The organism is Flavobacterium profundi (genome assembly GCF_006491645.1).
Classification (GTDB): Bacteria; Bacteroidota; Bacteroidia; order Flavobacteriales; family Flavobacteriaceae; genus Flavobacterium; species Flavobacterium profundi.
In genome coordinates, this window is the sequence record NZ_VDCZ01000001.1 from 345,646 (window position 1) to 403,316 (window position 57,671).

The 57,671-nt window shown below is 31.4% G+C and carries 57 protein-coding genes and 1 pseudogene (2 of these 58 only partly in view); 16 read left to right on the forward strand and 42 right to left on the reverse strand.

From position 1 onward, the window contains the following. From cmk to FHG05_RS01795, 6 genes are all read right to left on the reverse strand, one after another. Positions 1-623 carry the 5' portion of a (d)CMP kinase gene (gene cmk / locus FHG05_RS01770; protein ID WP_140996284.1) on the reverse strand. It extends 67 nt beyond the left edge of the window, so the window shows 623 of its 690 coding nt (coding positions 1-623); it begins with the start codon at positions 621-623; its stop codon lies off the left edge, out of view. Between the two features lie 31 nt (positions 624-654). Then, positions 655-1,674, reverse strand: coding sequence for a type IX secretion system protein PorQ (porQ, locus tag FHG05_RS01775; RefSeq protein ID WP_140996285.1), 1,020 nt, complete (start codon positions 1,672-1,674; stop codon positions 655-657). Between the two features lie 117 nt (positions 1,675-1,791). Then, positions 1,792-4,248, reverse strand: a complete 2,457-nt coding sequence (gene lon / locus FHG05_RS01780) for an endopeptidase La (RefSeq protein WP_140996286.1) — start codon at positions 4,246-4,248, stop codon at positions 1,792-1,794. Positions 4,249-4,441: 193 nt separating this feature from the next. Continuing rightward, positions 4,442-5,200: a hypothetical protein gene (locus tag FHG05_RS01785; RefSeq protein ID WP_140996287.1), complete on the reverse strand. Its 759-nt coding sequence runs from the start codon at positions 5,198-5,200 to the stop codon at positions 4,442-4,444. A gap of 35 nt (positions 5,201-5,235) precedes the next feature. Then, positions 5,236-6,525, reverse strand: coding sequence for an MFS transporter (locus FHG05_RS01790; RefSeq protein ID WP_140996288.1), 1,290 nt, complete (start codon positions 6,523-6,525; stop codon positions 5,236-5,238). A 62-nt stretch (positions 6,526-6,587) separates the two neighbouring features. Continuing rightward, a complete protein-coding gene (locus FHG05_RS01795; RefSeq protein ID WP_140996289.1) occupies positions 6,588-7,406 on the reverse strand; it encodes a M48 family metallopeptidase in 819 nt (272 codons plus the stop codon). Between the two features lie 104 nt (positions 7,407-7,510). Here FHG05_RS01795 and FHG05_RS01800 point away from each other — a divergent pair, with 104 nt between their 5' ends. Beyond that, positions 7,511-8,371, forward strand: a complete 861-nt coding sequence (locus FHG05_RS01800; RefSeq protein ID WP_140996290.1) for an alpha/beta fold hydrolase — start codon at positions 7,511-7,513, stop codon at positions 8,369-8,371. Positions 8,372-8,443: 72 nt separating this feature from the next. Here the strand turns inward: FHG05_RS01800 and FHG05_RS01805 are convergent, their stop codons facing one another. From FHG05_RS01805 to menD, 6 genes are all read right to left on the reverse strand, one after another. Next, positions 8,444-9,004, reverse strand: a complete 561-nt coding sequence (locus tag FHG05_RS01805) for a chalcone isomerase family protein (protein ID WP_140996291.1) — start codon at positions 9,002-9,004, stop codon at positions 8,444-8,446. 96 nt (positions 9,005-9,100) lie between these two features. After that, positions 9,101-9,664 carry a chalcone isomerase family protein gene (locus tag FHG05_RS01810; protein WP_140996292.1) on the reverse strand — a complete coding sequence of 188 codons (564 nt, stop codon included), beginning with the start codon at positions 9,662-9,664 and terminating at the stop codon, positions 9,101-9,103. A gap of 23 nt (positions 9,665-9,687) precedes the next feature. Then, positions 9,688-10,614 carry a YihY/virulence factor BrkB family protein gene (locus FHG05_RS01815; RefSeq protein ID WP_140996293.1) on the reverse strand — a complete coding sequence of 309 codons (927 nt, stop codon included), beginning with the start codon at positions 10,612-10,614 and terminating at the stop codon, positions 9,688-9,690. Next, positions 10,614-11,471 carry a carboxylating nicotinate-nucleotide diphosphorylase gene (nadC, locus tag FHG05_RS01820; RefSeq protein WP_140996294.1) on the reverse strand — a complete coding sequence of 286 codons (858 nt, stop codon included), beginning with the start codon at positions 11,469-11,471 and terminating at the stop codon, positions 10,614-10,616. The genes FHG05_RS01815 and nadC overlap by 1 nt, the downstream gene beginning before the upstream one ends. 112 nt (positions 11,472-11,583) lie before the next feature. Then, a complete protein-coding gene (locus FHG05_RS01825) occupies positions 11,584-11,925 on the reverse strand; it encodes a DUF2853 family protein (protein ID WP_140996295.1) in 342 nt (113 codons plus the stop codon). Positions 11,926-12,011: 86 nt separating this feature from the next. Next, positions 12,012-13,670, reverse strand: a complete 1,659-nt coding sequence (gene menD / locus FHG05_RS01830; protein WP_140996487.1) for a 2-succinyl-5-enolpyruvyl-6-hydroxy-3-cyclohexene-1-carboxylic-acid synthase — start codon at positions 13,668-13,670, stop codon at positions 12,012-12,014. 273 nt (positions 13,671-13,943) lie between these two features. Between menD and FHG05_RS18565 the strand changes: the two are divergent. After that, positions 13,944-14,285, forward strand: a pseudogene (locus tag FHG05_RS18565) (N-acetyltransferase family protein); the annotation flags it as partial. Between the two features lie 2 nt (positions 14,286-14,287). On the opposite strand, the gene FHG05_RS01840 reads toward FHG05_RS18565, so the two are convergent. Beyond that, the gene (locus FHG05_RS01840) at positions 14,288-14,875 is read right to left on the reverse strand and encodes a glutathione peroxidase (protein ID WP_140996296.1); all 588 of its coding nucleotides are present in this window, start codon (positions 14,873-14,875) and stop codon (positions 14,288-14,290) included. A gap of 107 nt (positions 14,876-14,982) precedes the next feature. On the opposite strand from FHG05_RS01840, the gene FHG05_RS01845 reads away from it, so the two are divergent. Beyond that, on the forward strand, positions 14,983-15,339 hold the full coding sequence (locus tag FHG05_RS01845) for a potassium channel family protein (protein WP_140996297.1): 357 nt from the start codon (positions 14,983-14,985) through the stop codon (positions 15,337-15,339). A 62-nt stretch (positions 15,340-15,401) separates the two neighbouring features. Here FHG05_RS01845 and FHG05_RS01850 read toward each other — a convergent pair whose 3' ends face one another. Further along, complete coding sequence (locus FHG05_RS01850) at positions 15,402-15,875, reverse strand: hypothetical protein (protein ID WP_140996298.1); 474 nt, start codon at positions 15,873-15,875, stop codon at positions 15,402-15,404. A gap of 128 nt (positions 15,876-16,003) precedes the next feature. Between FHG05_RS01850 and FHG05_RS01855 the strand changes: the two genes are divergently transcribed. The 5 genes from FHG05_RS01855 to FHG05_RS01875 are packed head-to-tail and all read left to right on the forward strand — an operon-like array spanning position 16,004 to position 19,119. Next, on the forward strand, positions 16,004-16,510 hold the full coding sequence (locus FHG05_RS01855) for a GbsR/MarR family transcriptional regulator (protein ID WP_140996299.1): 507 nt from the start codon (positions 16,004-16,006) through the stop codon (positions 16,508-16,510). A gap of 59 nt (positions 16,511-16,569) precedes the next feature. Continuing rightward, positions 16,570-17,391, forward strand: coding sequence for a DCC1-like thiol-disulfide oxidoreductase family protein (locus FHG05_RS01860; RefSeq protein ID WP_140996300.1), 822 nt, complete (start codon positions 16,570-16,572; stop codon positions 17,389-17,391). A 56-nt stretch (positions 17,392-17,447) separates the two neighbouring features. Next, the gene (locus FHG05_RS01865; RefSeq protein WP_140996301.1) at positions 17,448-17,732 is read left to right on the forward strand and encodes a hypothetical protein; all 285 of its coding nucleotides are present in this window, start codon (positions 17,448-17,450) and stop codon (positions 17,730-17,732) included. Between the two features lie 2 nt (positions 17,733-17,734). Beyond that, positions 17,735-18,643, forward strand: coding sequence for a TIGR01777 family oxidoreductase (locus FHG05_RS01870; protein WP_140996302.1), 909 nt, complete (start codon positions 17,735-17,737; stop codon positions 18,641-18,643). After that, positions 18,643-19,119: an SRPBCC family protein gene (locus tag FHG05_RS01875; RefSeq protein WP_140996303.1), complete on the forward strand. Its 477-nt coding sequence runs from the start codon at positions 18,643-18,645 to the stop codon at positions 19,117-19,119. Before FHG05_RS01870 ends, FHG05_RS01875 begins: the two co-directional genes overlap by 1 nt. Here FHG05_RS01875 and FHG05_RS01880 read toward each other — a convergent pair. The 6 genes from FHG05_RS01880 to FHG05_RS01905 form a co-directional block, all read right to left on the reverse strand. Then, the gene (locus tag FHG05_RS01880; protein ID WP_140996304.1) at positions 19,108-20,019 is read right to left on the reverse strand and encodes a hypothetical protein; all 912 of its coding nucleotides are present in this window, start codon (positions 20,017-20,019) and stop codon (positions 19,108-19,110) included. The two genes, FHG05_RS01875 and FHG05_RS01880, sit on opposite strands and share 12 nt — an antisense overlap. A gap of 99 nt (positions 20,020-20,118) precedes the next feature. Further along, on the reverse strand, positions 20,119-21,093 hold the full coding sequence (locus FHG05_RS01885) for a hypothetical protein (protein ID WP_140996305.1): 975 nt from the start codon (positions 21,091-21,093) through the stop codon (positions 20,119-20,121). A gap of 293 nt (positions 21,094-21,386) precedes the next feature. Further along, the gene (locus FHG05_RS01890) at positions 21,387-22,238 is read right to left on the reverse strand and encodes a hypothetical protein (protein WP_140996306.1); all 852 of its coding nucleotides are present in this window, start codon (positions 22,236-22,238) and stop codon (positions 21,387-21,389) included. A 150-nt stretch (positions 22,239-22,388) separates the two neighbouring features. Further along, on the reverse strand, positions 22,389-22,616 hold the full coding sequence (locus FHG05_RS01895; protein WP_140996307.1) for a hypothetical protein: 228 nt from the start codon (positions 22,614-22,616) through the stop codon (positions 22,389-22,391). Positions 22,617-22,639: 23 nt separating this feature from the next. Beyond that, complete coding sequence (locus tag FHG05_RS01900; protein ID WP_140996308.1) at positions 22,640-22,834, reverse strand: hypothetical protein; 195 nt, start codon at positions 22,832-22,834, stop codon at positions 22,640-22,642. A 67-nt stretch (positions 22,835-22,901) separates the two neighbouring features. Next, entirely contained in the window at positions 22,902-23,345 is a 444-nt protein-coding gene (locus tag FHG05_RS01905) for an MORN repeat-containing protein (RefSeq protein WP_140996309.1), read from the reverse strand. A gap of 332 nt (positions 23,346-23,677) precedes the next feature. Here FHG05_RS01905 and FHG05_RS01910 point away from each other — a divergent pair, with 332 nt between their 5' ends. Continuing rightward, a complete protein-coding gene (locus FHG05_RS01910; RefSeq protein ID WP_140996310.1) occupies positions 23,678-23,875 on the forward strand; it encodes a hypothetical protein in 198 nt (65 codons plus the stop codon). A 71-nt stretch (positions 23,876-23,946) separates the two neighbouring features. Here FHG05_RS01910 and FHG05_RS01915 read toward each other — a convergent pair whose 3' ends face one another. Both FHG05_RS01915 and FHG05_RS01920 read right to left on the reverse strand, forming a co-directional pair. Further along, a complete protein-coding gene (locus FHG05_RS01915) occupies positions 23,947-24,927 on the reverse strand; it encodes a hypothetical protein (protein ID WP_140996311.1) in 981 nt (326 codons plus the stop codon). A gap of 80 nt (positions 24,928-25,007) precedes the next feature. After that, a complete protein-coding gene (locus tag FHG05_RS01920) occupies positions 25,008-25,820 on the reverse strand; it encodes a UbiA prenyltransferase family protein (RefSeq protein ID WP_140996312.1) in 813 nt (270 codons plus the stop codon). 191 nt (positions 25,821-26,011) lie between these two features. On the opposite strand from FHG05_RS01920, the gene gcvP reads away from it, so the two are divergent. Further along, positions 26,012-28,855, forward strand: a complete 2,844-nt coding sequence (gcvP, locus tag FHG05_RS01925) for an aminomethyl-transferring glycine dehydrogenase (protein WP_140996313.1) — start codon at positions 26,012-26,014, stop codon at positions 28,853-28,855. A 158-nt stretch (positions 28,856-29,013) separates the two neighbouring features. Then, entirely contained in the window at positions 29,014-29,382 is a 369-nt protein-coding gene (locus FHG05_RS01930) for a group III truncated hemoglobin (protein WP_140996314.1), read from the forward strand. A gap of 372 nt (positions 29,383-29,754) precedes the next feature. On the opposite strand, the gene FHG05_RS01935 is transcribed toward FHG05_RS01930, so the two are convergent. The 7 genes from FHG05_RS01935 to FHG05_RS01965 all read right to left on the reverse strand — a co-directional run bounded on the left by FHG05_RS01935 (position 29,755) and on the right by FHG05_RS01965 (position 38,759). Beyond that, positions 29,755-30,237, reverse strand: coding sequence for a hypothetical protein (locus FHG05_RS01935; protein WP_140996315.1), 483 nt, complete (start codon positions 30,235-30,237; stop codon positions 29,755-29,757). 304 nt (positions 30,238-30,541) lie between these two features. Next, a complete protein-coding gene (locus tag FHG05_RS01940; protein WP_140996316.1) occupies positions 30,542-31,018 on the reverse strand; it encodes a hypothetical protein in 477 nt (158 codons plus the stop codon). A 44-nt stretch (positions 31,019-31,062) separates the two neighbouring features. Next, a complete protein-coding gene (locus FHG05_RS01945; protein ID WP_140996317.1) occupies positions 31,063-32,832 on the reverse strand; it encodes a T9SS type A sorting domain-containing protein in 1,770 nt (589 codons plus the stop codon). 74 nt (positions 32,833-32,906) lie between these two features. Next, positions 32,907-33,407 carry an SBBP repeat-containing protein gene (locus FHG05_RS01950; RefSeq protein ID WP_140996318.1) on the reverse strand — a complete coding sequence of 167 codons (501 nt, stop codon included), beginning with the start codon at positions 33,405-33,407 and terminating at the stop codon, positions 32,907-32,909. A gap of 141 nt (positions 33,408-33,548) precedes the next feature. Next, complete coding sequence (locus tag FHG05_RS01955; protein WP_140996319.1) at positions 33,549-34,940, reverse strand: T9SS type A sorting domain-containing protein; 1,392 nt, start codon at positions 34,938-34,940, stop codon at positions 33,549-33,551. 193 nt (positions 34,941-35,133) lie between these two features. Beyond that, positions 35,134-35,886, reverse strand: coding sequence for a LytR/AlgR family response regulator transcription factor (locus tag FHG05_RS01960; protein ID WP_140996320.1), 753 nt, complete (start codon positions 35,884-35,886; stop codon positions 35,134-35,136). A 23-nt stretch (positions 35,887-35,909) separates the two neighbouring features. After that, positions 35,910-38,759 carry a sensor histidine kinase gene (locus FHG05_RS01965; protein WP_140996321.1) on the reverse strand — a complete coding sequence of 950 codons (2,850 nt, stop codon included), beginning with the start codon at positions 38,757-38,759 and terminating at the stop codon, positions 35,910-35,912. Positions 38,760-39,034: 275 nt separating this feature from the next. Between FHG05_RS01965 and FHG05_RS01970 the strand changes: the two genes are divergently transcribed. Then, positions 39,035-40,093 carry a 3-oxoacyl-ACP synthase III family protein gene (locus FHG05_RS01970; RefSeq protein ID WP_140996322.1) on the forward strand — a complete coding sequence of 353 codons (1,059 nt, stop codon included), beginning with the start codon at positions 39,035-39,037 and terminating at the stop codon, positions 40,091-40,093. A gap of 36 nt (positions 40,094-40,129) precedes the next feature. Here FHG05_RS01970 and FHG05_RS01975 read toward each other — a convergent pair whose 3' ends face one another. Beyond that, positions 40,130-41,410 (reverse strand): metal-dependent hydrolase family protein, encoded by a 1,281-nt coding sequence (locus tag FHG05_RS01975; protein WP_140996323.1) that lies wholly within the window; start codon positions 41,408-41,410, stop codon positions 40,130-40,132. 139 nt (positions 41,411-41,549) lie between these two features. On the opposite strand from FHG05_RS01975, the gene FHG05_RS01980 reads away from it, so the two are divergent. The 4 genes from FHG05_RS01980 to FHG05_RS01995 all read left to right on the forward strand — a co-directional run bounded on the left by FHG05_RS01980 (position 41,550) and on the right by FHG05_RS01995 (position 44,645). Next, positions 41,550-42,074 carry a class I SAM-dependent methyltransferase gene (locus tag FHG05_RS01980; RefSeq protein WP_140996324.1) on the forward strand — a complete coding sequence of 175 codons (525 nt, stop codon included), beginning with the start codon at positions 41,550-41,552 and terminating at the stop codon, positions 42,072-42,074. A 39-nt stretch (positions 42,075-42,113) separates the two neighbouring features. Next, the gene (locus FHG05_RS01985; RefSeq protein ID WP_140996325.1) at positions 42,114-42,968 is read left to right on the forward strand and encodes a glycosyltransferase; all 855 of its coding nucleotides are present in this window, start codon (positions 42,114-42,116) and stop codon (positions 42,966-42,968) included. 163 nt (positions 42,969-43,131) lie between these two features. Continuing rightward, the gene (locus FHG05_RS01990; RefSeq protein ID WP_140996326.1) at positions 43,132-43,881 is read left to right on the forward strand and encodes an MlaE family ABC transporter permease; all 750 of its coding nucleotides are present in this window, start codon (positions 43,132-43,134) and stop codon (positions 43,879-43,881) included. Continuing rightward, the gene (locus FHG05_RS01995; RefSeq protein ID WP_140996327.1) at positions 43,878-44,645 is read left to right on the forward strand and encodes an ABC transporter ATP-binding protein; all 768 of its coding nucleotides are present in this window, start codon (positions 43,878-43,880) and stop codon (positions 44,643-44,645) included. The genes FHG05_RS01990 and FHG05_RS01995 overlap by 4 nt, the downstream gene beginning before the upstream one ends. Here FHG05_RS01995 and FHG05_RS02000 read toward each other — a convergent pair whose 3' ends face one another. The 12 genes from FHG05_RS02000 to porU all read right to left on the reverse strand — a co-directional run. Continuing rightward, positions 44,646-46,034 (reverse strand): DUF389 domain-containing protein, encoded by a 1,389-nt coding sequence (locus tag FHG05_RS02000; protein ID WP_140996328.1) that lies wholly within the window; start codon positions 46,032-46,034, stop codon positions 44,646-44,648. A 7-nt stretch (positions 46,035-46,041) separates the two neighbouring features. Continuing rightward, a complete protein-coding gene (locus FHG05_RS02005) occupies positions 46,042-47,100 on the reverse strand; it encodes a mannose-1-phosphate guanylyltransferase (RefSeq protein WP_140996329.1) in 1,059 nt (352 codons plus the stop codon). Between the two features lie 140 nt (positions 47,101-47,240). Continuing rightward, entirely contained in the window at positions 47,241-47,843 is a 603-nt protein-coding gene (locus FHG05_RS02010) for a SprT-like domain-containing protein (protein ID WP_140996330.1), read from the reverse strand. A 2-nt stretch (positions 47,844-47,845) separates the two neighbouring features. Next, on the reverse strand, positions 47,846-48,403 hold the full coding sequence (locus FHG05_RS02015; protein WP_140996331.1) for a hypothetical protein: 558 nt from the start codon (positions 48,401-48,403) through the stop codon (positions 47,846-47,848). A 16-nt stretch (positions 48,404-48,419) separates the two neighbouring features. Beyond that, a complete protein-coding gene (locus FHG05_RS02020; protein ID WP_140996332.1) occupies positions 48,420-49,100 on the reverse strand; it encodes an SDR family NAD(P)-dependent oxidoreductase in 681 nt (226 codons plus the stop codon). Beyond that, a complete protein-coding gene (locus FHG05_RS02025) occupies positions 49,100-50,083 on the reverse strand; it encodes a M20/M25/M40 family metallo-hydrolase (RefSeq protein ID WP_140996333.1) in 984 nt (327 codons plus the stop codon). Before FHG05_RS02025 ends, FHG05_RS02020 begins: the two co-directional genes overlap by 1 nt. 73 nt (positions 50,084-50,156) lie before the next feature. Next, a complete protein-coding gene (locus FHG05_RS02030; RefSeq protein ID WP_140996334.1) occupies positions 50,157-50,546 on the reverse strand; it encodes a DoxX family protein in 390 nt (129 codons plus the stop codon). 143 nt (positions 50,547-50,689) lie between these two features. After that, positions 50,690-52,345 (reverse strand): pyruvate dehydrogenase complex dihydrolipoamide acetyltransferase, encoded by a 1,656-nt coding sequence (locus FHG05_RS02035; RefSeq protein ID WP_140996335.1) that lies wholly within the window; start codon positions 52,343-52,345, stop codon positions 50,690-50,692. 5 nt (positions 52,346-52,350) lie between these two features. Beyond that, on the reverse strand, positions 52,351-53,349 hold the full coding sequence (gene pdhA / locus FHG05_RS02040) for a pyruvate dehydrogenase (acetyl-transferring) E1 component subunit alpha (RefSeq protein WP_140996336.1): 999 nt from the start codon (positions 53,347-53,349) through the stop codon (positions 52,351-52,353). Between the two features lie 163 nt (positions 53,350-53,512). Then, positions 53,513-53,995, reverse strand: a complete 483-nt coding sequence (gene cdd, locus FHG05_RS02045; protein ID WP_140996337.1) for a cytidine deaminase — start codon at positions 53,993-53,995, stop codon at positions 53,513-53,515. A 63-nt stretch (positions 53,996-54,058) separates the two neighbouring features. Further along, positions 54,059-55,270 carry a type IX secretion system outer membrane channel protein PorV gene (porV, locus tag FHG05_RS02050; protein WP_140996338.1) on the reverse strand — a complete coding sequence of 404 codons (1,212 nt, stop codon included), beginning with the start codon at positions 55,268-55,270 and terminating at the stop codon, positions 54,059-54,061. Positions 55,271-55,307: 37 nt separating this feature from the next. After that, a protein-coding gene (gene porU / locus FHG05_RS02055; RefSeq protein ID WP_140996339.1) for a type IX secretion system sortase PorU crosses the window boundary here: on the reverse strand, positions 55,308-57,671 show its 3' portion. Its footprint extends 1,545 nt past the window's final position; the window shows 2,364 of its 3,909 coding nt (coding positions 1,546-3,909); its start codon lies off the right edge, out of view; its stop codon occupies positions 55,308-55,310.

Genomic DNA, 57,671 nt, shown 5'->3' on the forward strand with positions numbered 1-57,671 from the left:
GAATTATCAATTTCAATAGCATCATCCGCTTTTACTAATGGCGAATCTTCTCTATGTGTATCAATATAATCGCGTTGTTGCACATTTTGAAGTACCTCGTCGAAAGTAACGCTCTGTCCTTTTTCCAGTAACTCATCAAATCTCCTTTGCGCTCTGGTTTCTGCAGAAGCATTCATAAACAGTTTTAATTCAGCATCTGGAAACACAACCGTACCAATATCTCTTCCATCCATTACGATAGCTTTGTTTTTTCCCATCGCTTGCTGTTGTTCTACCAATTTAGCTCTAACTTGAGATATTTCAGCAATGCGACTTACATTTCTTGAAACTTCAATAGTACGAATTGCCTGCTCTACATTTTCTCCATTCAAATACATTTCCGCAAAACCCAAAGCAGGATTGAATTGAAATTGCAATTGAATCTTTGATAATTGGGAAACCAAACTCTCTTTGTCTAGAAAATCTTCCGAAACCAAATTATTAAGCATGGCATAATACGTAACTGCTCTATACATGGCACCTGTATCTACATACACATACCCTAATTCTTTCGCTACTTGCTTTGCCAAAGTACTTTTTCCAGTAGATGAAAAACCATCAATTGCTATTGTAATTTTTTTCAAAATGTTTTATTTTTTTAGTAACCAATATTTGTTACTCTAAATTTATCATTAAACCAAACAAGTTTGTGCTGGCTGCTAATGTATATCTTGAATAAGAATAATCAAACTTTATTTTACCAAATCGTAAGCCAAAACCAGCAGATATTCCAGCAAAACTGCGTTGGTCCAAAATTTTCAATTCCTGACCTCTTCTGAAATTATATCCCAAACGAATATTAAACCCTTTTTCTGGAAATAATTCAGCGCCCATAATTACATGTCGCAACGCATTATTAAAAAAGGATACTTTTTCTTCATTGGTTTCTCCATCCAAAGTTGTTTCTGCTCTATTTGGATTGGAAAATGCAATATTCCATTGTTGCAAATTTTCCAAAGTTAAATGCCAACGAATAGGTACATTCTCTAATAATTGCGAAATTCCAGCATCTATAGACAAGGGCAGTTTTTCCCTTACATCTTGATAGGGTGTAATTTGAAAACCCAAATTACGAACCGACAAGCCATAATTGATATCATTTTTCTCATCCACATACAAGAAACCTAAATCTGTTGCAACACCCCATGAATTATAGGATTCCAAAGTAGAAGAAATCAACTTCACATTAGTACCTACATACATCGTTGTCCAAGGAATATTGTAAGCATAACCTAAAGACAAAGCCGCTTCACTACCTGTGAAATCCGAAGTTAGGTTTCCTAGTTCATCTCTTCCTTCAAAACTTCCATAATTAATATAGTTGATACCTGCGTGAAAGGTTTGTACATGTTGGTCCCAAGTATACGCATAAGCAGCCGTTCCATAAGAAACTTCTCCATAATAGTTCCCATAATTTACAGCCAAACGATTACTCATTTCCCCATTTATAGTTGCTGGATTATAAAAGGCTTGATTTACATCATAATCTACAACAGTTACGGTTTTCCCTCCCAAAGCAGCTTGTCTGGGTGACTGTGCTAAGTTTAAAAACTGATATACATATTTACCTCCTATTTGCCCATAATGAACACTAGTGGTTAATAAGAAGAAAAGCAGTATTTTTTTTGAAACCATACTTAATATGTATAAGCTATAAACGCTGTTGCGAATATAAAATTATATATAGATATAATAAAAATAAATTCCGACTTATTTCTAAATCGGAATGTATTCATTTTTATTTATATTGAGTTATGCTTGCAACTGCTTAGCATTTTTCACTTTTTGATTTGTTATTGCTATTTCCACTACTTCACTCATTCGATCCACATAATGAAAGGTAAGACCTTTTAAATAGTCGGGCTTAATTTCATCAATGTCTCTTTTATTTTCATGACAAAGAATAATCTCTTTGATATTCGCTCTCTTAGCCGCTAGTATTTTCTCTTTAATTCCACCTACTGGCAATACTTTCCCCCTCAAAGTAATTTCTCCCGTCATTGCAATGCTTTTCTTTACTTTTCTTTGGGTATAAGTCGAAACCATAGAAGTTAACATCGCAATACCTGCACTTGGACCATCTTTTGGAGTAGCACCTTCAGGAACATGAATATGAATGTTATTATTATTAATTACTTCCGTTGGTATACCTAATATTTCATTATTCGATTTAATATATTCTAAAGCAATAGTTACCGATTCTTTCATTACAGTACCTAAATTTCCTGTCATAGTCATTGCTCCTTTTCCTTTAGAAATAGTAGATTCAATGAATAAAATATCACCTCCAACTGATGTCCATGCTAAACCAGTTACCACACCAGCCGTATCGTTATTTTCATATTTATCACGCTCTAAGCGAGGTGCTTTTAAAACCGTAAGAATATCCTCATCTGTCAAAGTTTTATTGTAATCCTCCTCAAGCGCAATTGATTTTGCTGCATGACGCACCACTTGAGCAATTTTCTTTTCCAAACCTCTAACACCTGATTCCCTAGTATAACCTACTACTATTTTTTCCAATTGCTTTTTACCAATTTGCAAATCATCAGCGCTTAAACCATGTTCTTTCAATTGTTTTGGCAACAAATGCTTTTTAGCAATTTCAACCTTTTCTTCTATAGTATAACCTGACATTTTGATGATTTCCATTCTATCTTTTAAAGCCGGTTGAATGGTAGCCATGTTATTAGATGTAGCAATAAACATTACTTTTGACAAATCATAACCCAATTCTAAGAAATTATCATGAAATTCTCCATTTTGCTCTGGATCTAACACTTCCAATAATGCTGAAGAAGGATCGCCATTAAAACTCGTTGACAATTTATCAATTTCATCTAGTACAAAAACAGGATTAGACGTTTTCGCCTTCTTAATGCTTTGAATAATCCGTCCTGGCATGGCACCAATATATGTTTTTCGATGCCCTCTAATTTCTGCTTCATCACGCATACCACCTAACGAAACACGAACATATTCTCTACCTAAAGCTTCAGCTATTGATTTTCCTATAGAAGTTTTACCAACTCCTGGAGGTCCAAAAAGGCATAAAATAGGTGATTTCATATCATTTCGCAATTTCAAGACCGCTAAATGTTCTATGATACGTTGCTTTACTTCATCTAAACCAAAATGATCTCTGTCTAGTATTTTTTGAGCTCTTTTTAAATCAAAATTGTCTTTTGAATATTCATTCCAAGGTAAATCTAAAAATAATTCCAAATAGTTTCTTTGAATTCCAAATTCTGGTGAATTTGGATTAGATCGTTGCAATTTAGAAACTTCTTTTTCGAAATGAGCCGCTACTTTTTCATCCCATTTTTTAGCCTTAGCTTTTTCTCTCATCTCTTCTATTTCCGCCTCATAAGAAACACCACCTAACTCTTCTTGAATGGTTTTCATTTGTTGGTGCAAGAAATATTCTCTTTGTTGCTGATCTAAATCAAATCGAACTTTAGATTGAATATCGTTTTTCAACTCCAATTTTTGCAACTCTAAATTCATAAAACGCAAAGTTTCTAAAGCTCTGTCTTTTAAATTATGAATAGAAAGTAAATTTTGTTTTTCAGATACTGAAAGATTCATATTTGAAGAAACAAAATTGATTAAAAAAGGATTACTCTCAATATTCTTAATTGCAAATGTAGCCTCAGTTGGAATATTTGGACTCTCTTTAATAATTTGTATCGCTAAATCTTTTATAGAATCAACTATAGTATTAAATTCTACATCATCTGCATTTGGTCTTTCTTCACTAACTTCTTTAATAGTAGCTTTTAAATAAGGTTCTTCTTGAGTAAATGCATCAATTTCAAAGCGTTTCTTTCCTTGAAGAATTACCGTGGTATTTCCATCTGGCATTTTTAAAACACGAATAATTCGCGCTACAGTACCTATATGATGTACATCGTTTGGGGTTGGCTCCTCTACCTCTTCATCAATTTGAGCAACTACTCCAATTACTTTTCCGCCAGCATTCGCATCGTTAATTAATTTTATAGACTTATCTCTACCTGCAGTAATGGGAATTACAACACCGGGAAACAAAACTGTATTTCGAAGAGAAAGAATAGGCAAATCATTTGGCAACTGCTCATTATTCATTTCTTCTTCATCTTCAGGCGTTAATAATGGAATTAATTCCGCATCTGAATTGATTTCTTGAAGTGACAAATTGTCAAATGTTAATATTTTTTGATTTGGCATAATTATAAAAGGGTCATTTTGTCATTAATAACTTTAAAATTTGTTATCATTGAATTACAAAATTAATATTAAAACATTGAATATCAACAATAATAAACAAATTTACTCATTACAAGCATAATATAAAGTCAAGATTTGTGCCATAAAAAAATCCCGAAAAGTAACTTTTCGGGATTTTTAAACTTTTATAAAATCAATACAATATATAATCTACTAGTATATTCTCATAATTTACACCACTTCCAATGTTAGTTGCTTTAATAATTCCAACATCTTTAGCATACCAATATTCAGAAACTATTGTTGTAGCAGGAACTCCAGGTACATTAGTTGTTAGATCAATTTTTACTTTGATAACATCAGCAAATACTTCATTATTTACCGTTTCTGAAACTCCTTTTGCTAAAATAGTACCTACATAGTTCGTTGTAAAAGTAATAGGTGGTATTCCAGTATAAGTTGTAGTTTGAGTATAACTTCCATTCCAAGTTCCATTAACTGGTATGTTATCTTTCAAAACAATATATTCATATCCTGTTTGTGTCCCTGTAATTCCACCAGCATCGATAACAACATCATCTGTCTTTAATTTATAGACACCCGAAGTTTTATTGACACTACTATTAACAATACCCGAACTCATGCTACCATTACCACTTTGAGGTGCAAATTTATAATACAATTGTCCATTAACCGTTTCTGTTGCAATTATTTTCATAGTAGAAGATGAACCATTTGAATCATAGGTCCATTCATTATTGATTGCTGTTGGCCAATAATCACCAGATGAAGTTCCTCCTGAATTACCTCCACTTGAACCCGACCCAGATCCATTATCTCCTCCTGAATTAACCTGTCCAGAAAGTATTGGGTCTAAAGGCTCCACTTCACTACAAGAAGCAAAAGCCACTACTAACATCATAAAAACAAATAAATTGTTGATTTTTCTCATTATGCAGAAATTATTGAGTTCTCCAAAAAATAATTTTATTTTTTTGGCACTCGGATTAATAAAAATATTCCTATTACAAAAAAGGCAGTTAAAAAAACAATAGCGTTTCTCATGGATCCAGAAATCTGATCAATGGTTGCAAAAATCCCCATACCAATTACTATTCCTATTTTTTCAGCAACATCATAGAAACTAAAATAAGAAGTTGTATCTTCGGTTACAGGCAAAAATTTCGAATACGTAGATCGCGATAAAGATTGAATTCCTCCCATTACCAGACCTACAAAACCTGCCGTTACATAAAAGTGAATAGGTTCTGTAACAAAAAAGGCAAAAACACATATTATGGCCCAAATAATATTTATAATTAACAAAGCTTTAATGTTTCCAATTTTAAAAGCCAATCTAGAAGTTAAATAAGCACCTAAAACAGCAACTAATTGGATAACTAAAATACTAACAATTAAACCTTGAGTCTTTTCACTATCTGAAGCCCAATTAATCTCTTGTTCTCCAAAATAAGTAGCGACTAACATTACAGTTTGAACCGCCATACTATAAACGAAAAAAGCTGCTAAATAACGTTTAAGCGCTAAATTATGAAAAAGCTGTTTTTGTACCTTTATTAATTCTTTAAAGCCATTAAACAGAACATGACTTGACATTTTATTATTCGTTTTATTCCCTTTAGGCAAATAGTAAAAGGTATATTGACTAAACAACAGCCACCAACCTCCAGTTAAAGCAAAAGATAATCGCATTGCTAGTAAAGAATCAGCATCTGTTTCTCTTGTTAATATTAATGCCAAACATGTAATTAACAAAATGACACTGCCAATATAGCCAAAAGAAAATCCTTTAGCACTCAAAGCATCTTGTTGTTCTTCATATGCAATATCTGGAAGATAAGAATTATAATAGACAATACTTCCCCAAAAACCAATTAACCCAAAATAAAAACAACTAATTCCCCAATAGACATTTTCAGGTGTAAACCAATACAAACCAATACAAGATAAGGCTCCTAAATAACAAAAAAACTGCATAAAACGTTTCTTATTACCCACAAAATCAGCTACTCCAGAAAGTAATGGTGATAATACAGCTACTGTTAAAAAGGCAAATGCAGTAACATAACTGATTAGAGCCGTACTTTTAAAATCCTGTCCCAAAAATGATATATTTGGATTGTCTTTGGAGTAAAGAAAACCAAAATATAAAGGAAATATACTTGAAGAAATAACTAATGAATAAACTGAATTGGCCCAATCATAAAATGCCCATGCATTTAATAATTTCTTTTCTCCTTTTTGTAATTTTTCCATAATATTTGAAATAAAAAATCCCGATTTTAAAATCGGGATTGAATATAGTTCTTTTTTTTATATTATTTAAATGTCACTCCAAATTTTGCAGCCTCTTTTTTTGCTTGGGGGATTAAATTCGTTAAATCTCTAATTCGGGTCTCATTACTTGGATGTGTACTTAATATCTCTGGAGGAGCAGAACCTGATGAAAGCGCTGACATTCTTTCCCATAATTTAACTGCATTTACAGGATCATAACCTGCAATAGCCATTAATGTTAAACCAATCATATCTGCTTCACTTTCGTGACTTCTACTAAAAGGCAACATACCACCAACTTGTGTTCCAACTCCATAAGCCTGCATAACCAATTGTTGTGTCTCCTCACTTTTATTACCAACAGCAACTTGCGCACCTACAGCACCTAACTGCTGTATTAATCCAGCACTCATTCTTTGTTGCCCGTGATTAGCTAAAGCATGAGCTACCTCGTGCCCCATAACAGCAGCAATTCCTGCATCGTCTTTACAAACTGGAAGTATACCTGTGTAAAAAACGATTTTACCGCCAGGCATACACCAAGCATTCAACTCTTTACTATCTACTAAATTATACTCCCAAGCATAACCATCTAAATAATCTGATTTTCCATTGGCATTTAACCATCTTTCTGCAGCGGTTTTAATTTTCATCCCAATAACTTCAATTTTCTTTGCTTCAGGAGTTCCTTTTATAACTTTATTTTCAGATAAAAATTGATTATACTGTTGGAAGGAAGATGGAAAAATCTGACTGTTTGGCACCAAAGCCATTGTTTTTTCTCCTGTGAAAGGGTTAGTTGCACAAGACATTGCTAGCGCAATTAACATTATGAATACGATTTTTATTTTATAGCTCATTTTTTAATTGTTTTTAACAAAGTTAGTATTTTTAAAAAATCATTTCAAATATTCCTACAAAATTTAATAGTATTTTTGCATAAATTCTTTAAATCAACACCTAAATGCCAAAAAGAAAAAAACCCATAACCAGTAATTCTATTCCCAAAACGATACTATTCTTTTTTTCCGTTTTACAAAAAATTTCAACCGTTTTAACTGTAAAGTTCGCAAGCCTACTTTTTAAAAGTCCGATAAAATATAAAATACCCAAAAGAGAATATTTGATGGATCAAAAAAGCAAACAGCAATTGGTTTACATTCCTAAGATTAAAAAACAAATAATGACATATGAATATGGAGAAGGTTCAAAAAAAATATTATTAGTTCATGGCTGGTCTGGAAGAGGCACTCAACTTGTAAAAATTGCAGACAAATTATTAGAATTAGGCTACTCAACTATTAGCTTTGATGCACCCGCACATGGTAAATCAACCGGTAGCTCTACATTGATGCCTGAATTCATAGAAAGCATACTTGAACTTGAAAAAATATATGGTCCATTTGAATATGCAATAGGACATTCCCTAGGTAGCATGTCTATACTGAATGCAATAAAAGAAGGATTACCAATTAAAAAAGCTGTCATTATTGGAAGTGGAGATAGCGTGAATGATATTCTATTGGATTTTGTTTCTAATTTAAAATTAAAATCAAATATCGCTTCCAAGATTAGAGCACATTTTGAAAAGAAATATCAGATAAACATGGAAAGTTATTCCGCTTATATTGCCGCGAAAAGTTGCAATATTCCGATTTTAGTTATTCATGATAAAAATGACGAAGATGTTCCCTATACAGCCTCTGAAAACATACACAAAAATTTAAAAAATAGCACATTATTATTGACAGAAAAATTAGGACATCGAAAAATATTAGGAAATGAGAAAGTCATTGAGGCAATATCTCATTTTTTAGAATACTAAATTTTATAAAAAATAAAAAAACACTTCATAAAATTAGAAGTGTTTTTTTTATTTTTAAGTAAGAAAATGATTTTACATTCCTAGCATAGATTTCTTCAAATCCTTATCTGCTGGATTGTTCGATAACCAAATTCCAAACAATGCCTTTTTAAAATCTTGCCCTTCAACAGATCCCTTTTTAACACCATTTTTATAAACAACTATACCTGTTCCTGCAACGTGAGCTAAAGTAAAAGAATCTCCTTTAGTAAATTTATCTGTAAAAAAAGATTTAAATTTTTCAATTCTGTCTTTCAAAGGAGCCACATTATTATTAGTTGATTTAATAAAACCTTCATCTAAAGCACCCATCATTTTTTCTGAAGACACCATTCCCGATACTACATCTAATTTTATAGCAGCCGTTTCCGTACTATTAACTACTTCAGTTCCATTTGTACTTTTCTTTGGCAAATACAAAGAACCTACATACAAATCAATCCACCATTTTTCACGAATACCTGCTCCGTTTAAAACTAATTTTTTTCCTTCTACAGTAATTGTTTCATCCAACTTAACTCCAGACACTGTCGTTTGAGCTGACGAAATCGATGTAATTAAAATAATAATAAATGTAACTAAATGCTTTTTCATAACTTGTTTTTTGTTTTTTTTGCTAATTTATATTTTTTTGTTGAAATAATTTAGGAATATTATTTTTTGTATTCATAATTATTTCAAAACATTAAATTATAAACCTAGCATTGCCTTTTTAAGCTTTTCATCTGCGGGTTTAACACATAACCAAACTCCAAACAAAGCTTTTTTGAAATCATGACCTTCTATCACACCACGTTTCACACTGTTTTTAAAAACTGTAATTCCTGTTTTAGGATTATAAACAATCATGAATTCATCATTTTCTTTCATTGTGCTATCAAAAAAAGAAATAAATTTATCTATTTCCGCTTTTAAAGCTGCAGTACTTCCGTTCATAGAATTTTGAAATCCTTCATCAAACATTTCTTTCATTCGTTCTGCTTTTAATAATCCAGAAACCACATTTATTTTAATAATTGCTGGTTCTGTACTATTAATGATTTGATCCGCATTGGTTGTTTTTGTAGGCACATACAAAGATGCTACATACATATCAATCCACATTCTTTCTTTGATACCAGCACCATTAAGTACTAAACGGTTGCCTCCAAAAGATAAAGTTTCATAAACACTAACACCAGACAACTTCGATTGAGCACTTGTGTAAACAAGGGGTAATAATGTTAAAGTTAGCAGTAGGTAAAGTTTTCTCATAGTTTAAATTCATTAAATAATTGTTAAATATATAAATTTTTTCTTTTTAATTTGTTAATAGTTGCATTTAATTCGAAACCGAGTAAAAGAACCATACAATTTATCCAGATATAAAACATTAAAACAAGAAGCGTGCCAATTGATCCGTACAGCTCATTATATCTTGCAAATTTTTCCACATAAATCCCAAATATAAAGGAAGTTAGCACTATAAGCAAGGTTGTAAACACGGCTCCATAACTAATAAATGATATATGTTTTGTTTCAGTTGTACCAAATTTATATAAAATGGAAGTCGTAATTAAAATCATTAAAATAACAAATAAATATCTTCCCCATTCTATCAAATGCACATCATTACTTATTAATCCTTGTAATTTTATCTTTTGAATAATTACTTCAAATATTACAATTGAAGCCACAGTAATAATTAAAATTAACGACAAGGCAATTGAAATAGCTAAAGCAATAAAATATTGTCTAAAAAAACCTCTTGTGATGGTTATGTGTGTCGACATTTCAAAACCTCCTAAAATCGCATTTACTCCATTAGTCATCAAAAAAATAGACAAAATAAAACCAGAGGACAACAAACTTTTATAACTGGTATTCATAATATCTTTAATGATTAACTCAATAGCTTCGTAGGTATTTGGCGGAACTCCTTTCTCTACAAAGAACAAAAAATCATCTTGAAAATTTTCAATGGGAATATAAGGAATTAAATTTAAAATAAATAATGCAAATGGAAATAATGCCATAAAAAAACTAAAAGCTACTGCACTTGCCCTGTAAGAAAAGGCTCCTTTTAATATCCCTAGAACATATAATTCAACTATATCGTACAAAGACAAACCTTCCAAAGAAGAAAAAGTAATTTTTTTCCCAAAACCAACTAACTGCTTAATGATTGGAATTTTATCTAATTTATGTTCTATTGCTTCAGACATTAAAAGGCTTTTAAGCTTAAATCCATATTATAAACAGAATGCGTTAATGCTCCGGAAGATATATAATTTACTCCGCACTCTGCATATTGCTTTATTGTGTTTTCATTAATATTACCTGAAGATTCTGTTAAGCAAGTACTTCCAATTAAAGCTACTGCTTCTTTCGTCATCTCAAAAGTAAAATTATCCAATAAAATTCTATATACTCCAGAATTTTGTAAAATTTCTTTTACTTCAGCAATATCTCTAGCTTCAACAATTATTTTTAAATCTTTTTTGTTTTCTTCTAAATATTTTTTCGTCTTTTCAATAGCTGATGTAATTCCTCCTGAAAAATCTATATGATTGTCTTTCAACATGATCATATCATAAAGTGCAAAACGATGATTTTCTCCACCTCCAATCTTAACTGCCCATTTTTCAGCCGCTCGTAATCCTGGAGTTGTTTTTCTAGTATCTAAAATTTTGGTAGAAGTACCTTCCAATAAATTTACGAAATATTTTGTTTTAGTAGCAATTGCACTCATTCGTTGCATCGCATTCAAAACCAATCGCTCTGCCTTAAGTATAGACTGAGAACGCCCCATTACATGAAATACAACATCTCCATGAGAAACTTTTTCACCATCATTAATAAAAGTTTGGATTTCTAATTCGGGGTCTACATAAGCAAATACTTTTTCGGCAAAAGCTACTCCAGCAATAACCCCTTCATCTTTAACTAATAACTTTGCTTTTCCTTTTGCGTCTTTAGGAATACAAGCCAACGAACTATGGTCTCCATCTCCAACGTCTTCCCTTATAGCATTCTCAATAATTATATTTAATTCTTTTTGAAATTGTTCTTCTGAAATCATTTTTTGAAATTTGAATTGCTAAAGTAAGAATTCGATTTTAGAAAATTTTTAATTTTAACATAAATGCAAAAAAAATCCCGATTGAATCGGGATTGTGTTAAAACGTTATACTTTATTTATAAACAGCTTCTTTTTTAAAATGTTTCGTTAACAAATAATAAAAGACAGCTCTATATTTATTTTTATTGGATTTCCCATATTGATCAATTACTGCTGCAATTGCTTTTTCTAATTCTGGTCCATCTTTCAAACCTAATTTTTTGATTAAAAAATTATTTTTAACAGTTGCCAATTCTTTATCATCTGATCCAGATACTGTTGAAGAATCAGCATTGTAAATAGATGGTCCGCAACCAATAGTTACTTTGGTTAATAAATCCATGTCTGGAGTAACACCGCATTTTTCTTTTAAATCAGCTGCGTACTTCGTAATTAATTCATCTCTTTTACTCATAATTCTGTTGTTTTAATTTGTTTGTAGATTTTTAAATTAACCTATTTTCATAAAAAAACGATTAATTCTTACATAAAAATATAATTTTATTTTAAATATTTAAAATAATCCAATAAAATTTTATTGTTTAATTTTTCTGGAGTATTAATTTCTAGCAAACTAGGCTGGTCATTTGAGTGCATAAAAAGAGACCATGTTTTTTCTAAATCTACTTCATTATCAACCCAATGATAATTAAAGTGAAACATAGCTGCTAAATATTTAGCATTCAATCGATGAGAGGTTTCAAAAAAAGTAGTAAATACGTTATTTTCTTCGTGTCCAGGTAAAATTCTAAATATACCTCCGCCTCCATTATTAATCAAAATAATCTTGAAATTTTTAGGAATGTAATTGTTCCAAAGCGCATTACTATCATAAAAAAAACTAATATCACCCGTAATAAAGAAAGTTGGCTTTTCCTGAACTCGAGCAGCACCTATAGCAGTAGAAGTACTTCCATCTATACCACTCGTGCCACGATTACAAAAAACAGTTATAGAAGGATCAACATCGACTAATTGTAAATAACGAATAGCCGAGCTATTACTGATTTGTAATTGTATATTATGAGGTAACTTTTTACTAATAGAATCGAAAACCTTAAAATCTGAAAAAGGAATATTTTTCAAATATTCAGCTGTTCTAACTCTTCTTAATGAAATAATTTCTTGCATTTTTAGATCATACTCACTAATCGTGTTTGTATAATTTTCTAAAAGTTGTTCAAAAAAAGCATCCGGTTTGGTTTTGAAATGCTGCGTTAAACATCCATAAGTATCATAAGCCCTCCTTTCATCGATATGCCAATGTGCAGCTGGTTTATATTTTCTTAAAAAAGCTTTGATACGCTTTGAAACAACCATACCTCCAAAAGTAATTAAGATATCCGGTTGAAAAAATGAAAATTCTGCATCAGTAAATGGAGTAATGATAGTATCAATATTAGAAACAAATTTTGAATGATACAGATTAGAAGTTTTTTCAGTCATTACCACCACAGAAGCATCTGCTGCCAATTGCTCTAGAATTTCATTTTGAATTACACTAGGTTTATTTTCACCAATTAAGATCAATTTCTTTTTACTATTTTTCCATTGGTTAATAAATTGATTCTCTAGCTGAAAATTTCGTTTTATTTCATCATCAAAAGAAATCCATTTCGTTTCAACAGATAGCGCATCAACAGTTTCGTATAAAGGTTCTTCAAAAGGAACATTAATATGCACAGGTCCTTTTTCACTGTCAGCAAGATGTAGTGCGTTTTGGATGGCAATATCATTTTCATCTGAAACTTCCTCAGTTAAATTGGTACTACTAATAATATGATTGGAAAAAACATTTTCTTGACGAATGGTTTGCCCATCACCTATATCTATTTTATCATGTGGTCTGTCTGCACTAATTATTACTAGAGGGATTTGGCTATAAAAAGCTTCTGCTACAGCAGGGTAATAATTTAAAACAGCCGAACCTGAAGTACAAACAACTGCTACAGGTTCTTCTAATTGTTGTGCGATTCCTAATGCAAAAAAAGCCGCACAACGTTCATCAGCTATACTGTAGCAAGTAAAATAAGGATTACTAGCAAAACCAATGGTTAAGGGTGCATTTCTTGAACCAGGAGAAATAACGATATGTTTCAGCCCTTTTGCTTTACAAATTGCTATCAGACTTTGAGCTAAAGGAATTTTAGGATATTTTATTGGTACCATCAAATCTTTACAGTAAAGTTCTTTTATAGAACAGATAAATTGATTGACAAAGGTAAAGAGTTAGTGTGTTTTTTAATAATTTTACTTCAATAATTTATTTCAAGTATGCAAGTTAACGTAAGACCATACCAAACCCAAGATTGTTCTTCCATTTTGGAAATTGTGAATTACAATATTAATCACACTACCAATATATATGAGTATCTTCCAAGAACACTTGAGGAACAAATACAGCAATTGTAAGACAAACTTAAAAAAGGTTTTCCAATACTCATTGCAGAAATAAATAATGAAGTGGTCGGATTTGGCTATTATAGCGAATTTAGAATGCGTCCTGCATATCAGTTTACAATTGAACATTCTGTATATATTTCCAACCAATACCATAATAAAGGAATAGGTAAAATACTACTCTCAGAATTAATACAATTGGCAAAAAAACAAAACAAAAACACGATGATTGCAATAATTGATTCCGAAAATCAAAACAGTGTACTATTCCATCAAAAAGCGGGTTTTACAACTGTAGGAATAATTGAACAATCATGGTATAAATTTGATCGTTGGTTAAATTCTGTTATAATGCAACTCCTTTTACACCCTTAAAATTACCCTTTATTTTCAATCCAATTAACCACACTAGCATCGGTAGGCAATGTTTTAGGTGAAATAACCTTTTCTACTTCCCCATTTTCATTAATTAAATATTTTTGAAAATTCCAAGAAACGTCACTGTCCTCAACTCCATTTTTTTCTTTTTGAGTTAAAAACAGGTATAAAGGATGCATATCATCACCTTTAACAGAAATTTTACTCATCATAGGAAAGGTAACACCGTAATTTCTCTCACAAAAAGTTGCAATTTCTTCATTATTTCCTGGCTCTTGGGAAGCAAAATTATTAGCTGGAAAACCTACAATAACAAAATTTTGATCCTTATATTTATCATATAATGCTTGCAAATCTTTATACTGTGGAGTTAGTCCACATTTTGAAGCAGTATTTACTACCATAATTTTTTTACCTTTTAAAGAAGCAAAATCAAAGATATTGCCTTCAATATCCTCTACTTTAAATTGATAAATATTTTCTTTCATAGCTTGCTTATTATCGTTAGATGAATTGGATTTTTTTTGCGCAAAAGCACTATGTTGCACTAAAAAAACCATAATGCAGAAAATTAAAAACTTTTTCATACTTTTATTTTTATCTCAAAATTACGTTTTTTGGTCTCCTAATCTTCTTAAACAAATCATAAATATTAATAAAATTTTGTACTTTAGAAATCTAAACAAACAAGACTATGTTTTTCTACAGAACCTTAATTTCATTTTTGCAAGATGATGAATACAGAGATTTACTCATCACCACGATAATGATTGTTTTAGTAGGCACACTTACCTATCATTATTTAGAAGGTTGGAGTATTGTAGACTCACTTTATTTTTCTGTTGTGACTTTAACCACAATAGGTTATGGAGATTTTGCTCCCAAAACGGATGGAGGCAAATTATTTACCGTATTGTATATTATAATTGGTATTGGAATGATTTTGAGTTTTATCAACACGATTCAGCATCATTACACCCACATGCGTTATAAAGAACGAAAAGAAATCCTCAGAAAAAAATTAAAACGAGAATCAAAAACTAGTTCTTAAAAACAAAAACGAACCACCAATTGAGGCGATTCGTTTTCAAAAAACATGTTCAAGAGTTATTTTTAATGTTTTTTATGTCCTTTATGTCCTTTATGTTTTCCGTTATTATGATAGTGTTTTTTTGCTTTATACTTTCTTTTGTGATCCTCAAAATATCTATAAGGCCTATTTCCATGATAATCTAAAGCAACTCTATATCCTCTTCTTACATCATAATGATTGCAATAACTTGGTAAATATCTAGATCTCACCCATCCATTAGAAGTATAATAAATATAAACCGATGCATTACTATCATAATAAACTTCAATTTCTGGATAGTAATAGTATTCTACAGGTTCATAATGCCCACAGTGTGCAGTGTGTACATGTCTATATTGCGGAGTGTAAGCACGATTGGTATTCGCATTAATACTTACTCCTATTGAAATTTGTGCGTTACTCTTAACGGTAAATAATGAGGCAAAAATTAAAAATAAAATTGCTGTCAATTTAATACTGGTACTCGTCTCATTTTTTATACTAATCGCTTTCATAATACATTATTTTATTTGTTAGTATAAGTATAAAACCAAATACTATGCCAAAACAAACTTTCATTTTTTTTTGAAAGTTTAAAAACTTTTACATATCTTTGTTTCGTCAAATAGTCTTTCACTTAATAATGGAATACAAAGAAGCAAAAAATAAATTCGTTCAAACTTGGGGCGCCTTAGGTTCACAATGGGGTATTAATAAAACTATGGCTCAAATACATGCTTTATTAATGGTAAGCAACGAACCAGTTTCTATGGAAGATATTATGGAACAACTCCAAATTTCTCGTGGAAATGCGAGTATGAATATTCGTGCTTTAATGGATTGGGGAATCGTATATAAAGAATTCAAAGCTGGTGAAAGAAGAGAATTTTTTACAGCAGAAAAAGATCTAGATGAACTAGCCGTAAAAATTTCTAAAGAAAGAAGTAAAAGAGAAATCAAACCCGCTCTAAAAGTTTTAAAAGAAGTCTCTTCTATTGAAGCTAGTCAAAATGAAGAAGAAAAACATTTTGTAGAGCAAACCACTAAACTTTATGACTTTGTTTTAAAAGCCGATAATGTTTTGGATAAAATTACCGAATACAAAGACAATTGGTTAGCTAGATTAGTAGTTAAAATAATGAAGAAATAATTTAAAAAAATTTAATTCTAACTTTCAATTTTTTCTGAAAGTTTTAAAAAAAAAGAATTATGAAAACCTTAACGAACCACACATTACTCTATGATGAAGATTGTCCCATGTGCAACTTATACACTGCTGGGTTCATCAAAGCCAACATGCTCGATCAAAACGGACGGAAAGCGTTTGTTACGTTAACTGATAAAGAACAAACCTATATAGATATTGATAAAGCGAAAAATGAAATTGCATTAGTAGACACTACGAATAACACCGTTTTCTATGGAATAGATAGTTTATTACAAATAATAGGCACTTCTTTTCCTTGGATTCAAAGAGTTGGGAATTGGAAACCTATCAATTTCTGCTTAAAAAAGCTATACAAATTCATATCCTACAATCGAAAAGTAATAGCTCCAAGCAAAAAAAACGGTTCAAATAAGCTAGAGTGCACCCCTGATTTCAATATTTCTTATCGCATTTTATATATTGTTTTAGCCACTTTATTTACAGCCATTATACTGTTTCAATATGCCAAATTAGTACCATTCATACCATATGCTCATTTTGGTAAAGAACTAGCATTAGCTCTAGGGCAAATTGGTTTTCAATATCTTTTTATTCGTAAGATAAACAAACAAGACCAACTCCATTATATCGGAAATTTAATTACTGTTTCTATAATGGGAAGTTTGCTTTTACTTCCAATACTTATTCTAAATCAATTTGTAGTTTTCCATGAATACATTGCTCTAGGTTGGTTTGCAATAACAGTAAACCTTATGATTCTAGAACATTATAGAAGAATCAACCTCTTACAATTACCAAAACACCTAACATTAACGTGGATTTTGTATCGTCTAATAATTTTAGGTTTAATTTTATTTTTATAATCATGTGGATTAGTCTAAAAAAAATATATCAATTCGGAATGATAATATGCTTTCTTATGTATTTAACGTGTTATGGAAGATTTCTAGGACAGGCAATCATGACAATAATTCAAGTTTTCACTGCAATTATATTAACCACAACAATTTACAAAGAAAACAAACAAGAATTTAAATCAAAAATAGTATGGTATTGGAGTATTACTATTCCAAATATTATTCTTGTTTTATCATTCAAAATTATTTTACACACTGACCCTCTGCAGTTTATCTTCATGACATTTTTACCCAATATCATGACGTATTATTTGTATAAATTACTTCTTAAAGTAGAGAAAAAATAGAGATGAAAAAAATAGTTATAGCTGCTGGAACTGGATTTTTAGGGAACGTCTTAATTCGTTATTTCAAACATACATGCGATGAAATTGTGGTGTTAACACGTGGAAAATCTGAAGTTAAAAATAGCATAAAGTATGTGCATTGGGACGCTAAAACGCTTACCGGTTGGGAAACCGAATTAGAAAACGCAACCGCTTTAATTAATTTGGCTGGAAAATCGGTAGATTGTCGTTATACGGAAGCGAATAAAAAAGAGATTTTAGATTCTCGTATTGATAGTACTGCCATTTTAAATATTGCCGTACTGAGCTGTAAAAAGCCACCTCAACATTGGTTAAATTCGTCAACAGCCACCATTTACAGACATTCAGAAGACAAACAAATGTCAGAATGTAATGGTGAAATTGGAGAAGATTTTTCGATGAATGTGGCCAAGACTTGGGAGCAAACCTTTTTTGAAGTACCTATTAAAAATACCTTAAAAACAGCTTTACGAACTTCTATTGTCTTAGGCAAAAAAGGAGGCGCATTTGTACCTTTAAAACGATTGGCTTTATTGGGATTAGGTGGCAAACAAGGAAAAGGCAACCAATATATTAGTTGGATACACGAATATGATTTTGCTAGCGCTGTAGCATATATTTTGGAACATCAATTAACTGGTGTTGTTAATATTGTAAGCCCAACACCAATAGCAAATACAACATTTATGAAGCAATTGCGAAAAAGTCTTGGGATACCTTTTGGTTTTCCTACTCCAACTCCCCTATTAAAATTAGGAGCAAAAATTATTGGCACCGAAACGGAATTGGTATTAAAAAGTAGAAATGTGATTCCGGATCGATTACTTCAAGAAGGGTTTCAGTTTCAATTTGATACCTTAGAAAAAACAATTTCAGATTTAGTAAAATAATGACCACACTACAGCTATATACCGAAATAAAAGCACCTTGTCACATTGTTTTTGATATGGCAAGAAACATTGATATACATCAACAATCGGCATCCAAAACAAAAGAGAAAGCTATTGCTGGCAGAACTTCAGGATTAATCGAGTTAGGAGAAATAGTAACTTGGAAAGGAAAACATTTTGGCATTTATATTAAGTATCAAAGCATTATAAGCAGCATGAGGTATCCTTCTTCATTTATAGACGAACAACTAAAAGGCCATTTTAAAACTTTTAAACATACACATTTGTTTGAAGAACAAAATGGAATAACGATAATGCAAGATATTTTAGAATACGAAACCCCTTATGGCATTTTTGGAAAGTTATTTGACAAATTCTTTTTAAAAAAGCACTTGATAAATTTTATAATTTATAGAAATACGTTTTTAAAAGACGCCTCAGAAAAAAAGAACAAAAGAGTTGTTTTAACTCATTAATTGCTGTGTTTTTTCAACCTGAAGTGCTAACATCAAAATACTTTTTTTAACAGAACTAATGTTAACAATCAAGTTGTTTTCCTCATCCAGTTTCTTTTCAAAATTTGAATTTTCAGCTTTCAGGCAAAAGGAATTATCTAAATTGTATGAATTGTATTTTAGACTTTCCAAATGTTCTTCTTTGTAATCTCCAACAATTTGAAGCTTTAATTCCATTCCTGAAGCTACTAAAACTCCTGTAGTAATATAATTCAAAATACCATTCGTATCAAATAGACTATCCCAAGTGATTAAGCCTGATTCTGTATTCCAATTATTTTGATTTTTATAAGCGGTTGTAAAAGCTGCACTACTATACCAGTTTCCATATTGTATAGGCGTAAGAGCTACTTTATCAAAATGTAATTTAAAAACAAATTTAATTGGTTTAATCCCATTATCTAACTTTAGCGAAGTTGCAGGTATTATTAAACTAGAAAAAAATGGAACTTTATCGTTTTCATTAAAAGTGAAATTTGACGAATCAAAAGTAAAATCATATGACACTCCATTAGCAATTGCTGTATTTATTTGATTCAAATTCGGACTATAATAAGGAATATAGGTAGTATTGCATTGTAACCAATTCTCTTTATTGATGTAATTTTTCTTAGCAATATCTGTTACGAAAGATGTCTTTTGAGCTTGCAATATTTCTCCATAAATTGCACTAAATTGTTTTTGCTTACTATTTTTTTCAACAAAAAAACGCTCATTTTGTACAACATCAAATAAAGAAAATAAATCACAATCGTTATTTGGAAGTATTGGAAAAAAAGGAAACCATCTTAAGTTTTTATCATCTATAGACAAACTAGACGCTATATGATCTATAATGTATTGTTCGTATGTATTTATCATAACTATTTATTTTCTATTAAATTAAAACGAATTCACATTCACCAATAAAAAGAGAGCATAGTAGAAAAACAATATGCTCTCTTAAAATTGAAAATAATATTAAATCATTCTAGAATCTGAAACACCACCCATTGCAACACTTGTTGGAATAACTCCCATCCCAAAAATTTGCAAACTTCCTGGTTTACATGTGATTGTTGTAGTAATTGATCCGTCAGCATTATGCGTATGTGTTTGTGTAGCCATTGAACTTGAAGAAGAAGTATAAAAAGGCCAAACATTTGTATTCTTATTACTAACAATCTGTGAATAATCATATTCTGAATAAGAAGCATGAGAAGTTGTTGTAATAGTATAACCGTTTACTAGCAAAACTTGGTTGGCAATTGTTTGACAAGAACCTTTTGGTCCAAAAACTTTATCCCAAGCTTCCTGTCCATCAGTCCATTTAGAAACATTTTTGTATTGATCCGTAAAAAAACCTTGTGTAAACCAACCACCAGCTCTAACTTGTAAATAAGCATATTTATCAAAAGTGATATCAACCGTTATTCTAGAAGATGAAGCTGTTTCATTTAATTGGGTTGAAACTGTACTCGATGAAGTTCCCCAAAAACCAACACCAGCTGAACTTGTACTTTTAGCCCATGATGAACTAATATCACTATTAGCTGTTGCAGAATCAAAACTAACTGTTGCAGAAGAACCATTATTAACTTGATTATATAAATCTGCAAAGTCTGGGGAATAAATAGGATCAACAGCTACATTTCCATCTACCCAATATTTTGGGTTCATATAGTTATTTTCTGCTAATTTACTTAAAAATCCAGGAATAGCGCCACCTATAACGATTTGCATATTACCGTTTAATCCATTCACAGGATTACTAGTATACAATGTTGAAACCGATTCTGGAGGTATTCCGTCTACAAAGTTATAAACTCCTGATGCACTTGTTTGTACTGGTAAAACACCTTGAATTAATTGAAATTGTTGATTGCTTAAATGTAATGATTCGCAAAGTGTGTTGTATAACCCTGCGGTTGAACTTGGAAGAGATGCGTTATCCATAATTGTATTTATTTGTTTCCTTACTCGTAAGGCTTTTCAGGTTACGCCTCGTTTTTTAATGTGATTTCTGAACTTCACCTATGCTTTTGTAATATTACATGGTAAAATTACTTTTAAACACTGGAAACCACTAGCGCACAAATAACTGATTTACAAATAAGTACAATCACCTAGACTCATATAAAAAATACCTGTTCTTCATTTACAGTAAAAATAATGGGACTCTTTTTAGAATATAAAATGTAAAGCAACTCCATAAAAAAAGCGCTATTTAGAAAATGGCGCTTTTTTTATTACTCATACTCATAACTTACTATGGTTTTTAGAAGTCCTGTATGTTCAACATGAGTTTTGGGATAATCCATTTCATTATAGGTATAGGTATACTGATATTCCTTTTTAGAAGGTGTAGTCGATGAAAATTTTAAAAAATTATGATACGAAATACTTTCTAAAGGAAATTCTTTCTCGTGGGGTGCAATTAAAGTAACGATGGTTTTGTAATTTTTCCCAAATACATTTTGTACAACTAATCGCATTGCCGATTGCTTATCGTCATAATCATAACTATCTGTAGAGCGGTCACCAAAAACGCCTTTGTAAGCAATTAAATCGCCTTCTATATAATCAATTCGTTTATTACTAATTACTTTTTCGTTAATATCGCGTTCTGATTCATTGACTATTCTTCCATTTTCTAGTGTATAATCAATCCATTGCACAAATTTTAAAGGACTATTGCTTTTTTTGGTTATCGCTCTAATTTTATTACCATCATATTTATAGGTAATCGTTTTGGTTACACTTTTTCCTCCTTCTTCGTATTCATTGACATATTTAATTAAATTATGTCTCGTATCATACTCGTAAGTCGCTACTTCTTTCCAACCGCTCATTTCATTTTCACGTACTGTTCTTTCTAAATATCCATTAGAATTATAAAAAAACGATTGAATAATATCTGAAGTTTTAATAGAAGCTAATTTTCCATCCTGAAAAGTATATTTCTTAGTAATATATTCTCCCGTTTTTGTATTGGTCTCAATACTAGTAATTTGCTTTAATTTAATGGAAACATCTGATTCTTGAGCTTGTACATAGAAAATGAAAACAAACCCAAGTAGGGCTAGTAGATTTTTTTTCATAGGTGTATTTGTTAGATTTGGGACTGCTAAAATACAAAATCGTTTTTTATAAAAAAATTTTTATGATCTAAATGGATAAAAAATATTTTTTAAAATTTTGATTACCAACAAAATACCCGTAAAAAAGATTTTATTATACTACAAGTTACACTAAATAACATAATGGATATATAATAAAACAGATGCAAATTGTAAGAGTTCTTTTTCAACAGGATAAATTGAAATTCCTGTATTTTCATCACCTCTCATCAATTCTCCTGCATCATTCCAGTGAATAATTTCTCCAGATGAAGATAAAAAAGTTCCATTTTTATCAATCTCAATTACTTCTTTTCCTTCTCCATCCACAAACAAAGAAGCTCCTTCCGCTAATTGCAAAACTATTCGTTCTTTTTTGTCTTCTACAATGCCACTTTTTTTATAAAACCAACATGAACTCCATTTTTTGTAAGGGTACCTTTTTCGTCAACTTTTAATATCGATTGACCATTTGCATCGGTTATTTTGAATTTAGTAAAAGACAATTTTCCCGATTCATTATCTTCACAAGCAATTCCCATTACAACAAATAAAATTATACAACTAATTTTTTTCATTTTCATTTACTTAATGGTTAATTTCTTCTTACCTAATATTCTCTATTAAAATTGTTTTAGTATTGCATTATTTGATCGCAAGGTGTAAATAAAGTAATAAAGATGCCGTTTGGTAGGAGTTTTCATCAGCAGGAAAGATACTTAAACCTAAAGGCTCATCATTTTTTAAGAGTTCACCTTCATTTGACCAAGTTATAAATTCGCCTTCACTATTTTCTACCGATCCTTTCTTGTCTATAGAAACTAACATTTTACCTTCTCCATCTAAAATTACATCATCTTCAAATACCTCAGCTAAAACAGTACCGTTTTTGGTACTTATCATTCCTTCTTTATCTATAACCCCAATGAGATTCTCACCTATATATATAGTGCCATTTTCTTCAACTTTAATTTCAGTATGACCAGTAACATCACTAATTATGAATTTTGAAAAAGTTAGTTTTTCTTTTTTAGATGCACAAGAATAGAGCACAACTAAACCAATTATTAAAAGTATTTTTTTTAGCATAAGCAACTATAAATTATTAATTATCAAAATATTATACAATCCAAAAAATAGTATGAATGTATAACATTTATAAAGATAATAAAATTTATAATGGTTTGTCAATACGTAATTACACGTATTTTTTACATAATTCCTACGTATAAATACGTACTCTTTCTTACAAATCTTTAATTTTTAGTTAAAAGTAGTATATTTTTTCTTCCAAAGTTTTATAACGAAATGTCATACAGGAAATGGTAAAGTTGCAACACTACAAGAAAATGATATAAGAGCAATTTTAGACAGTGGACCTAAATTTGTCTCAAACAATTTTTAATTTAAATTCAAAAATTATGAACTTAAAAAGAATATTTGGAGCCGTTTTAACGATATTAGGAATTAGTGCACTAATATATGCTGGAGTTGTATTTAGCAATACAGGTGGCGGGAGCAATCAAGCAATTAGAAATTTAATTATTTATAGTGTATTAGGGTTGGTTTTTTTCAGTTCTGGAATTAGTTTAATTCGCACTACTAAAGACGAATCTTAAGATTGTATCATTATATATCAACAATACTTAGTCAATTATTCGCTCTTTTAAATTTAAGAGAACGAAAAAAATTACTGACTAGTTATTTTAGAATGTAAAATTTTAAAGAAAAATTTTGCTATTTCAAGATTCATTTCAGAGGTAGTCCAATGTCCTACATCTTCATAAGACTTAAAGATTGGATGTAGACTTTGACTTTTATAAATGTCCTGACATTTTAAAAACCTTTGATATACTGTAGCACCTATATTTTGATTTATTATTTTTTGTTCAGATTTACTGTAAGCATCATCAAACTGTACAGCATCATTTTCATCTAATTTACCCATATATACAAATTGTTGTATTGTACGGTAGGACTTTACATTGAAAGGCTTAGAAAATAAATTATGAAAATCTGAAATTCCAATGGGATAATTTAAAATAGTTGCATTCATGGTATTTAAAGGCAACATTAATTCGCCATTAAAACCTCCAATAGCTAAAGCTTTTATGATTTCTGGATGAATAAATGAAAACCGATTTACAAAGGTACCTGATGCTGAAAAACCATTCATAAATACTTTTTCATCTACAACTATTTTATTCATTTCTAGAATTTTTTTTGCATCCTTAATCATCGCTAACAGCTGCAAGTCTAATCTTTTATAAATTGGAGTTTGTTCTAAAATTACATCTCGGTCCAAGGCATGTGTATACATCAAAGCTTCAGCTGTAGGTCTTGGAAAAACAGGAACTAATAAAGGAATTTTCAATAAGGTTGCTATGTTGTTCCCAACGGAACTCTTTGTAGCTAAGTCTTCGGCAGATCTTTTATGAACTTCTATAGTATCTGAAGTTTTCCCTGTATTATTAGGTTCAACTAATAGAACTATTTTTTTATTTAAAGGGGTATCTTTCGGTATAAATAAAATATAATCATTAAAAAAGCCTTTACTAGGTTGTTGACTTATATAAAGTAAGCTATCTTTTTGTACAAAATTAGAATCGTCAGTTTGTGAAAACACATCCCATATAGGAACTAGTAAAAATAAGGTATAGAGAAAACGCATGATGGTATATATTTTTTATACCACATGGACGAATAGAAACACATCTTGTTACAAACTTATTTTAGATGTATCCAAAAAAATTAAAGTAAAAGCAATACTAACAACCATATTATAGGCACACTTTCTACCCAAAAACTGGTGTAATAGGAATTTCGTTTGGGGTTGGCAAACCAAGTAAAACCCGAAATTAAAGTGGCAATTAAAAAAGTTGCAAGTATATGTTTTTGGGTAGCGTTCTCTTTTAAGAAATCTAAAGCTAGAAATAGTAATAGTAAAAAATAAGCCAACACTTTGGTATTTTTAACACCTATTTGTTGCGGAATAGTTTGTAAATTTTTAGCATCTACCTGCAAATCTATTATTTCAAAAATCAACATCAATACAAAAACAAATATAAACCGTTGTATACTTTTCAAAAGAACGAGACTATCAAAACTATAATTTCCATTTAATACAGGTAAAAAAACGGTTACAGCAACCCAAACAATCGCTACTAAGTAAATCTTTACACCACTCCAATTTCGCAAATTAGATTTTTTAGGAAAGAAAGGTAAAGTGTACAAAATGGTGAGGCCTAATGCGACAAAACCTATAAACTTTGTTTTTGTTTTTAATTGTAAGAAGGAATATAAAGCTCCTAAAAAGGAAACAAAACTTAATGCAATAATAGCTTTAAACATGGTATTCAACTTCACCTTTTTAACTCTAGCTAAATCATCATACTTGACAAAATTGTAACCTACTATTGTTCCAAAAAATCCAAAATAGGCTACATTTTCGTTATAGGGAATGTTTAACTTTAAAAAAGTGATGCGTAGTAAAGCATATACTGCCAAAGCCACATGCAGACTGCTTTCTATATAAAAATCGAGAAGGTTTTTAAAATACTTCATAGAACAAAAATAACGAATGTGTTAATAAGATAGGTCATTTGTTCAAAAAATCACAAATTTTCAATTTAATTTAGGAAAAAATTACAACATTAATAATTACTTTTGCAGGAAATAATGATACTCTTTTTTTAATTGTATTTGAAGGTAGTATTGTTATTAAAACACAACTCACATACTTTATATTTGGATAAATGAAAACAGACTCATTTGCTTTAAGACACTTAGGTCCAAGAGAGACAGATTTACCTAAAATGTTAGAAACCATAGGTGTTGAAACCTTAGATCAACTAATTTATGAAACTATTCCAGATGACATTCGCTTAAAACAGCCTTTACAATTGGAACATATCATGACGGAATATGAATACGCTAATCATATTCGTCAATTAGGTAGAACAAACAAAGTTTTTAAATCTTATATTGGGTTAGGATATCACCCAACGATTGTTCCTCCTGCAATTCAAAGAAACATTTTTGAAAACCCAGGTTGGTACACCGCTTATACTCCTTATCAAGCAGAAATTGCGCAAGGAAGATTAGAAGCAATTTTAAATTTCCAAACGATGGTGATTGAACTTACAGGAATGGAAATTGCAAATGCCTCTTTATTAGATGAAAGTACAGCTGCAGCAGAAGCAATGGCTTTGTTATTTGATGTACGCTCTCGTGACCAAAAGAAAAATAATGTGTGTAAATTCTTTGTTTCCGAAGAAATTTTACCTCAAACTTTATCTGTTTTACAAACACGTTCTACTCCAATTGGTGTAGAATTAGTCGTAGGAAATCATCAAGAATTTGATTTTTCAAATGAATTCTTTGGTGCTATTTTACAATATCCAGGAAAATATGGTCAGGTGTATGATTATGCTGATTTTATAACGAAAGCCAATGAAAAAGAAATAAAAGTTGCCGTAGCTGCTGATATATTATCTTTAGTAAAATTAACGCCTCCAGGTGAAATGGGAGCTGATGTAGTAGTAGGAACGACACAACGTTTTGGTATACCAATGGGTTATGGTGGTCCACATGCTGCTTATTTTGCTACCAAAGAAGAATACAAACGTTCCATGCCAGGTAGAATTATTGGTGTTTCTCAAGATGCAAATGGCAATAGAGCTTTAAGAATGGCTTTACAAACTCGGGAGCAACATATCAAAAGAGAAAAAGCGACTTCAAATATTTGTACCGCTCAAGTATTATTATCTGTTATGGCGGGTATGTTTGCGGTATATCATGGTCCAAAAGGATTACAGTATATTGCAGACAAAGTACACGGTATGGCTTCTACTTTAGCAGAGGCATTAAATAAATTAGGCGTTTACCAAACCAACACCGCTTTCTTTGATACTTTAGTAGTCAAAGCAGATGCTAAAAAAGTTAAGGCGATTGCTGAAAAACATGAAATCAATTTCTATTATATAGACGAAGAAACAATTTCGATTTCTCTAAATGAAACCATTTTATTTACAGATGTGAATGAAGTGATTGCCGTTTTTGCTGAAGCTGTAGGTAAAGAAGCATTTGAAGTGAGCGAATATGCATTAGAGAATAATTACCCAATGCATTTGAACCGTAAATCAGAGTTTTTAACTCATGAAGTATTTAACAAATACCACTCTGAAACGAGTTTAATGCGTTATATCAAAAAATTAGAGCGTAAAGATTTAGCTTTAAACCATTCTATGATTTCGTTAGGTTCTTGTACCATGAAATTAAATGCTGCAGCTGAAATGTTACCTTTAAGTATGCCTTACTGGAATACTATTCATCCATTTGCTCCATTAGATCAAGTGGAAGGGTATACTAAAATGCTTAAAAAATTAGAACACCAATTAAGTGTGATTACTGGATTTGCAGGTACCACTTTACAACCTAACTCAGGTGCACAAGGAGAATATGCTGGTTTAATGGCAATTCGTGCGTACCATCTTTCACGTGGAGACAAAGAAAGAAATGTTTGTTTAATTCCGGCTTCTGCTCATGGAACTAATCCTGCTTCTGCTGCAATGGCAGGCATGCAAATTATCGTAACCAAAACCATGGAAAATGGCAATATTGATGTAGAAGACGTAAGAGAAAAAGCAAATCAATATAAAGATCAGTTATCATGTTTAATGGTAACCTATCCTTCTACACATGGTGTATTTGAAAGTGCCATTAAAGAAATTACTCAAATTATTCACGATAATGGCGGTTTAGTATATATGGATGGTGCCAACATGAATGCTCAAGTAGGATTAACCAATCCTGCTACTATTGGTGCCGATGTTTGTCACTTAAACCTACATAAAACCTTTGCTATTCCTCATGGTGGTGGAGGTCCTGGAGTAGGCCCAATTTGTGTAAACGAAAAACTATTACCATTCTTACCAAGCAATCCATTTGTAGCAGTTGGTGGAGAACAGGCAATTACTGCTATTTCTGGAGCACCTTATGGTTCTGCTTTAGTGTGCTTAATTTCGTATGGCTACATTTGTATGTTGGGAGCTGAAGGTGTAACCAATGCTACTAAATATGCGATTTTAAATGCCAACTACATGAAAGCACGTTTAGAAGCACACTACCCTATTTTATATTCAGGTGAAAAAGGAAGAGCCGCTCACGAAATGATCTTAGATTGTAGAGCATTTAAAGCAAAAGGTATAGAAGTTACAGATATTGCAAAACGTTTAATGGATTATGGCTTCCATGCTCCAACGGTTTCTTTCCCAGTAGCAGGTACTTTAATGGTAGAACCAACAGAATCTGAAGATGTAGCGGAACTAGACCGTTTTTGTGATGCCATGATTGCCATTCGTCAAGAAATTGAGGAAGCAACAGCAGAAGAACCTAACAATGTTCTAAAAAATGCACCGCATACCTTAGCAATGTTAACTGCTGATACTTGGAGTTTACCTTATACAAGAGAGAAAGCAGCTTATCCATTGGAATACATTGCTGAAAATAAATTTTGGCCAAGTGTACGTCGTGTAGATGAAACGTATGGTGATAGAAATTTAGTATGTAGTTGTGCTCCTATTGAAGCGTATATGTAAAATAGCAAATGGTGACTAAATAATTAAAATTAGACCGTCACCCATACTTATAATTGTCATTTCGAACGAAGTTGAGTGCTCTTTATCTCATAAGAAACTCTTTTTCTTCGAAATGACTTTTTTTTAGCCCTACCCTTTTTTATTTTTATACTATGAATATGAAAGACATAGCCACTAGAGAAGATCTTCTGTTCCTTATGCAACAATTTTATGACAAACTTTTAGCGGATGATGAAATAAATTTTTTCTTTACCAAAATAACACACACCGACCAACATTTACCGCATCATTTTGAAGTTTTAGCCACTTTTTGGGAGCAATCTTTGTTTATGAAAGGTGGTTATACCAATAATATGTTCCAAATGCATAAAGAGGTACATTACAAACATGCCTTTACAAAAACGCATTTCGATATTTGGCTCCATCATTTTTACACAACTATCGATGCTCATTTTAAAGGAAAAGTAGCTGAACAAATGAAAACGAACGCTTTAAGTATGGCAACGGTAATGCAAATTAAATTGTAATAAAAAAGCAGCTCCTGTAACCTCATAAATACCGCAACGCTTCTTCGGAATAGCTTTTCGCTTTTACCTACTTGCAAAAAGGATATCATTATAAGCTTTAGGGTTATAAGTAACAGCTTTTAGCTTCTTCATACTAGCTTTTTGATTCTAATTTAAAGCATAAAGCTTCTTTCGAATACCTTTTTGGTTCTAAGGAATTGCTCAAAGGTTATTTTTTAAAGCTTTTAGGTTCTACCGAATAGCTTTTAGCTTCTTTCAATGAACTAAACGTTTAGCACTACTACCTTAAAGAGTACCTAAAACAGCTTTTTACAAGACGCATAAAAAAAGACCCCTTTTATTGGAGTCTTTTTTCTTGAAGCATTGCAATGTTTATTCTGCCTTATTCGTATTGATTTTTTTACCTCGTTTAATAAATCGTTGGCTTAAATCTTCATAAATAGGTTTTGCTGTAACAATTCCTTTGCTATTTGCTTCTTTAACCTGACCATAATATAACATAGCTGCTTGTAATGCTTCACTTCCAGCTAGCATCATGGTATCGTTTACATCAGTAGCTAATTGATTCGCTAGATTCAAAATAGGATTTAAAACAGTTACAACGGCTTCATCTTTTAGAAATTCATCTTTATCCATATAAGAAGGAACAAATTCTGGATTGGTATCTACATAAGATTTTGTTTTTTGAACAGTAGCGACAGTTTTGTCTCCCATTTTAAATAAAGAAATACGTTCTTCCATTGTTAAACCTTGTAAATAAGGAGATAAGGCTGTTTTACACTCTTGTAGTTTTTGTGTTACTGTATCAATTACCGCCTGTGGAATTTCGATACTAATTTGATTTTTTGCATTCATGTTTTTGAAATTAATTGTTTATAATTCCAAAACATTACAAGTTATGTACCAAAAAACACGATTCCTTATCAATAGTATTTCATTTTAACATTTTTACCGAAATATAATTAATCAAATAACTGATTTATTGTTGTTTGCTATTTTTAAAAAAAATAAAATTTAACTAAGAACATAGATTTATTGTAATGGTTTCATTATTTAGAAATTACAAATCGCAATTTGTGGATAAAAAAACAACCCCTAATGGAGTTGTTTTTCAAAACATATCTATAAAATAAACACGATAAAATTCTTCCGTTTTGATTTATATATTTGAAAGATTTAGTTTGGTATACGTTTCAGTTATGGTATTTGTAATTGTAGTTTCTGTTCCATTAGTTGTAACTGAAATCTTTTTTACCACTAGAGTAGTTTCATTTATACTTATGATTTCATACGTCATTTTATAGGTCTCATCTAAATTTTTGAATTCCATTTTTGAATTTGCAATAGTATAGTGATAGGTCTCTGTACTTTCTCCACAAACAAAACCATTCCCATTATATATGGTATTTCCTATTGTAAAAGAACCATTCCCATTCGCATCTAACACTATATTATTTCGCCCATTTTCGCATAACGAGATTGCTATTGCATTATCGTCTGCATCTTTTTTGGAACTTAATATCCATGTAGCATGGTATTTTGAAAAATCTTCAGTAGTAGTTGCTGTATCATCATCTTTAGAACATGACACTAAAATTAACCCCATAAGAAACCATACAAAAATTATTTTTTTCATTTTTATTTATTTTTAAATTAAACTTGTTTTTAATGAATCACTTATTATTGTTTTATTATTTTCTTTACAATCGCATCACCGTCTATTGTTGTTGCCTTTAACACATACAAACCATTTGATAAAAGAGACATATCCATATTGTTATCAATTATATTCATTGGTATTTTTTGTCCTGAAAGAGTGTACAATTCAATGCGCTCCAGTTCTTTCTTGGACTGAATTGTTACTCTATTTTGTACCGGATTGGGATATACAGAGATTAGTGAAGTAATTTCGAAATCATCACTACCTAATGCTGCACAATCATCACTATAGCTCGCTGTTACATCTTTAACCCAAGTTCCATTGGATGGCGGTGTAAAAGCAGCGTCAATTTGAATACAAGTTAGACTAGAATTGTTAGTAGCATTAAATCCTATAAAATTCGCATTATTTGTATTATTCACATTTAATGTTGAAAGGTTGTTATCGTTACAATATAGCTCAGTCAATTGCGTATTATTACTTAGATCCAAAGAAGTAATTTGGTTATAATGACAACCAATATAGGTTAGGTTTGCATTATTTGATACGTTTAAACTGGTAAGTTGATTATATCGAATATTAAGTAGCGTTAATGCGGTATTATTAGATAAGTCAATAGCTGTTAACGAATTTTGAAAACATTCCAAATTAGTCAATGCGGTAAGCGTACTCACATTTAAAGTTCCAATAGCATTATTGTGGCATAGTAAGCTTGTTAATGAGGTAAATGCTTCAATACCTGTCATGTCAGAAATTGAACTGGAAGAACAATCAATTGTGCCAGTGAATGCCTGTGCTTCACCACATTGAATTTCAGTGTCTCCATTGGTATTAATGGCTGTATTGTTAACTAAATAATTTTTAAAATTGGCATCTGGAATAGTTACAATACAAGCATTGGGTTGTTCTAATTTAATAACATAAACGTCATTCCCTGTTGTACTGTTATTAGGCACTGTACTATTTGAAAAAGGATTTATCGCAAAGTTTCCACTTGCCGTATACCCAGACATATACACATTATAATTATCGTCTACTGAAATTCCCCATGCATCATCGTTATCCATAGATTTTAAACTGCCACCCCACAAATAAGTTCCTGCATCATCATAACTGGCAATGTAAGAGTCTTTCGCTCCAAAACTAGAAATAGAAGCACTTGAGGTAGGATTTAAATATACTAAGCTCGTAAACGTCCCAGTAGTGTATACACGCTCTGGGTTTCCTTTTACGGCAATACTTGAACCTCTATTATCGGAACCAGTTGTGCCTCTAATTTGTTTCACCCAAACGAATGTGGAAGAAGAAGTATATTTAGCCACAAAAGAATCGATACTTCCTGTTCGGTTCAATATATCTCCACCACCGGAACCAGTTGTATTAAAATCAGCTTGAGGTCCTGCAAAATAACCCGTTACATAAATGTTATTATTGGCAGAAGCTACATCTAAAACAGTATCATTTGATGAAGAACCCAATGATCTTGCCCAAGAAAAATTACCATTCCCTGCTTCTAATACCTGAATAAATCCAGTTGATGTTGAATTACTGTTACTATACAATAAATTGCTTGCAACACCTGGATTAAAATCTACTGAGGTACCTATAAAACTACCCACTGTTACTACTTTATCATCATCTGTAAGAGCAATACCATAAGGAATTTCATCATAACCTGCTCCTGTAGCATTTGACCACATTCTTTCTCCATTCGAATTGTATTTAGCTACAAAAAAATCATAATTTGCTGAAGCACCTGCTCTTGTTAAGGTAGTAAATGTGCTATTCAATCCTCCAAGAGTTGCAGAAGCTGTATTAAAGAAGCCAGCTGTATAAATATTTCCTGAAGCATCAGTAGTAATACCTAAAAACCTTCAGTTCCGCCACCAGAAAGATCTAGCACCCATTGTAGTGTTCCTGTTGTATCCATTTTCAACAAAAAACCATCATAACCACCATTACTACTAAAGCCTCCAAAACCAGTAAATGTTACTGCATTTTGAAAACGGCCACCCACATAAATATTTCCCGAATTATCTATTGCTATTCTTTGCCCAAAATCAATTCCTGTACCACCATACGTTCGTACCCAGCTCAAAGCACCAGACGCATCTAATTTTAAAATAAAAATATCCCTACCTCCAGTTGCATTAGCGGTTTGATTAAAAGTCCCCGCTCCTGGATCAAAATCAACCGTACCAGAATATTCACCTGTTAAATAGACATTTCCATTGGCATCAGTAGCATTATCATAGACATATAAATTTTGGTTGTTTCCAAACATTCTTCCCCAAGCATAATTAGGCGTTTGTGCATTTGCAAAATAGAAAGCGACTAAAGAAAGGAACAGTAGTATTTTTTTCATAATAAAGTATTTTAGAATTTTAAGTCAAATGTAGCTTTGGTAAACAACAAATTAAAGCACCAACTTCTGAATGAATTATTTGGGCTTCTAAACAGAAAAGCGACTCAAGAGTCGCTTTCAAATTAAACTTAAAAAAACAAATTATTCTTTCATTACCTTACTAGTCATTATCTTACCTGTTACAGTAGATGCTTTTATGAAATAGTATCCTTTTGGTAATTCGGACATATCAATTGTATTATTTACTTGTGGAATGGCTATTATTTGTCCTGTAAGTGTATAAATAGTGATTTCTTCTAAATCTTCTATCGATTCCACTGTTAATATGTTTTTTACAGGGTTAGGATAAAGAGAAAATAGATAATTATCAAAATCTTTAGTACTCAACAAAACTTCACCTTCATAAGCTCCTCTATCAACTGTAGTATTCTGAATTCTAGTATTACCTGCAATATCAGTAATTGTTGTAGCTAAAACCCAATTATTATTTCCCGAATCTAGAGCTGGTGAACCCGTTTGTAGTCTAAAATCACTTGTGTTAGCATCTACAAACAAAGGATTTGCTAATAAATTATTAGTTCCACCAGTAAAAGATTGTAATATTGAATCATACACATTAAGAATACCACTACTTGAGATTTCTGCACCAGTAGTGGTTGTACTACCATTTTTAGAATTATTCCAAAAAATAGAATTATAAATTAAATTATTATTTGAGCCTGAATTAATCCAAATAGCTCCAGCAGTTGAACTTCTATTATTGTGAAAAGTTGAATTTCTACAATCTATTCTTGTTCCTCCTTGATTGTTAATAGCGCCTCCCCATATTCCAAAATTATCATCAAACAAACAATTATCTACAGTAACATTGGAACTATTATTTAAACATAATGTTCCATACAGAGAAACATTTTTTTGAAATTTACATCTTTTCACGAAAACATTTGATCCTGCAAAATTTATTGCACTTCCAGAGCTTCTATAAATTGTGTTTCCTAAGAAAGAATCACTTACAGTACCACTCATAGTTGTTTGACCTCCTTTAAAAGTAAACCCATTTATTTCACAAGGTGCTGTAACTGATGCTACTACTAAAATATGATATGCGTTTTCATTGGTATTTGCAAAACCAGAAAGTGTACTTCCAGTAGTATCTAAAGTGTCATCGTTATTAAAATCTCCACTTAAAATTGTACTATTATTTTCTGGATCAGCTTGGTCTTTATCCGTTTCATTCCCTATAAAACCGCCATAAAGACTTATTCCCATTGTATTAAAGTGAAAGTTTCTAGTTCTTAAATCAGATGGAGAAGGATTATTTGTAAAATTCTTAGTTGGATAATAAGTACCTTGTTTTACCCAAATCTCATCTCCTGTAACTGCTAGGTTTAATGCCTCTTGCAAATCCTTTTTAGCAGTTGCCCAAGACAACCCGTTTAGATTATTATTAGGTTTTGAAGCATCTACATAATATACAGTACTATAACCATAGAATGCAGTAAAAAGAAATGCTGTTAGTAAAATTTTTTTCATAATCAAGTAAATTTAATTTTACATCAAAAATAATCTCTTATGAATGTCGCTAAAAACGTCAACTTCTGAATGGAGTATATCAACTTCTAAAACATTAGAACATAATGGAAAACAAAAATAAAGCGATGCAAGTATATAAAACAAACAAGGTTATTTCAAGTCGGTTATTCTCAAAAAAGTGTTTCATGCAGGGTTAATTTAGTTCGCTAATAATTTTTAAAAGTTCGTCTTTTTTATCTTTAGACACTGGCACTAAAAATTTATTTTCTAGTTCAATATACGTTCCTTCTTTCTTAACTAATTTTTGCAAATATTGTAAGTTAACCAAATAAGAACGGTGAGGTTTATAGAACATATCTTTACTTTCCAGCAAATCTGTAAAATACTTTAACGGTTTACTAATGAGCATTTTCTTATCATTTTTTAGATAAAATTGGGTATACATACTATCTGCTTCTAAAAGAAAAATATCTTCCAATTTTACAAACAAAACACCATCTTCCACGGGCAAAGCCAATTTGTTAAATTTCTCAGAGGACAGTGCTTTTTTGAGCTCTGTTAAGCGTTGTTGCACCTGATTTTGTTCGAGTGCTTTTTTTGCCTTTTCAACAGCTTCTTTCACTTTATTAGGGCGAAGCGGTTTTAATAAATAATCGATTGCTGAAAATTCAAACGCTTGAATGGCATAATCACTATAAGCCGTTGTAAAAATAACTTCAAACGTAATATCATTAATATCTAAGAATTCGAATAACTGAAGACCGGAATGTTGTGGCATTTCAATATCCAAAAAAACAATACTTATGTCTTCTTTCTTAATGATTTCTATACCTTTTAATAGATTTTCTGCCTGAAAGATTTCTTCAATTTCACTGCAATATTCACTTATAATAGTATGCAAAAGCGATCTCGCTTTACTTTCATCATCAATAATTACAACTTTCATTATGCTTTTATTTTAATCTATTTTTAATTTAAAATTGGAATAGTTACTACAACTCTGGTTCCCAAAGACCGATTATCTTCGTCAAATAAATCTTCAATTTCTAATCCAATTTTTTGACCAATATTTTGATTTAACAATTGCAATCTGTTATGACTCGCTTCCGTTGCAAATGATTTATGTTTTCTATTTTTATTAATTTCTTGACTGGCTTTTCTTCCTATTCCATTATCTGTAATGATGCATTTTAGAACTGTTCCTTTTTCAAGAACAAACTCAATGTCTATATGTTTTGCACCTTCTTTATGTAACAAGCCATGTTTAATTGCATTTTCCACAAAAGGTTGAATTAAAAAAGAAGGTATTTGTATGCTATCGATATCCAAACTCTCTTTATAACTAACTTGATAATCAAACTCATTTTCAAAACGCACTTTTTCTAATTTCAAATACAGCTCTAAGGTTTCTATTTCATCTCTAAGCGTAATATAATCTTCTTGACTGTACTGCAAATAGCTTCGCATTAAATCGGCAAAATCTCCTAAATAATTGGATGCTAATTCTTTTTTATTTTGCAATATAAACTCTTGAATACTATTTAATGCATTAAACATAAAATGAGGATTCATCTGTGATTTTAAAGCTGTAAGCTTAGATTTATTTAGCTCTTGTATGTATTTTTCTTTTTCAATTTCCTCATTTTTTTTACGAATCAAATAGCGAATTCGCGTTCTATAATACATTACCACACTACAAGTGATTACTAGAATTGCACCCACTATAAATTGCCATTTTTTCCAAAAAACCGTTTCCACTTCAAAACAAAAGGTTTCCATTTGATTGGAAACTTGCGAATCATCTTTAAGCTTTACTCTAAACTCATATTTCCCAGCTGGTAGTTTTGTAAATTTTATAGTATTGTTATTATAATCGGTTGTATACCAATTTTCATCATATCCTTTCAATTGATATACATATTTCAAATTCCTTTTATCTTTATGTGTTACTGAAAATATGCTAAATTCTATGTTATTTTCAGCAGAAGACAAAAATTCATTGGTTCCAATTTTTTTAAATCCGTTTACAATTACATTATCAATTTTAAGGGTTGGTAAACTTCGGGAATCACTGATATCATCAAAATTAAATTTCTGAATTCCTTTAGAGGTAATTACGTAGATTTGGTTATCCAAAATTTCAAAATCGAAAATAGCATTAGACAATAAGCCTTCCGATTTAGTAAAGTTTTTAAACGTCTTTTTTTTCAAATCATACCTTTGTAAACCTTCATTGGTAGAAACAAAAACAGAACCTTTGTCATATACAAGTTTTAAAACATTATTAGATAAAAGTTGGTTTTTAGTTGTAATTTTACTTATTAATTTGTCTTTTTCAAATATTAAAATCCCACTAGAAGAAGCTACCCAAACTTGATTTTCAACTCTAATTATATGAGATGCAAAAACCGTTTGCCCATCTACTTTAAGCTTAGAAAAAGTTTTATTTTTAAAAATTTCCAATCCTGTAGAAGAACCTATCCAAAGTATTTTATTTATTTCATCATTGAATACCGCATAACTTCTCACACTATAATTTAAATTTTGCCCATTTAGCTTTTCATCTAAATAATACAATCCTGAACGCGTCACAAAATAAATAGAATCGGAAAGCTGGTTTTGAAAAAAATCATATTTATTATAATTATTACTCGCTAAAAAATTAAGATGCGTTCCATCGTAAATTTGACCGTTTACAAAAAAGAAATCTGACTTAGGTACATATTTTAAAAACTCAATCTTTTTCTGATTTTTAAGTTCAATTTTAATGTCGTCTTTATTTAATTTATATATCGTTCCTTTGGTACCTCCAAAATAAATATTGTTGCCTTTTTTTGTAATTTTCTTTAGATCGTCTTTTTCTAACAAATCATTATTTGTATAATCAATTACATTTAAATTCGGAATTAATACAATTCCTTTCCCAAAAGTACACAGCCAAAAATTGCCTTCGGTATCCTCTAAATAAGAGGATATAAAATAATCTTTAAATAAAAGTTTGTTGTTATATAATGGATCTCCATTTAAAGTAAAACAATACACCCCATTTTTAGAACTCGTGAGCCAAACCAAATCCTTCTTTTTAGAAAGTATAGCCGAGTAATGTATTGACTTATCATTGCAAACATTAAAATCAACAACAGTATACTCTTTTTCCTGTTGTACTAATGCTTTTGGTTCTAAGTTTACAAATAGCGCGATATCATTCGTATAGGTAATTTCAGGTTTTAATAGGTTATTAGATATTTGAGGCAACTCTGTTTCAATTACTTTTAATTGATTATTAAAATACAGAAAAAGCTTTTGGTTTTCAGAGAAAAATAATTCTCCTTGTGCATTCTTTACGATTTGACAAGCACTCTCCTTTTGGTACTTATAAATTAACTCAACTTGCTTATTTTTTTTCACCTTTAATAGGGCATTAACAGATACTAAAAGTGCATTATCAGTATCAAAACTTATGTAAATAACGCTGGAAATATATTCCTTTGGAATTTGCCAATACAATTCTAACTCCCCATTGACAATTCTAAAAATTTGTCCGCTGAGATTGTAACAATAAATCATTCCATTATTGTCTTTGGTTAAACCAAAAAGCGACAAATCTTTAACAATTGCACTAGAGACAACATTAAAATGCAAGCCATCATAGTGATACAAACCATTATTAGTAGATAACCAAACAGTATTATCCTCATCTTGAATGATACTATAGATATTCACACCCGCTAACTCTTCTTCACCAATTATAATATGCGAAGGTTGTTGTGCAAAGCAGGCATATGTTAGTAATAGAAAAAAAAGTAGTTTATTTTTCATTCATCGATTTATTCCTTCAAAAATACAGTTTTGACGAATTACTTTTAACTATAAACTTTTAAAAATGCGTTTTGAGTTTCTGAAATCGATAGTTTTTAGTCCTTACGAATTATATATTTTCCGACAATAGACCTATTAAACCATATGACAATAACAATATCATAATTTTTAAAGCCTATTTTGATAATTTCATAATTTATTACAATAACTATAACGTTTTAGATACTTTTTAAGAAATAATCTATAATTTCGTACTGTTAACCCAATAGATCACCATGAATATAAAAATAACTGGATCTGGAAGTTATATTCCTACCGAAATTGTATCCAATATTGATTTTGCAAAGCACGTTTTCCTAAATGATGATGGAACTCCATTTCCACATCCTAATGATGTTGTTGCTCAAAAATTTTTAGAGATAACCGGCATTCAAGAAAGACGCTATGTTACTTCTGACTTGAACACTTCTGACATTGCTACAATTGCCGCAAAAAAAGCAATAGAAGATGCTCAAATAGATCCTGAAACCATTGATTATATCATTTTTGCTCATAATTTTGGCAATGTAAAAAATGGAGCCATACAAGCAGATACGTTACCCAGTTTAGCAACAAGAGTAAAATTTGATTTACGTATTAAAAACCCAAAATGCGTTGCTTACGACATGCTTTTTGGTTGTCCTGGTTGGATTGAAGGTGTTATCCAAGCCAAAGCTTTCATTCAATCGGGGATGGCAAAAAAATGCTTGGTTATTGGAGCAGAAACACTTTCTAGAGTCGTAGATTTACACGATAGAGATTCTATGATTTATTCCGATGGTGCTGGAGCAACCATTATTGAAGCCACAAAGGAAGAAGGTGGTGTTTTAGCGCATGAAAGTGCTAGTTTTACATATGATGAAGCCTACTATTTGTTTTTTGGAAATTCATTTAATAAGACACATGACCCTGATGTACGCTATATTAAAATGCACGGTCGTAAAATTTATGAATTTGCATTAAGTAATGTTCCCAAAGCAATGGCTGCTTGTTTAAATGAAAGCGGAATTGCAATTGATGAAGTAAAAAAAGTATTGATTCATCAAGCTAATGAAAAAATGGATGAAGCTATTATTCATCGTTTTTACAAATTATATAAAAAAACACCTCCTGATGGAGTGATGCCAATGAGTATTCATAAATTAGGCAATTCAAGTGTAGCCACAGTACCTACTTTATATGACTTACTAACTAAAGGTAAATTAGAAGGACACGAACTAAAAAAAGGAGATGTTATTATTTTTGCATCTGTAGGTGCTGGAATGAATATTAATGCCATTGTATATCGAATGTAAAATAAAAAAGGGGTTGCTAGTTACAACCCCCTTTTTTTATTCATTTTTATACACTTTACCACTCTTCATAACAAATGTAACCTTTCCCATTACTTCTATATCTTTAGTAGGATCACCATCAACTGCGATAATGTCTGCCAATTTTCCCTTTTCTATAGCACCCAAATTTTCGGATTGTCCTAACAAATCAGATGCATTTAAAGTTGCTGTTTTTAAAATTTCCATAAAAGGCATCCCAACTTCATGCATGTAAATAAATTCTCTCCAATTGTCTCCATGTGCAAACACTCCTGCATCGGTTCCAAAGGCTATTTTTACACCATACTTATAAGCACGTTCAAAAGTATTTTGAATTTTAGGACCAATGGCCAACGCTTTTGGAACCACTATTTCTGGATAATAATTCGGAATTTTAGCAAATTGTCCTACTGCTTTTCCAGCCGTTACCGTAGGTACTAAATACGTTCCATGTTCTTTCATCAATTGCATAACTTCTTCACTCATATACGTTCCGTGTTCAATAGAATGAACCCCACCAATAACCGCTCTTTTCATAGCCTCTTCTCCATGACAATGTGCCGCTACTTTAAACCCATAATCATTAGCAGTACTTACAATAGCTCGAATTTCTTCAATCGTAAACTGAGAATTTTCTCCACTTTTTGCTACACTTAAAACACCTCCTGAAGCTGTTATTTTAATTAAATCACTTCCATCTTTATAACGTTGTCTTACTGCCTTTACACATTCATCAACACCATTAGCCACTCCTGATTCTGGACCTGGATTTCCCATTAAATCACTTCGATAACCATTCGTAGGATCGGCATGTCCACCAGTAGAAGCTATTGATTTTCCAGCTGTAAACACTCTTGGTCCTTTTACTAAATCTGCATTGATAGCTCTTCTAAGTGAAATATTAACATTGGTTCCACCTAAATCTCTAACTGTTGTAAATCCGGTTAATAAAGTTTTCTCAGCATAACCTACGGAACGATACGCAATATCCGCTTCGTTCAATGTAAATTCTTCCAAATATTGCTTGGGATTCGTTTCATGCTCCAAATGCACATGCATGTCTATTAAACCTGGCATAACTGTTTTAGTAGACAAATCCAAAAAAGTGTCGTTCTTACCAACTGTTACCTTTTTATCGGTTACACTTTCAATTCGATCACCCACTATAACAATATTTATATTATTTAAAATGGTACCCTTTTTTACATCCACAAATTTTCCGCAGCGTATAATTGTTTTATTTTGAGCCCATGCAATCGTGACAGTCAAAAGCAAGATAACAGAAATTATTTTTTTCATTTTTGAAGTATTTGATAGGTTTAAAAATACAAAAAAAGAAGTTGCTATAATAATCATTTTAAAAGCATTGAATTCTTTGTAACTTTACAGCGAATATTTTTAAATTCATGAACAAAATAAAACTGTTCCTCATAAAATTATGTACGAGAAAACCTATCCCAATAAGCGCTTTAAACTTACTTTAGAATTTCTAAAAAAACATATTACTATTTCTGAAACTATATTGGATTTAGGAGTACCCAATCCTTTTTCTAAGATTATGCAAGCCAATGGGTATACTGTTATCAATACCAAAGGTGAAGATGTAGATAAAGATCAAACTACCTTACAAAATGAGACGTACAGTGTTTTTACGGCTTTTGAAATCTTTGAACATTTACTAAATCCTTATACCGTTTTAGAAAATGTTACTTGTGACAAAATTTTAATTTCTATTCCGATGCGCTTATGGTTTTCAGCAGCATACAGAAGCAAAACGGATCCTTGGGACAGACATTATCATGAATTTGAAGACTGGCAACTTGATTGGTTGCTGGAAAAAACAGGGTTTAAAATTATAGATCGAATTCAATTTACGCATCCTGTAAAAAAGATAGGTTTTAGACCTTTATTACGTTTTTTTACACCAAGATATTATTTGGTATATGCAGAAAGAGTAAAGTAGTGATTAGCAGTTAGTAATTAGTCTATAGAAAAACGCATAATGAAATATCAGATACTTATTCCTGCTCATAATGAAGAGCAATTTATAGGAAAAACATTGGAATCATTAGTTAATCAGACCTTACCTCCAAAAAACATTTTGGTAGTGAATGATACTTCTACAGATGGTACTCAAAAAATTATCGATCAATTTTGTTTTACTTATCCAGATATTATTTCTTCTGTTACCATACAATCAGAAGCCATTCATTTACCAGGAAGTAAAGTAATTAACGCGTTTAATTTTGGGTTGCAATTTATTTCAAATGACTACGACGTCTTAGTTAAAGCAGATGCTGATTTGATTTTTCCTCCCCATTATTTTGAGACCATAATCCAACATTTTAAAGCCGATGATACCATTGGTATGGCAGGTGGCTTTGCTTATATTGAACGTAATGGAACTTGGATTTTAGAAAATCTAACCGACAAAGATCATATTAGAGGTGCTTTTAAAGCCTATCGCAAAAATACTTTTAAAGAAATAGGTGGTTTAAAACCCGCTATGGGTTGGGATACAGTAGACGAGTTACTTTGTAAATATTACAACTGGAAAGTAGTAACCAATCCAAACTTACAGGTAAAACATTTAAAACCTACAGGAGCCAATTACAACAAAGCGTCTCGTTACAAACAAGGCGAAGCTTTTTACAGTTTAGGATATGGTTTTTTAATTACTGCTATAGCCTCTTTAAAATTGGCTTTACGAAAAGGAAAACCTTTATTATTTCTAGATTATATGAAAGGGTTTTGGAAAGCCAAAAAAGCCAAAAAAGAATTATTAGTTACCTCAGACCAAGCGCAGTTTATTAGAAACTATCGTTGGAAAAAGATGAAAGAAAAAATTTTTGATTGATATTGGAAATTGCGTTAGTGATGGAAACGGCATCCTTTTGCTACATGAAAGGGAGCGAAAGATACAGTGTACAGCACGACCTGAAAGGGAACGCTCAAAAAAACTTACAACTTATCGCCTACAACTCACAACTTCTTATTATTTTAGCAGATATTTATAAACCATGATGCTAATTCGTTATTTATCCCAAATAGGAAGGTATTTCATTATGTTGAAAGAGGTTTTTAACAAACCTACCAAATGGAGCATGATGAAACAACTAATATTTAAAGAGATTGATGATTTAATAATAGATTCTTTAGGGATTGTTTCTTTCATTTCTTTTTTCGTAGGTGGAGTTGTAGCCATCCAAACAGCATTGAATTTAACCAATCCTTTAATACCAAAATATTTAATTGGTTTTGCCACTAGGCAATCGGTAATTTTAGAGTTTGCACCAACCTTTATTTCAGTAATTATGGCTGGAAAAATGGGCTCTTTCATTACATCAAGTATAGGAACCATGCGTGTTACAGAACAAATTGATGCTTTAGAAGTAATGGGAGTAAATTCTTTAAATTATTTGGTTTTCCCAAAAATAATTGCTTTGTTATTGTATCCCTTTGTGATTGGATTGAGTATGTTTTTAGGTGTTTTTGGAGGTTATATTGCTGGTGTATATGGTGGTTTTACTTCCAGTGCCGAATTTATTCAAGGAATTCAAACCGAATTCATTCCTTTTCACATTACCTATGCTTTTATAAAAACGATAGTTTTTGCCTTAATATTAGCTACTATACCTTCGTTTCACGGCTTTTACATGAAAGGTGGAGCGCTTGAAGTAGGGAAAGCTAGTACCGTAGCCTTTGTTTGGACTTCAGTGGTTATTATTTTAATGAACTATATTTTAACACAACTCCTTTTAAGCTCATGATAGAAGTAAAGAATTTAGAGAAGACTTTTGGAGATCAAAAAGTACTAAAAGGAATTACAACTACTTTCGATTCTGGAAAGACCAACTTGATTATTGGGCAAAGTGGTTCAGGAAAAACAGTGTTTTTAAAATCGTTATTAGGCATTCATACTCCAGAAGCGGGAACGATTGAATTTGATGGTCGTGTGTATTCGAATTTAACAGACGATGAGAAACGAGAACTTCGTACAGAGATAGGCATGGTATTTCAAGGAAGTGCGCTATTTGACAGTATGACGGTTGAGGAAAATATTGGTTTCCCTTTAAAAATGTTTACCAAAAAAACAGCTGCAGAAATAAAAGAACGTGTCAATTTTGTAATTGATCGCGTTAAATTAATTAATGCCAATACGAAAAAACCTTCGGAAATTTCGGGTGGAATGCAAAAAAGGGTAGCTATTGCAAGAGCTATTGTGAATAATCCAAAATATTTATTTTGTGACGAACCTAATTCAGGTTTAGACCCTAAAACAGCTATTGTAATTGACAATTTAATTAAAGAAATTACAGAAGAGTATGATATTACAACTATTATCAATACTCATGATATGAACTCGGTGATGGAAATTGGTGATAAAATTGTCTTCTTAAAAAACGGTCTCCTAGAATGGGAAGGCTCTAACAAAGAGATTTTCAAAACAGATAATGAAGCGGTAACTGATTTTGTTTATTCATCAGAATTATTCAAAAAAGTAAGAAGAATGTATTTGGAAGACGATAAATAATTAATCGACTTTAACTTCCATTTTTTTGACTTTCAATTTAGTTTTTAACCAATTCTCTAATTTTTGAGCGGTTTCGGCTTTAGTTTTGGTTCCAACTTTAGTATTCCATTTGATTTCAAAAGTAGGAATTGTATCGACTTTACTAAAGTTAGTCACCAATTTTTCAGCATAACTAACTTCTTCTATAGTAGCATCCAATGCTTTCATCTCTTTTGTAATTTGATCAAAAGACATAATTGTTGCTTTTTTAGCCGTCAATTGGTTTTTCAAATCAAATATTTGTCGGTCTTTATCCAGTAAGTCGGCATCTTTCTTGACTAGTAATTGTTGGTTTGACAAAAAGGATTGCTCAATATCTTTCATTTTTGTCATGGTTTCGATACTACCATTGTCTTGAAAAACCTTAAATTCACAATTAGCATATCCTAACTGTGTCATTTTTTGCTCAAATTCTTTGACTTCATTTTTTGACAAACTTTTACCAATAACGGCAAAATTAATTTGTCTATTCGAATAATCTTTTTTCACATCTAAAATTAAAACCCCTTTTTCAGTTTTTAATTCTTCAATTAAGGCATCTACTTTCTGATTAAAATCAGAACGCTTATACAATAGATAAAACATATATACACTTGGTATAAGAATTGCTAAAGCCGTTAACGAAATCGCTCTTGAAAGCAATTTTCTACGTTTCGAATTAGCATATTCTTCGTAAGGGAATTTCAAAAAACGAACGACTACAAAGGTTGCAGAAGCAATAAAAATTGTATTGATTGAAAACAAGAATAAAGCCCCTCCGAAAAAATTCCATTTCCCAGTAGCCAAACCATAACCAGCAGTACACAAAGGAGGCATTAAGGCAGTTGCAATTGCTACACCTGCAATTGCATTGAATAATTTATTGCGTTGACTAATCGCCACAATTAATGACAAACCTCCAGAAAGCGCAATAATTACATCCCGTACATCTGGGAAAGTTCGTGCAATTAATTCTTGAGTTTCATTTTGGAAAATAGGAATACTGAAAAACAAAAAAGAAGTCAGTAAACTTAAAATCACCATGACAGCAAAATTATTCAACGCCTTTTTTAATAAATCAATATTGTTAATTCCTAGGGAAAGGCCAATACCTAAAATGGGACCCATTAAAGGCGATATTAACATGGCTCCAATAACTACAGCAGTAGAACTTGTATTCAAACCTACTGAAGCAATTAGAATTGAGAAAATAAGTACCCAAGCCGCAGCACCCTTCATGTAAATTCCTGCCTTGATATCGTCAATGGTATTGGTTTTATCGGAATCTCTTGATATATCAAAAATACCAACTACAAATTGTTTGATTTGTTTTACTATTTCTGAGAAATTTAACGGCGTATTATTTTCCATATTTATTTTATTGCAGTTTACTTACAATGCCTTTTATTTCTTGTTCTTTGCTTTTAGGATAAATTAACAGAGTATCGTTTTTATCCACAATAATATAATCATCTAAACCGTCAATAACCACTAATTTTTTTCCTTCAGCGCGAATTATATTATTTGATGCATTTTCCAAAACAACAGTTGCATTTACAATCGCATTATTATTTTCATCTTTCCCTAACTTTTCATGTAAAGAACCCCAAGTTCCTAAATCATTCCAATCAAATGTAGCTGGCAAGACATATACATTAGAAGCTTTTTCTAAAATGGCATAATCAATTGAAATATTCTCTGCTAAAGCATAATTCTGAGTAATGAATTCTTTTTCACTTGACGTATTATAACTTTCAAATCCCGACAAAAATAGTGCATTCATATCGGGTTGAAATTTTTCAAAAGCCTCGATAATGGAAGACACACTCCATATAAAAATACCACCATTCCATAAAAAATTCCCAGCGGCTAAAAATGCTTTAGCTGTTTCATAATCTGGTTTTTCTCTAAATTGAGAGACTTTTTTAACGGATGTTGCACTTGTTTTATCAAATTCTATATAACCAAAACCTGTATTAGGAAATGTAGGTTGAATTCCAAGCGTCATTAGTGCATTATTTGTTTCGCAATAATCAAACGATTGTTTCACGTTTTGCACAAAAGCATTTTCATCTTCAATCCAATGATCAGAAGGAGCCACAATAAGTAAAGCCTCTGGGTTTTGCTTCTTTATTTTCATAGAAGCATATAAAATACAAGGTGCTGTATTGCGCATCGCTGGTTCCAGTACAACTTGTTCTGGTTGCATAGTGGGCAATTGTTCTAAAACTAAAGCATTGTATTTTTCATTGGTTAGCACCAAAATATTTTCAGCGGGAATAAGTTTGCTTAATCTAGAAAAAGTCTTCTGAATTAAGGTTTCACCGGTTCCTAGCATGTCGTGAAATTGTTTTGGAAAATCGGTTGTACTTACTGGCCAAAAACGAGAACCTACTCCACCAGCCATTATTATTGCGTAATAATTATTGTTTTTCATAGTACCTAAAGGGTTCTTTTTATAACTTTAAATATACTTAAAAAAATAATGCTAAAGAATAGCAATACATAAATTAAATAAATTCTTGCAAAAATTGAAATTAAAATAGTAAAATCAAAACTTTAGCTTCATTTATAGTGTTAATTGGTAACCAATTCCACTTCTGCATTGGGTTGAAACAAAAAAATTCTTCCTGTTTGTAACTCTATACATTCATACCGTTTTACTCGCAGTGCAATTTTTTTAAAAACACGCCCGTTATGAATTCTGAAGTAAGAACCATATGGAATTTCAAAAATATAATTCTTATCTGTTTCTTTTGCATCATATTGTTTTAATGCCAATGATAAAGTAGCATCAGTATCGCTACTGGCTTTCGGATTTTTAAAATGGCGGGCTAACAATGGTAATAGTTGATTTGGGAAAATCTCAGGTCGGATATAAGGTAACATTAACTGTCTAAAAGTGAGTTTCCATTCATCTCCATGTGGTTTAATATACCTTCCAAATTTTTCAAAGGCAACTAAATGCGCAATTTCATGAATTAGAGTAATCAAAAAGCGGTATTTATTCAAATTGGCATTCACTGTAATTTGATGATAACCATTTGTATCCTTTCTATAATCACCATGACGTGTTACGCGTTCATTTACAATTTTTAAATGAACATGATTGTTTTTGATTAACTCAAAACAAGGTTGAACTGCGTGTTCTGGCAAATATTTTTGTAAAACGTCACTCAATTCTACTTCACTTTTATAATATCTAAATATTTCTTCTCATCTAATGCTATTAATGAGCTATCTTTTACAAACAAATATTTATTTGTAAACACTTTATCTACTTTTCTTGAATTATACTCCGATAAAAACAAAGTATCATTTACTATTTTAAATTTTCCACAAACAATTTCTTTATGTTCAATTTTAGAAATTACAAATGCAAAAGTTTCGTTTTTATATAGATAAATTTCATCTTTACTTTCTATATATACTAATTTCCCTCTATAAAATTCTTTTTTCCAAAAAAAGGGTTCTTCAACTTTTGAAAACCCGAATAAACTTAAAACTAAAAACAGTACTAATAAGACAAAAGGAATAAAATCAATTTTCTTTTTGAATTTTATATACCCATATAAATCTTTTATCAAAAGCACTAAAAAAATGACAAAAAATGCGCTAAAAGAAATAAAAAGCAACATTCCTTGTACCAATCCTAACGAATAATCACTAAAATGAAAATATTGTTTAGCACCAAAAAACAATAGCACGATTAATATTAAGTAGCTTTTTTTTCTATTCATTTCCTAACATTACAAATCAAGGCGTTGTAGATGAAACTTGCAATACTTTTCCGTTATAATATTTATTTCCCGTTAAGGCAAAATTACAAACATAATCAGCCATTTCCCTTGCCGAAAGCGGTGCTTGATAACCTGGAAAAGCTTCTTGTAGCATTTCTGTATTGACTGCTCCTAAAGCCAAAACATTAAAAGCAATACCTGTCTCTTTATATTCTTCCGCTAACAATTCAGAAAGTGTAATTACAGCACCTTTACTGGAACTGTAAGCTGCTAAACTTGGAAACTTCATACTTCCTTGAATACCTCCCATAGAACTAATCGTAATTACATGACTCCCTTTTGTTAAATAAGGAATACAAATGCGTGTTAAAGCTGCAACTGCAAAAACATTTACTTTGTAAACTTGCTCAAAATCTTCTGATGTTAATTCTGTAAAAGGTTTACCAATTAACAATCCTGCATTATGGATTAAAATATCCACTTGATTATTCCATGAATGCTCAACAAATGCTTTAACATGAAGTAATTCTTCTTCATTTGCAATATCGATACTTAAACAAGTTATATTTTGATTCTCAAGAAATGCTTTAGGTGTTTTTCTAGAAACAGCTAGGACTTGGTGCCCATTTTGAGCGAATTGCAACGCCATTTCATATCCAATTCCACGTGATGTTCCTGTAATGATAACTTTCTTCATTATTTGTTCATTTGAATTTCTTTAGTAGCAGCATTCATCATTTTTTCTAGAACAGGAATGGTTTTATTAATCACATTCGTCATATGTGCTGTGTCCATCAACTCAAATTCATCGTCTGGCTGGTGATAAAATTGAAAATTTTCAAAATCAAAAGTCGATACCGTTTGAGCTGGTATTTCAAATTCAGTATAGAAAGGATAATTATCCGAAGCTCTAAATAACTGATATTGTGTTTCAGCTGGAATATAGCCTATCAAATTTTCTTCCGCGTATTCATTCATCTTTTTTGCCATGTTACTTTTACCAAAACCTGTTAAGTACAACAACATATCTTCTCTATTCATTTTAACGCCAATCATTTCATAATTGAACATAAAATAAAGGTCTATATCTTGTTCTTTTAATTTTTTTGCTAAATGTTTGGATCCTAATAGTCCTTTTTCTTCTGCAGAAAAGAAAGCAAAAATAATACTTCTTTTATTCGTTTTATATTTGGCAAAATACTTTACAACTTCAGTTACAGCAGTTGTTCCAGAAGCATTATCATTGGCTCCATTTCCAATATCATCTCCATTTACTGCTTGTATTCTTCCAATATGGTCATAATGTGCTCCAATTACTACAAATTCATTTTTTAATTTTGGATCATTCCCTTCTATGTAACCTACCATGTTATACGCTGGCAAATCGTAGTTACTCAATGTATCTCTGTAGGTTTTAAAATAGGGCTTCACACCATTCTTTTTAAAGATACCCTCTAGAAAATAACTTGCTTTTTCAATTCCTGCACTTCCTGTATTACGTCCTTCTAAATCATCTGATGTTAAAAACTGTAATGTCTTAGCAACATCTTCTTGCTTTGCAACATATTTTGCACTTATAGTTGTGCTTTCAGAAATACTATTAGATTCACCTGAGACTGTTGACTTTGTACCATTACAAGCTAATAAAGCTAAGCTTATAAAAAAGCATATTTTTTTCATTCCTATTTTTATTTTCGTAAAAATAATAAAATCCCAGTAAAACTAGGATTTTAAAGTATAAGAATTGAAAAAATTATATTCGAAATTGTCGTAGTTTAACAAAGTCATTTTTGTAAAAATACACCAGTAACAAACAAGCCATAAATGTAAGTACAGCTAAAACAAATAAAGTTCCTCCATCATTTTGTACTTCAATACCTAAAAGCGTTAAATGAGAAAGAATAGCTCCAAACATGGTTAATACACCTAAAACTGCTCCTAAAAAAGTGGTTCTTGGTATTAAAATTAAAATAGAAGCAATGAGTTCAATAATTCCTGATGCAATTCTTCCAAAAGGTTCCGCATTTAAGGTTGAAAAAATATAGACACTTTCTGGAGCATCCGAAAATTTGAAATATAAAGTTTGCAATAAAATGATAACAGCAACTAATTTAAGAATCCAAATAAAAAGTGTTTTTTTCACAATAGTAGTATTTAATACTACAAAGATAAATTCGGAACTCTTGATGATGTGTTAGTTAGACAACTTATCATAATTTTAAAAATAAAAAGGCACTAAAATTTTTAGTGCCTTTTCTATATGGATTATAAATTTTACTAACTTAATTAAGCTAACATAGTCACAGGATTTTCCATAAACGCTTTAAACGTTTGTAAGAATTGAGCTCCTGTTGCTCCATCAACAGTTCTATGATCACATGCTAGCGTAACTGTCATGGTATTTCCAACAACAATTTGACCATTTTTAACTACTGGTTTTTCTACAATAGCTCCAACAGATAAAATGGCTGAATTAGGCTGATTAATAATCGATGTAAATGACTGAATACCAAACATACCTAAATTAGAAATAGTAAAAGTACTTCCTTCCATTTCAGCTGGTTGAATTTTTTTCACACGCGCTCTTCCTGCCATATCTTTTACATTGGCACCAATTTGAGTCAATGTCATTTGATCCGTAAATTTTAATACCGGAACAACCAAACCATCTTCAACAGCTACAGCAACACCAATGTTCACATGGTGATTTAAAATCATAGCATCTTCTTTCCATTGAGAATTTACTTGAGGATGTTTCTTTAATGCCATAGCACTTGCTTTAATGACCATATCATTAAAAGATACTTTTGTATCTGGAATACGATTAATCATTTCACGTGACGCGATTGCATTATCCATATCTAACTCGATAGTTAAATAATAATGTGGTGCTGTAAACTTAGATTCTGCTAATCTCTTCGCGATGACTTTACGCATTTGCGAATTTTTAACTTCTTCTTGGTACACTTCTCCAGCAGGCACAAATGGTTTTACAGCAGCTACTGTACTAGAAGCTTCTTTAACAGCATCTGTAGTAGTAGTTGCACTAACAGATGAATGAGCTGCACTTGGAGTAAAGTTTTCTACATCTGACTTCACAATTCTACCGTTTTCTCCTGAACCCTTAACATCTGACAAATTAATTCCTTTTTCTTCTGCTATTTTTTTAGCTAAAGGCGATGCAAAAATTCTACCATTAGAAGTAGATGAAGTATTTTGAGTTGTTGCCGTTTCAGATGCAGTTGTTGTTTTAACATCCTCTTTAACTTCCTCTTTTTTTGTACTGCTTGAATCAGTAGCTTTAGGATTAGCAACTACACCAGAAACATCTGTTCCAGCAGGTCCAAGAATCGCTAAAACACTATCAACTGGTGCTGATTCACCTTCTTGAACTCCAATATGTAATAAGGTTCCAGAATTAAAAGATTCAAATTCCATGGTAGCTTTATCTGTTTCGATTTCAGCTAAAATATCTCCTTCTTCAATTTTATCACCCACCTTTTTTAGCCAAGTAGCTACTGTTCCTTCCGTCATAGTATCACTTAGTCTTGGCATAGTAACTACAACTACACCTTCAGGCAATGTAGCACTTTCTTTAGATTCAGTAGTTTTAGCAGGAGCTTCTTCTTTTTTATCAACATCATTTGATGCTACTTCCGATTTTGATTCGTTTGTAGTATTTAAAACCTTAGATATATCTTCACCCTCATTACCAATAACCGCTAAAAGAGAATCAACAGCAGCAGTTTCTCCTTCATTAATACCAATATGCAATAGAGTTCCTGCATTAAAAGACTCAAATTCCATAGTAGCTTTATCAGTTTCAATTTCAGCTAAAATATCTCCTTCTTCAATTTTATCACCGACTTTTTTAAGCCATTTTGCCACGGTTCCTTCTGTCATTGTATCGCTTAAACGAGGCATTGTTATTACTGTTGCCATAGTGCTTATAATTTATGAGGTAAAAATGGATAATTTTCTTGTTCGTATACTACATCATACATTACATTCAAGTCTGGATACGGTGACTCTTCTGCGAATTGCTCACATTCACTAACCAAATCTCTTACTCGGTTATCAATTGCTTCAATTTCAGCTTCAGTAGCATAATTATTTTCTTTAATAATATCTAAAACTTGAGTTATAGGGTCTATCTTTTTGTATTCTTCTACTTCTTCTTTAGTTCTATAATGTTGCGCATCCGACATTGAGTGCCCTCTATAACGATACGTTTTCATTTCTAAAAAGGTAGGACCATCACCTCTTCTTGCTCTTTCAATCGCTTCATGCATCGCTTCAGCAACCTTGATAGGATTCATTCCATCAACAGGTCCACACGGCATTTCGTATCCTAAACCTAATTTCCAAATATCTGTATGATTGGCAGTTCTTTCCACTGAAGTACCCATGGCATAACCATTATTTTCAACAATAAAAACAACTGGTAATTTCCAATTCATAGCCATATTAAACGTTTCGTGTAAAGAACCTTGACGTGCCGCACCATCACCAAAATAAGTCATCGTAACACCTCCTGTTTCAAAATATTTATCAGCGAAAGCCAAACCAGCACCTAGAGGAATTTGACCTCCTACGATTCCGTGACCTCCATAAAAACCATGTTCTTTAGAAAAAATATGCATTGAACCACCTAAACCTTGAGAAGTTCCAGTTGCTTTACCTAAAAGCTCAGCCATAACTTTTCTAGGGTCAACGCCCATACCAATAGGCTGAACGTGATTACGATAAGCTGTAATCATTTTATCCTTAGACAAATCCATGGCATGTAAAGCACCTGCTAACACCGCTTCTTGTCCATTGTATAAATGTAGAAATCCTCTTACTTTTTGTTGAATGTAAAGCGCAGCAAGTTTATCTTCAAACTTTCTCCAAAATTGCATATCTTCATACCATTGTAGGTATACTTCTTTTGTTATTGGTTTCATTTGTTTATGAATTAAATTGGATTTTTTACAAAAAAAGATAAAAACTTAATTTGAAAAATTTTACAAAAAGCAAAAATACTACATAGAAGCTTATTGAAAAAATTAATTCTTATCAATTTTCTTTTATTTATTACGAATATGTTATTTTTTATCAACGAAATCGTTATAGATGCTTTTTCTCAAATAAAAAAGGTAATAAGTTTTTTAATGAATTAGAATGATACACTTTCCCTTTGGAACCCATAAAATAAATTTCAATATTAGAATCCTGTTTCATTTCGTATTCAGCGATAGATTGCCTACAAGAACCACATGGCGGAATAGGCTCTTCTAATTCTCTATCTTGTGGTGTTGCAGATATGAATAGTTTTAAAACTTTCGTGTCGGGATAATTTGCCCCTGCATAAAAAATAGCTACTCTTTCCGCACATAATCCTGAAGGATATGCTGCATTTTCTTGATTAGAACCTAAAATAATTTCACCATTCTCTAATAACAAAGCCGTCCCAACACTAAACTTAGAATAAGGAGCATAAGCTTTTTTTCTTGCTTCAATTGCCTGCAGCATCAATTGTTGATCTTGGTCTTTAAGTTCTTCTAAAGAATCATAAACAGAGAATGTAGTTGTAAATGTAATTTGCTTCATATATAAGGAAAAAAAATCCAAACTCGAATAGAATTTGGATACTTAATTTTTTATTTGTTATTATTATAATTCATCATAACCATCACCAAAATTAAATGATAGCGAAAATCGAAGTGTATTTTCTAATGGGTTCCTAACTTTTGATGCTGAGAACAAATAAGATACATCAATTTTAACAGCATTGTATTTAAATCCTGCTCCTAAAGTAAAATATTTCCTAGCTCCTTTAGTTTCACTTTCATGAAAATAACCTGTTCTCAAAGAAAATGAATCTTGATAAGCATATTCTGCACCTAAAGCATAGGTAAACTCTTTTAATTCTTCACTAAACCCATCCGGTGCATCTCCAAAAGATTTGAAAACTCCACTAACCCATCCTGTCTTTCTATAATCAATTATAGCATTGCTATTAGCAGTATCAGCATCAGCTTGAGAAATATCTCCTTCATCATCAAAATCTCCATCATTATTAGCATCTAATGCTTGCACTCTTGCTGGTGGTGTTGGCACCAATAATTTAGTAATTTCTGCAGAAACTGCTACTTTATTATATTCATCAAAAATAAAATCAAAACCAGCACCTAAACGCATATTAGAAGGAATAAAGTTAGAATTTTCTTCTAATTTATCATTATCATAGTTAATTTTTGGACCTAAATTTTGAAAATTAAACCCCGCTCTCCATCTTCCATTAAAATCATTGTAAGCAATTTCTTCAGATTGGTAATACCCTGCAATATCAACTGCAAAAGTAGTAGCTGCAGTAGCATCATTTCCTTCAGTAGCGATTTTTAAATTCGAACGAATAAACCTTCCACCTACAGCCATAGAAAAACGTTCACTTAATTTTAAGGCATAAGATCCGTCTAAAGCTAATTCATTAGGCGAAACAGTGTTTTGCAATTCTCCCTGTGCATTTGTTAACTGAATATCTCCCAATCCAAAAAAACGTAAAGATCCTGCAAAAGCACTTCTTTCATTAATTCTATTAAAATAAGTAACTTGACCTAAAGAAATATCATTGGCAATACTAGTTAAATAAGGTGTATAACTTAATGAAAAACCTTGCTTATCCAATGAAAAAGCATATTTGGCAGGATTGTGTTGTTGAGAAAAAGCATCAGTAGAAGTAGCAACTCCCATATCTCCCATACCAGCAGATCTAGCATCGGCAGCTATCAATAAAAAGGGAACTCCTGTAGTAATTACTCTTTCTTGGGCTTTTAAAAATTGGCTCGTTACTAATATAGTTAACAAAACTGCTATTTTCTTCATTCTTATTGTAAATTAATTAGACAAATATAATATTTTATTATAGTATTACAAGTTTCTCGTATTTTTCTGCCGAATTACCTGTAGAAGTTGAACGGACAGTTAACTTATACACATATACTCCTTTACCTATTTTATCACCAAAATCATCTTTCCCATCCCATTTTAAATCTCTACACAAAAAACCATCCGTCATTACTTGTTGATTAATTGTTTTGATTAGTTTTCCTGTAATGGTTAAAATTTGAACTTGAACATCTAAAGGCTCAAAAGGTCTGTTGTGGGTAAACCAAAATTCGGTATAACTCACAAATGGATTTGGATAATTAAGCACTCTTTCTAAAGTAATATTCTCACTACCACAAACAGCATTAAATTGAATTTCAACAGTAACTAAATTATTATAGACATCCCATGCTTTAAAAACAACTGTGTGCATTCCTAGCGACAAATCTCTAAATTGATATCGAATTTTACCTTTTGTAAAATCGTCGTTCTCGGTCTCATAATAATCATTTAAAACATATGGATTTGCCTCATCTCCGTCTAAAATTGCTACAATATCATGTCCAATCCCACTCGCCGTATTAATTCCATTTTCATCTTCTAAGAAAGCTAATAATATAGGAGAACAATTAGAAATACCTCCTGAAACAAAGCTCTCATCATTTAAATACAACCTAACCGTTGGAGGAGTGTTATCTGCAGGAGCATTTACATTTACTCCACCAACTAAAATATCCCTATTAAAACCTGTTTGATCTTCTAAAACCGGAGTATTTCGTTTTGCATAAAAGCTAATTTTCCCATTTCCAACTGGAATTTTAATATCCTGAGGCACCACAAAACTCAATTCAAAACTTCCATTTACCACTGAAGCATTCCCTCTAAAAATAGTTTCACCTAAAGTAATAAAATCCATTGTGATTAATTGACCCGCAGGAAAATATACTCCTTCTATAGTTGTACCACCTGGTGATGGGGAAACTATACCATTATTTCCCAAAGTACTTCTATCAATATCTTTATCAAATATCTGAACTGCTAAATCACCATTATAATTAGACAACAAAACATCATTTTGATCTTGAATCTGCCCTTTTATTTTCATCAAACTTAAAGCTTGAAAACTACCAGTAAATTGGTCAATTGGCGTATCATTAACTTCTGTCAACACAACTTTTGGTTTTGGTATAGCTAATTTTAAAGCTGGATCACCTATGTAAAAAACAACTCTTCTATTACTCGAAGTGCCTGGTTGAAGCTTCACCAATCGAAGCGCTTCAGCTATAGTGGGGTACTCATTGGAACCAAAAGCGTAAAGTCTTTCATTCAATAAATCATTCATCACCAAACCCGTAGTCACTCCAATCAATCTCGTTGTTGCAATCAAACTCACCGCACCTCCTTGCTCATTCCAATATAAATACTCTCCACCTGAAAAACGATTAGGATCGTCGAACCTTGTAAAATTACAAGTAATTGTTATAAAAAGCGGGTATCGATAAGGATTATATAAATTTTGAGCATCTAATTTTTCAAATAAACGCTCTCTAGCTAACGACTCTTCGTTTCCATGTCCTAAATAATTTATTACTAAAGCCCCCAATTGTAAGGCATCTAAAAAATCATTTTTTGCATCTGGATAGCGCTCACCCCCTGCAGCTACTTGCTGAACATAAGAATCAGTATGTATTTTTTTTACATTTACAAAGGGCTTAGCTGTTGTTAAATCATCTGCTAGCTTATCTAAAGTAAACTGCAATTGCGCATCTCCTTGTGAATCAGCATCATCAGAATAAATTATATAATTATTTCGCCATTTCCCGAAAGAAGCCTCGTCATGATAATCAATTACTTTATTCACCATCTGTTGTGCTTGTTGAACTGACGAAACAATCATTCTTCCTACGGCAATATCAATACCGTCAATTCCACTAGTCATTGGTCCTTCTGTATCATCCATCAAACCATAAAAATCGTCAGATATGAAAGCAGTAAAAAGCGACATATTAGAAGAATTATTTACTTCAGATGCATTTGGATTAAATCCATGAAAAGTAGGAACAATATTTGTATTATTTGAAATTCTATCCTTATAATCATAAGACGCATCTCCAAAAAGATTCACATATTTAACTCTTCGTGATGGATCAGAGCCATTCCAATATACATATTTAATAAAATTGCGAATAGCTGCTACATCTTGTTTACCAGAGCTAAATTCTTGATAAATGGATTCCAAACTAACCACCTTAACCACTAACCCAGAATAACTTCTATGAAAGTTAGCCAAACGTTCTGCTTGATTAACTAAAAAACCAGGCGCAATAATTAAATAATCGATATCTTGAAAATTACCTTGATGATCATTAAAAATTACCCCTTTTAAATTCTGATTATA

Excerpts from the sequence above, each read along its gene's own strand:
- porQ (WP_140996285.1), bottom strand. The coding sequence starts at position 1,674 with ATGGTTTCAAAAAAAATACTGCTTTTCTTCTTATTAACCACTAGTGTT.
- lon (WP_140996286.1), bottom strand. The coding sequence starts at position 4,248 with ATGCCAAATCAAAAAATATTAACATTTGACAATTTGTCACTTCAAGAA.
- FHG05_RS01785 (WP_140996287.1), bottom strand. The coding sequence starts at position 5,200 with ATGAGAAAAATCAACAATTTATTTGTTTTTATGATGTTAGTAGTGGCT.
- FHG05_RS01790 (WP_140996288.1), bottom strand. The coding sequence starts at position 6,525 with ATGGAAAAATTACAAAAAGGAGAAAAGAAATTATTAAATGCATGGGCA.
- FHG05_RS01795 (WP_140996289.1), bottom strand. The coding sequence starts at position 7,406 with ATGAGCTATAAAATAAAAATCGTATTCATAATGTTAATTGCGCTAGCA.
- FHG05_RS01800 (WP_140996290.1), top strand. The coding sequence starts at position 7,511 with ATGCCAAAAAGAAAAAAACCCATAACCAGTAATTCTATTCCCAAAACG.
- FHG05_RS01805 (WP_140996291.1), bottom strand. The coding sequence starts at position 9,004 with ATGAAAAAGCATTTAGTTACATTTATTATTATTTTAATTACATCGATT.
- FHG05_RS01810 (WP_140996292.1), bottom strand. The coding sequence starts at position 9,664 with ATGAGAAAACTTTACCTACTGCTAACTTTAACATTATTACCCCTTGTT.
- FHG05_RS01815 (WP_140996293.1), bottom strand. The coding sequence starts at position 10,614 with ATGTCTGAAGCAATAGAACATAAATTAGATAAAATTCCAATCATTAAG.
- nadC (WP_140996294.1), bottom strand. The coding sequence starts at position 11,471 with ATGATTTCAGAAGAACAATTTCAAAAAGAATTAAATATAATTATTGAG.
- FHG05_RS01825 (WP_140996295.1), bottom strand. The coding sequence starts at position 11,925 with ATGAGTAAAAGAGATGAATTAATTACGAAGTACGCAGCTGATTTAAAA.
- FHG05_RS01840 (WP_140996296.1), bottom strand. The coding sequence starts at position 14,875 with ATGAAAAAGTTTTTAATTTTCTGCATTATGGTTTTTTTAGTGCAACAT.
- FHG05_RS01845 (WP_140996297.1), top strand. The coding sequence starts at position 14,983 with ATGTTTTTCTACAGAACCTTAATTTCATTTTTGCAAGATGATGAATAC.
- FHG05_RS01850 (WP_140996298.1), bottom strand. The coding sequence starts at position 15,875 with ATGAAAGCGATTAGTATAAAAAATGAGACGAGTACCAGTATTAAATTG.
- FHG05_RS01855 (WP_140996299.1), top strand. The coding sequence starts at position 16,004 with ATGGAATACAAAGAAGCAAAAAATAAATTCGTTCAAACTTGGGGCGCC.
- FHG05_RS01860 (WP_140996300.1), top strand. The coding sequence starts at position 16,570 with ATGAAAACCTTAACGAACCACACATTACTCTATGATGAAGATTGTCCC.
- FHG05_RS01865 (WP_140996301.1), top strand. The coding sequence starts at position 17,448 with ATGTATTTAACGTGTTATGGAAGATTTCTAGGACAGGCAATCATGACA.
- FHG05_RS01870 (WP_140996302.1), top strand. The coding sequence starts at position 17,735 with ATGAAAAAAATAGTTATAGCTGCTGGAACTGGATTTTTAGGGAACGTC.
- FHG05_RS01875 (WP_140996303.1), top strand. The coding sequence starts at position 18,643 with ATGACCACACTACAGCTATATACCGAAATAAAAGCACCTTGTCACATT.
- FHG05_RS01880 (WP_140996304.1), bottom strand. The coding sequence starts at position 20,019 with ATGATAAATACATACGAACAATACATTATAGATCATATAGCGTCTAGT.
- FHG05_RS01885 (WP_140996305.1), bottom strand. The coding sequence starts at position 21,093 with ATGGATAACGCATCTCTTCCAAGTTCAACCGCAGGGTTATACAACACA.
- FHG05_RS01890 (WP_140996306.1), bottom strand. The coding sequence starts at position 22,238 with ATGAAAAAAAATCTACTAGCCCTACTTGGGTTTGTTTTCATTTTCTAT.
- FHG05_RS01900 (WP_140996308.1), bottom strand. The coding sequence starts at position 22,834 with ATGAAAAAAATTAGTTGTATAATTTTATTTGTTGTAATGGGAATTGCT.
- FHG05_RS01905 (WP_140996309.1), bottom strand. The coding sequence starts at position 23,345 with ATGCTAAAAAAAATACTTTTAATAATTGGTTTAGTTGTGCTCTATTCT.
- FHG05_RS01910 (WP_140996310.1), top strand. The coding sequence starts at position 23,678 with ATGAACTTAAAAAGAATATTTGGAGCCGTTTTAACGATATTAGGAATT.
- FHG05_RS01915 (WP_140996311.1), bottom strand. The coding sequence starts at position 24,927 with ATGCGTTTTCTCTATACCTTATTTTTACTAGTTCCTATATGGGATGTG.
- FHG05_RS01920 (WP_140996312.1), bottom strand. The coding sequence starts at position 25,820 with ATGAAGTATTTTAAAAACCTTCTCGATTTTTATATAGAAAGCAGTCTG.
- gcvP (WP_140996313.1), top strand. The coding sequence starts at position 26,012 with ATGAAAACAGACTCATTTGCTTTAAGACACTTAGGTCCAAGAGAGACA.
- FHG05_RS01930 (WP_140996314.1), top strand. The coding sequence starts at position 29,014 with ATGAAAGACATAGCCACTAGAGAAGATCTTCTGTTCCTTATGCAACAA.
- FHG05_RS01935 (WP_140996315.1), bottom strand. The coding sequence starts at position 30,237 with ATGAATGCAAAAAATCAAATTAGTATCGAAATTCCACAGGCGGTAATT.
- FHG05_RS01940 (WP_140996316.1), bottom strand. The coding sequence starts at position 31,018 with ATGAAAAAAATAATTTTTGTATGGTTTCTTATGGGGTTAATTTTAGTG.
- FHG05_RS01950 (WP_140996318.1), bottom strand. The coding sequence starts at position 33,407 with ATGAAAAAAATACTACTGTTCCTTTCTTTAGTCGCTTTCTATTTTGCA.
- FHG05_RS01955 (WP_140996319.1), bottom strand. The coding sequence starts at position 34,940 with ATGAAAAAAATTTTACTAACAGCATTTCTTTTTACTGCATTCTATGGT.
- FHG05_RS01960 (WP_140996320.1), bottom strand. The coding sequence starts at position 35,886 with ATGAAAGTTGTAATTATTGATGATGAAAGTAAAGCGAGATCGCTTTTG.
- FHG05_RS01965 (WP_140996321.1), bottom strand. The coding sequence starts at position 38,759 with ATGAAAAATAAACTACTTTTTTTTCTATTACTAACATATGCCTGCTTT.
- FHG05_RS01970 (WP_140996322.1), top strand. The coding sequence starts at position 39,035 with ATGAATATAAAAATAACTGGATCTGGAAGTTATATTCCTACCGAAATT.
- FHG05_RS01975 (WP_140996323.1), bottom strand. The coding sequence starts at position 41,410 with ATGAAAAAAATAATTTCTGTTATCTTGCTTTTGACTGTCACGATTGCA.
- FHG05_RS01980 (WP_140996324.1), top strand. The coding sequence starts at position 41,550 with ATGTACGAGAAAACCTATCCCAATAAGCGCTTTAAACTTACTTTAGAA.
- FHG05_RS01985 (WP_140996325.1), top strand. The coding sequence starts at position 42,114 with ATGAAATATCAGATACTTATTCCTGCTCATAATGAAGAGCAATTTATA.
- FHG05_RS01990 (WP_140996326.1), top strand. The coding sequence starts at position 43,132 with ATGATGCTAATTCGTTATTTATCCCAAATAGGAAGGTATTTCATTATG.
- FHG05_RS01995 (WP_140996327.1), top strand. The coding sequence starts at position 43,878 with ATGATAGAAGTAAAGAATTTAGAGAAGACTTTTGGAGATCAAAAAGTA.
- FHG05_RS02000 (WP_140996328.1), bottom strand. The coding sequence starts at position 46,034 with ATGGAAAATAATACGCCGTTAAATTTCTCAGAAATAGTAAAACAAATC.
- FHG05_RS02005 (WP_140996329.1), bottom strand. The coding sequence starts at position 47,100 with ATGAAAAACAATAATTATTACGCAATAATAATGGCTGGTGGAGTAGGT.
- FHG05_RS02015 (WP_140996331.1), bottom strand. The coding sequence starts at position 48,403 with ATGAATAGAAAAAAAAGCTACTTAATATTAATCGTGCTATTGTTTTTT.
- FHG05_RS02020 (WP_140996332.1), bottom strand. The coding sequence starts at position 49,100 with ATGAAGAAAGTTATCATTACAGGAACATCACGTGGAATTGGATATGAA.
- FHG05_RS02025 (WP_140996333.1), bottom strand. The coding sequence starts at position 50,083 with ATGAAAAAAATATGCTTTTTTATAAGCTTAGCTTTATTAGCTTGTAAT.
- FHG05_RS02035 (WP_140996335.1), bottom strand. The coding sequence starts at position 52,345 with ATGGCAACAGTAATAACAATGCCTCGTTTAAGCGATACAATGACAGAA.
- pdhA (WP_140996336.1), bottom strand. The coding sequence starts at position 53,349 with ATGAAACCAATAACAAAAGAAGTATACCTACAATGGTATGAAGATATG.
- cdd (WP_140996337.1), bottom strand. The coding sequence starts at position 53,995 with ATGAAGCAAATTACATTTACAACTACATTCTCTGTTTATGATTCTTTA.
- porV (WP_140996338.1), bottom strand. The coding sequence starts at position 55,270 with ATGAAGAAAATAGCAGTTTTGTTAACTATATTAGTAACGAGCCAATTT.